This window comes from Anabaena subtropica FACHB-260, from assembly GCF_014697105.1.
Lineage (GTDB): Bacteria > Cyanobacteriota > Cyanobacteriia > Cyanobacteriales > Nostocaceae > Trichormus > Trichormus subtropicus.
In genome coordinates, this window is the sequence record NZ_JACJRF010000017.1 from 57,672 (window position 1) to 108,475 (window position 50,804).

General features: G+C 40.5%; 22 protein-coding genes, 1 tRNA gene and 1 pseudogene (1 of these 24 only partly in view). 9 read left to right on the forward strand and 15 right to left on the reverse strand.

Annotated features, from left to right (window positions below):
- The 4 genes from H6G18_RS12105 to H6G18_RS12120 form a co-directional block, all read left to right on the forward strand.
- Positions 1-166, forward strand: partial view of a S8 family peptidase gene (locus tag H6G18_RS12105; RefSeq protein WP_190407349.1) — the end only. Its footprint begins 1,592 nt before the window's first position; 166 of the gene's 1,758 nt are visible here — the last part of the coding sequence; its start codon lies beyond the left edge, outside the window; the stop codon is at positions 164-166.
- A 324-nt stretch (positions 167-490) separates the two neighbouring features.
- A complete protein-coding gene (locus H6G18_RS12110; protein ID WP_190407350.1) occupies positions 491-1,780 on the forward strand; it encodes a glucose-1-phosphate adenylyltransferase in 1,290 nt (429 codons plus the stop codon).
- A 65-nt stretch (positions 1,781-1,845) separates the two neighbouring features.
- Positions 1,846-2,376, forward strand: coding sequence for an AAA family ATPase (locus H6G18_RS12115; protein ID WP_190407351.1), 531 nt, complete (start codon positions 1,846-1,848; stop codon positions 2,374-2,376).
- Positions 2,377-2,496: 120 nt separating this feature from the next.
- On the forward strand, positions 2,497-3,498 hold the full coding sequence (locus H6G18_RS12120; RefSeq protein WP_190407352.1) for a DnaJ C-terminal domain-containing protein: 1,002 nt from the start codon (positions 2,497-2,499) through the stop codon (positions 3,496-3,498).
- Between the two features lie 86 nt (positions 3,499-3,584).
- On the opposite strand, the gene H6G18_RS12125 is transcribed toward H6G18_RS12120, so the two are convergent.
- Positions 3,585-4,121 carry a peroxiredoxin family protein gene (locus H6G18_RS12125; protein WP_190407353.1) on the reverse strand — a complete coding sequence of 179 codons (537 nt, stop codon included), beginning with the start codon at positions 4,119-4,121 and terminating at the stop codon, positions 3,585-3,587.
- Positions 4,122-4,384: 263 nt separating this feature from the next.
- A complete protein-coding gene (locus H6G18_RS12130; protein WP_190407354.1) occupies positions 4,385-4,996 on the reverse strand; it encodes a peroxiredoxin in 612 nt (203 codons plus the stop codon).
- A 138-nt stretch (positions 4,997-5,134) separates the two neighbouring features.
- On the opposite strand from H6G18_RS12130, the gene H6G18_RS12135 reads away from it, so the two are divergent.
- The 5 genes from H6G18_RS12135 (at position 5,135) to H6G18_RS24745 (ending at position 17,745) form a co-directional block, all read left to right on the forward strand.
- Positions 5,135-7,321, forward strand: a complete 2,187-nt coding sequence (locus H6G18_RS12135) for an amylo-alpha-1,6-glucosidase (protein WP_190407355.1) — start codon at positions 5,135-5,137, stop codon at positions 7,319-7,321.
- A gap of 492 nt (positions 7,322-7,813) precedes the next feature.
- Positions 7,814-8,194, forward strand: a complete 381-nt coding sequence (locus H6G18_RS12140) for a hypothetical protein (RefSeq protein WP_190407356.1) — start codon at positions 7,814-7,816, stop codon at positions 8,192-8,194.
- A gap of 7 nt (positions 8,195-8,201) precedes the next feature.
- Positions 8,202-9,107 (forward strand): hypothetical protein, encoded by a 906-nt coding sequence (locus H6G18_RS12145; protein ID WP_190407357.1) that lies wholly within the window; start codon positions 8,202-8,204, stop codon positions 9,105-9,107.
- Between the two features lie 134 nt (positions 9,108-9,241).
- Positions 9,242-13,282, forward strand: a complete 4,041-nt coding sequence (locus H6G18_RS12150) for a caspase family protein (protein WP_190407358.1) — start codon at positions 9,242-9,244, stop codon at positions 13,280-13,282.
- Positions 13,279-17,745 (forward strand): nSTAND1 domain-containing NTPase, encoded by a 4,467-nt coding sequence (locus H6G18_RS24745; RefSeq protein WP_242040283.1) that lies wholly within the window; start codon positions 13,279-13,281, stop codon positions 17,743-17,745. The genes H6G18_RS12150 and H6G18_RS24745 overlap by 4 nt, the downstream gene beginning before the upstream one ends.
- A gap of 178 nt (positions 17,746-17,923) precedes the next feature.
- On the opposite strand, the gene H6G18_RS12165 is transcribed toward H6G18_RS24745, so the two are convergent.
- The 13 genes and pseudogenes from H6G18_RS12165 to H6G18_RS12225 form a co-directional block, all read right to left on the reverse strand.
- Positions 17,924-17,997 (reverse strand) — tRNA-Met (locus H6G18_RS12165).
- A 289-nt stretch (positions 17,998-18,286) separates the two neighbouring features.
- On the reverse strand, positions 18,287-19,678 hold the full coding sequence (locus H6G18_RS12170; RefSeq protein WP_190407359.1) for an MATE family efflux transporter: 1,392 nt from the start codon (positions 19,676-19,678) through the stop codon (positions 18,287-18,289).
- 23 nt (positions 19,679-19,701) lie between these two features.
- Positions 19,702-20,733 carry a sucrase ferredoxin gene (locus H6G18_RS12175; protein ID WP_190407360.1) on the reverse strand — a complete coding sequence of 344 codons (1,032 nt, stop codon included), beginning with the start codon at positions 20,731-20,733 and terminating at the stop codon, positions 19,702-19,704.
- 11 nt (positions 20,734-20,744) lie between these two features.
- Entirely contained in the window at positions 20,745-22,127 is a 1,383-nt protein-coding gene (locus H6G18_RS12180; RefSeq protein ID WP_190407361.1) for a cytochrome P450, read from the reverse strand.
- 87 nt (positions 22,128-22,214) lie between these two features.
- On the reverse strand, positions 22,215-23,591 hold the full coding sequence (locus H6G18_RS12185) for a cytochrome P450 (RefSeq protein WP_190407362.1): 1,377 nt from the start codon (positions 23,589-23,591) through the stop codon (positions 22,215-22,217).
- Positions 23,592-23,609: 18 nt separating this feature from the next.
- Complete coding sequence (locus H6G18_RS12190; protein WP_190407363.1) at positions 23,610-27,704, reverse strand: non-ribosomal peptide synthetase; 4,095 nt, start codon at positions 27,702-27,704, stop codon at positions 23,610-23,612.
- A 13-nt stretch (positions 27,705-27,717) separates the two neighbouring features.
- Positions 27,718-32,304 (reverse strand): type I polyketide synthase, encoded by a 4,587-nt coding sequence (locus H6G18_RS12195; RefSeq protein WP_190407364.1) that lies wholly within the window; start codon positions 32,302-32,304, stop codon positions 27,718-27,720.
- Positions 32,305-32,337: 33 nt separating this feature from the next.
- Positions 32,338-37,020, reverse strand: a complete 4,683-nt coding sequence (locus H6G18_RS12200) for a type I polyketide synthase (RefSeq protein ID WP_242040284.1) — start codon at positions 37,018-37,020, stop codon at positions 32,338-32,340.
- 185 nt (positions 37,021-37,205) lie between these two features.
- A complete protein-coding gene (gene panP / locus H6G18_RS12205; protein WP_190407365.1) occupies positions 37,206-38,885 on the reverse strand; it encodes a pyridoxal-dependent aspartate 1-decarboxylase PanP in 1,680 nt (559 codons plus the stop codon).
- Positions 38,886-39,005: 120 nt separating this feature from the next.
- Positions 39,006-42,428 carry a non-ribosomal peptide synthetase gene (locus H6G18_RS12210; RefSeq protein WP_190407366.1) on the reverse strand — a complete coding sequence of 1,141 codons (3,423 nt, stop codon included), beginning with the start codon at positions 42,426-42,428 and terminating at the stop codon, positions 39,006-39,008.
- A gap of 57 nt (positions 42,429-42,485) precedes the next feature.
- Positions 42,486-43,556, reverse strand: coding sequence for an LLM class flavin-dependent oxidoreductase (locus H6G18_RS12215; protein WP_190407367.1), 1,071 nt, complete (start codon positions 43,554-43,556; stop codon positions 42,486-42,488).
- 72 nt (positions 43,557-43,628) lie between these two features.
- On the reverse strand, positions 43,629-48,284 hold the full coding sequence (locus H6G18_RS12220) for a type I polyketide synthase (RefSeq protein ID WP_190407368.1): 4,656 nt from the start codon (positions 48,282-48,284) through the stop codon (positions 43,629-43,631).
- Position 48,285: 1 nt separating this feature from the next.
- Positions 48,286-50,697: pseudogene (locus H6G18_RS12225) on the reverse strand (non-ribosomal peptide synthetase); the annotation flags it as partial.
- Positions 50,698-50,804: the final 107 nt, after the last annotated feature.

Below are 50,804 nucleotides of genomic sequence, written 5' to 3' on the forward strand. Positions count from 1 at the left end.
TATTACCGGCTTAATCGCCCTACTCTTACAACGCGACCCCAACCTAGACCCAAATGCAATTAAAGACTTACTCCGCCAAAGTAGTTCTATCCCAGGTAAATCTCCAGGTACATTTGATCCTAAATGGGGGTTTGGGCTGATTAATGCGGCAAGTTTGATAGGTTAGACAGAGGTCTGTAGTCACAACTTTAGTTCTTAGAACGATCTACGCTGGGTAGTTACGCCATCGCCAAAATTACTAGCTACAAACACTGATTTTTAAGAAATTAAGAAGAGATTAAGAAAATCAAAATTATTAAGATATCTAATATTTCCAATTATTAGTGCAAATTAATACAGTGGGAATTGTTTTCTCATCAATGGCACCGCAATACGTCATCGGTAAGGTTTTTTAAAATTCGTGCAAGATAATCTTTGATCCCCCCTTACCAGCTGCCACAGACAGTCCTAAACTGTAGGTGGGAGTCGAAAGGCAGTTGGGAGAAATCTTGTGAAAAAAGTCTTAGCAATTATTCTTGGTGGTGGTGCGGGTACTCGCCTTTACCCACTAACCAAACTCCGTGCTAAACCGGCAGTACCAGTGGCAGGGAAGTACCGCTTAATAGATATCCCTGTCAGTAACTGCATCAATTCGGAAATTTTTAAAATCTACGTATTAACACAATTTAACTCAGCGTCTCTCAATCGTCACATTGCTCGTACCTACAACTTTAGTGGTTTCAGTGAAGGATTTGTGGAAGTGCTGGCCGCCCAGCAAACACCAGAAAACCCCAACTGGTTCCAAGGTACAGCCGATGCGGTGCGTCAGTATATCTGGATGTTACAAGAGTGGGACGTAGATGAATTTTTGATCCTATCGGGAGATCATCTCTACCGGATGGATTATCGCCAGTTTATCCAGCGCCATCGAGAAACTAATGCGGATATTACGCTTTCAGTAATTCCCATCGACGATCGCCGCGCCTCGGATTTTGGTTTAATGAAAATCGATAACTCTGGACGAGTGATTGATTTCAGCGAAAAACCCAAAGGCGAAGCCTTAGCCCAAATGCGAGTCGATACCACTGTTTTAGGTTTAACTCCAGAACAGGCGGCATCACAGCCTTACATCGCCTCGATGGGGATTTACGTATTTAAAAAAGATGTTTTGTTCAAACTGTTGAAGGAGTCTGTTGAACGTACAGATTTCGGCAAAGAAATTATTCCTGATGCGGCCAAAGACCATAACGTTCAAGCTTACTTATTTGACGACTACTGGGAAGATATTGGGACAATCGAAGCTTTTTATAACGCCAATTTAGCTTTGACTCAGCAGCCCATGCCACCCTTTAGCTTCTACGATGAAGAAGCACCCATTTATACCCGCGCTCGTTACTTACCACCCACAAAACTCTTAGATTGCCACGTCACAGAATCCATCATTGGTGAAGGTTGCATTCTCAAAAATTGTCGTATTCAGCACTCAGTATTGGGAGTGCGATCGCGGATTGAAACCGGCTGCGTTATCGAAGAATCTCTGCTCATGGGTGCTGACTTCTATCAAGCTTCCGTAGAACGTCAGTGCAGCATAGATAAAGGAGACATCCCAGTAGGCATCGGCCCAGATACAATCATTCGCCGTGCCATCATCGATAAAAATGCCCGTATCGGTCACGATGTCAAAATTATCAATAAAGACAACGTGCAAGAAGCCGACCGCGAAAGTCAAGGTTTTTACATCCGTAGTGGCATTGTTGTCGTCCTCAAAAATGCTGTCATCACCGATGGAACAATTATTTAGTCATTAGTCATTAGTTAAGAATCTGAACTCTGGACTATTGACTCTGGACTATTGACCTTGGACTAATGACGAAACTAATATTGCTAATTGGTCTTCCTGGTAGCGGTAAGTCAACTTTGGCAAAAAAATTAGTAGCAGAATGCCCCCAGATGCAGCTGGTTTCCACAGATGCCATCAGGGGGCAACTATTTGGCTCAGAGGCAATCCAAGGGTCATGGCTGCTGATTTGGCAAGAGATAGAGCGACAATTACAGCAAGTTGTTGTTACCCAGAAATTAGTTCTGTTTGACGCTACCAACGCCCAACGCCGCCACCGTCGTGAACTAATTACCCTAGCCCGTGACTTAGGTTTTACCCACATTACAGGGGTTTGGATCAAAACACCTGTCTGGTTGTGTCTAGCACGCAACAAAAAACGCCTGCGCCAAGTCCCCGAAGACGTAATCTTAAGAATGCACCGCCAACTCCGGGACGCACCCCCAACTCTAGAAGAAGGATTAGACCACCTAATTACCCATGAAAGTCTCTCTTCCCCCAAATTTTCAGCCCTGAAGTACGGAAATTGCCCTTACCCAGTGAGGAGGAACCACACTTGATTTTCTTTATTATTTGTTAACTTAAAATCAGAATATTTATTGCTCGGCATTATACCTAGCAAATTCTCAATCTCAACTCTTAGAAAAATACTTAAATAAATTTTTACAGGAGGCTGGTAGATGGCTGCAACCGACTTCAAAGACTATTATGCGATTTTGGGAGTTAGTAAAACTGCCACTCCAGAGGAAATTAAACAAGCCTTTCGCAAATTAGCCCGCAAATACCATCCCGATGTGAATCCAGGTAATAAACAGGCGGAAGCAAGCTTTAAAGAAGTTAACGAAGCTTACGAAGTTCTCTCAGATGCCGATAAACGCAAAAAATATGATCAGTTTGGGCAATATTGGCGACAAGTAGGTGAAGGCTTCCCAGGGGGCGGCGCTGGTGTCGATATGGGCGGCGTTGACTTTAGCCAATACGGTAATTTTGATGAGTTCATTAATGAGTTATTAGGACGCTTTGGCGGTGCTGCACCTCGTGGTGGGCGGCAAAGTTACTCTTACCGCACCGCGACAGGTAGACCAGGGGGCGGTTTTGGCGGTTTTAATGACTTTGGATTTCAAGATGTAGGAACAGCAGGTGGTAGCCAAGATACAGAAGCTGCTATCAGTCTGAGTTTTGCCGAAGCTTTTGCTGGCGTTCAGAAGCGTTTTAGCTTAGGTAACGAAACTATTGATGTCCGAATTCCGGCTGGTACGAAGCCTGGTACTCGCTTACGGGTAAGGGGTAAAGGCCAATTTAACCCGATGACTCAACAACGAGGCGATTTGTATTTAAAAGTAGAATTGCAGCCGCACTCGTTCTTCCAAATTGAAGGCGATAACTTGGTTTGCGAAGTTCCCATTACCCCAGATGAAGCAGCCCTGGGAGCTTCAATTGATGTACCTACACCCGATGGTTCAGTTAACGTTAAACTACCTGCGGGAGTGCGTTCTGGTCAATCTCTTCGTTTACGGGGTAAAGGTTGGCCCATAGCTAAGGGTGGACGAGGCGATCAATTTGTGAAAGTTGCTATTGTTCCACCAAAAGATATGAGCCAACAAGAGCGAGAATACTATGAAAAAATCCGGGCTATTCGTAGTTACAATCCCCGGAGTCATTTACAGCAAGTCAAGTTGTAATATCATTTCTGATTGACGATTACATTAATTGTTGAGGTTGGTAATGGGAAATGGGGAATATTTTTTCCAATTACCAATCACTAATATTAATCAAATTTTGCTAACAATTGCTCAACGCTAGCATTATGATCGAAAAACGAAAATAAATGCTTGTAACAAAGTCTGCCTTCTTTATCTAAAACAAACTGGGCTGGTAACGGCGCTCCTAAGGCTTGTCCTACTTGATAGGTACGAAATGTTCGGCAACTAGGATCACTGAGCAAGGGCATTTTTAATCCTAAATCTTTCACCACTATTTGACTTTGCTTTTCGTCAGTACTCGTAACTAATAAAAGTTCTATACCGCGACTGGTAAATTGTTCATAGTTTTCATTTAAAGCTTTGATATGGGGAAAGCAAAAAGGACAATATTGCTTTTCAGTGAAAATTCGGGTGAAGGCTAGTAATACGGGCTGTTTGCCTCGGTAATTTGACAGTTTAACTACTGTGCTGTTGGTAATATCTGGTAATTGAAAGTCTGGTGTCCCTACATCTAGTCTTAGTTCATTGCTAGCTGGAATCGGCAAAAGATTACGAAAGAATCGCTCATTAAATAAGCCACTAAAATCTGTTGATGTCAGCATATTTTTATTCCTAAATTATATAAATATAAACAGAAAACAAAACCACAGATGGACTCTGAAATCAACACTGATTTTATATCTGTGTCTATCTGTGTCCATCTGTGGTAAGGGTGATTCGCTTCTTTGACTCTTGCAAGCAAGGTAGAGTTAGAAGGTTTCTAAATAAAATCATTTATTACAGAAAGGCAAAATGAACATATACAGAAAAAGCTAAAAACTCGTTAGGCTGTTTTCTTTCCTTCTGCCTTCTGCCTTCTGCCTTCTTAAACAGCAGCGAAGTAAACTTTGGACTTCACTGGGTCTGGAGTCATGGTCTTTTCGCCAGGTTGCCAACCAGCAGGACAAACTTCATCTGGGTGAGACTGAACATACTGAATTGCTTGTAATGTCCGCAGGGTTTCATCAACGCTGCGACCAAAAGCTAGGTTGTTAATGGTAGCGTGCTGGATTACACCATCTTTGTCGATGATGAACAGACCACGTAAAGCAATACCTGCTGCTGGGTCTAGTACGTTGTAAGCGGCGCTAACCTCTTTCTTAATATCCGAAACTAGGGGATAATTTAGGTCGCCAACACCACCAGACTTACGATCAGTTTGAATCCAAGCTAGGTGGGAGAACTCGCTATCAACGGACACACCGAGGATTTCGGTGTTCAGTTTCTTGAATTCTTCGTAGCGATCGCTAAATGCTGTGATCTCAGTGGGGCAAACAAAGGTAAAGTCTAGGGGGTAGAAGAACAAGACAATATACTTACCACGATAGTCGGAAAGCTTAATTGTCTTGAATTCCTGATCAACTACGGCAGTTGCTGTAAAATCGGGAGCCTGTTGACCAACGCGGAGGCTTCCTTCTATTCCGTAAGTGATGGACATTAACTTAATTCTCCTTCAACTTATATCGGTTTACTAGCGTTAGAGTTTGGGTCAGACAAAACTCACCCATCCACGCTGTCACAGTTTGATTACGATCTGTTACGACTATATCATAGTCATAACGATTTTGAGTAGCTAATGGATGATTTAGATACAAGAGAATGGTTGCTTACCAATGGCTTAGGAAGTTTTGCCAGTGGTACTGTTTCGGATATCCGTACCAGAACCTATCACGGTTGGCTATTTGCTTCGACAAATCCGCCTTCTGGACGTACCCTGCTGCTTTCACACTTAGAAGCTAGTTTAGAAGTAGCAGGAAAAGCGGTGGCACTGGGAACGAATATCTGGGGTACGGGTGAGATTGGGCCAACAGGTTATAAACTGCTACGTTCTTTTGATGTTAACCCAGTTCCCAAATGGATTTGGGGTGAAGATGACTGGCAATTAAGCAGGCAACTCGTTATGCCCTATGGTTGTGGAGGGAGTAGGGAGTGGGCTTGCCCTGAGCGCAGTCGAAGGGGAGTGGAGAGAGAAAATGATATTCAAACATCAGAATTTTGCCATCGGCTGTTAATTCAATATCGTTATGAAGGTAGAGAAACTGCTGTATTAAGACTGCGATTGCTAATTGCCGATCGCGACTTTCACCATCAACAAACTAATAGTCCAGATTTACAATTTTCCCAAGTGCTGGGTAACAAACAAATTTGCCTGCAAGCTATGATTGCTGGGCGCTTTGGCACACCTTGGCAGTTACAGTGGTCACAAGGAGAATATCAAGCAAATGCAGTGTGGTATTGGCATTATGGTTTACCAGAGGAGACACAACGCGGCTTAGGCGATCGCGAAGACCTCCATAGCCCTGGTTATTTGACAGTGACTCTCCAACCAGGAGATGCAGTAACTTTAGAAGCGCGGATGGGTTTTCCTGCGGAACTAACAAATTCTCTCAGCAGTGACACCTTTGCAGAAGCTGTGGAAGCAGAGCAAGAAAGGCTGGCTCAGGTGTTTGGATGGGGAGTGGGAGAAAAATTAGGACTTGGGGCAGGAAGCAGGGGACAGGGGGGAGAAATTTCCCCTTTTCCCCCTGCTACGCCACTTGCTCCACTTGGAGAGACCCCAAGACCGCAGTGGCTCCCCTGCTCCCCAACTTCCTATCCCTCATCCCCAATTTGGCAGCAACTACTCAAAGCAGGTGATCAATTTATTGTCTATCGAGATTCAATTGCTGGTCCCACGGTGATTGCTGGTTATCACTGGTTCAATGATTGGGGACGTGATACCTTAATTGCTTTACCAGGTTTGGCATTAGTAACGCAGCGTTTTGAATTAGCAAAAGGGTTGTTACAAACCTTTGGGCGTTACTGTCGCCACGGTTTGATACCTAATGCTTTCCCTGATATTGACAGTGAGCCATACTACAACAGTATTGATGCAGCCCTATGGTGGATTGAAACTTTAGGGCTTTACCTGGAAGCTACCCAAGACTGGCAATTCTTGGCGGAGCAGTTCCCCATTGTCCAGCAAATTTACAAAGCATATTTTGGAGGTACACGCTACAACATTCAGGTCGATGCTACTGACGGACTAGTTGGCTGGGATGCTCGGAGTGTTGCTCTGACCTGGATGGATGCAGTGGTCGAGGGAAAACCTGTGACTCCTCGTCCGGGTAAAGCAGTGGAAATTAACGCTCTGTGGTATTCTGCTTTATGTTGGCTGAGTCAATGGGCTGAACGCTTGAGTCAGATGAATATGGGTGATTCAGTCCGTCTGGCAAAACAGGGGCGGCGTTATGCTCAACAAGCACAACAGGTAAAAGCTTCTTTGCAAAAGTTTTGGAATCCACAGCTGGGTTATTTGTACGACACCATCGATTTGGACGATCGCCGTAATGCACAAGTTCGTCCTAATGCAGTTATTGCCTTGTCTTTGTACCATTGTGGGTTTTCTCAAAAGCAGGGAGAACAAATATTAGATTTGGCAACTTATCGCTTGCTGACTCCTTATGGTCTTCGTAGTCTCGACCCCGCAGACCCAGAATATATCGGCAAATATGAAGGCAACCCGGAAAAACGCGATCGCGCTTATCACCAAGGTACTGTTTGGACTTGGCTGATCGGGCCTTTTATCCGTGCTTGGCAGCGTTTTTACCCAGAACAACCATTGCCTTTTGATTGGCAACCCTTATTGGATCACTTTCTTAGCGATGCTTGTCTTGGTTCCATTTCCGAAATTTTTGATGGCGACCCTCCTCACAGAGCGAGAGGAGCAGTAGCACAGGCTTGGTCAGTCGCTGAAGTGATTCGGCATTTGCCTATGAAATGATTTACGTCTGCACAGTTGTAATATCTGTGGGGGTTGGTAATTGGTAATGGTACAAAATATTATCTATTAACTATTATTCTTTACCTACCACATCAACTGTACATTCACAAATCAGATGTCGCTTTTTAACAAATTAATGTCGTGATTTTTAAACCGTAAAACTCCTGCGCAGTAAGGACTTTACGGATTTATATAATTATACAAAAGTAACGAGAGACTTTTTACGGATTTCACAAACTGAAGTCGCAAAACCAAAAATTTCACATTTTAATAGTCGCTTATTTTCTTCAGCTAGAAAGTTTGCTGTAAAAGGACTTCACGAATTGGATGTCGCATTCTTTAGATTGGCAATGTAGTTTGCTTAGTCTAAGGGGTAAAACCTGATTAATGGCAGCATGGGCTGCGTCAGTGTTAAAAAATTAACTGCGGTAGCCTGTTTCAGTGTATAAATTAGAAAAATAGCTATTAATCTTACATAATGAGGTTTCAGTTGTGGCGTTTCAACCTGAAGACATTCTAGAGGGTGGACGTTCGATTCGTCCTTTCCTTCCAGAACTTTTAGGAAATGATGCGGTTCAAGTAGACAAGCAATTGGCTGAACTTCTAGCACAAGCTAAAGCTGGGCAGCAAGTCGAACAGCAGATTTTAGAAATCCTGAAAAGTTACCCAGATACTCGCAACTGGATCGCTGAGTTTCTGAGTGAGCAACAGGTATCAAAAGGTTTTCAGCAACTTCCAGGTTCAGGCGAAGCATTATCTGCTCAAAAGTATATATGTCCTCAAGGGGACTACGTTTGGTATCGTCGGGTTGTTGGAGCGACAATACCAACCTGTCCTACTCATGGTGTCCTGCTAATACCTGCTGATCAGTAATAAAAATATGCCAACCAAATTTTTGGAAAGTCTGGGTGGAAAACTTGCAGAAAACTGGGCTGCAAACATACTGACACCAGCCTTTGTCTTTTGGATGGGGGGACTATTAGCTTGGGTCTGGCGTTTTGGTCGAAAACCTTTGGAAGATTGGCTCAAGCAGCAACCAGAATCTTTGCTAATTGCTGTTACGGTAACTGGTTTGCTGGTGATTGCTGTCTCAGCTTTTGTGGTTCAAAGGTTTGATTTATCTGTTTTAAGATTTTTAGAAGGCTATTGGTCTCGGTGGTTGCAACCTTTTCGACGCTGGATGATACAGCAACAAGAGCAAGATTTTAAACGAAAAGATAAGCGTTGGCAAACTCTGGCTGATGAAAAAGATATAACTAATGAGGAATTGGAGGAATATGTGACGTTAGATGGACAACTTATGCAGTTTCCATCTCAAATTAATAGATTCATGCCTACAAAGTTAGGCAACATTCTTAGAGCGGCTGAAAGCCGTCCTTATGATAAGTATGGCTTGGATGCTGTAATTTGCTGGTCTCGCCTCTGGCTAATATTACCAGATGGGGTAAAGAAAGAATTACAGGAAGCACGGTCAAGTTTGAACACAGCAGCCCGTTTTTGGCTCTGGAGTTTGCTGTTTATCGTATGGGCTGTTTGGGCTTGGTGGGCTGTTCTTGCTGGGTTGCTGGGGATGGCATTTGCTTATAACTGGGCTGTTGATGCAGCAGGAGTCTACTGTAGCTTGTTGGAGTCCGCTTTTGATTTGTACCGCTTAGAACTTTATAAATCCCTTCGTTGGCCAATACCTATTAATCCTAAGCAAGAGCGAGAGTTAGGTAAGCAATTGACAAATTATTTATGGCGAGGTTCTGATGACGACAGACCAATATTTAAGCCTCTACAGTAAGAGTGACTGTTTATGGGCAATGTCTTAGTAAAGACAATTTACTCAATTATTGTCTCTAAAAAATCCGAGTAAAATTAAACACTCGCTAAAATTTTGATAAATTTTCCCAATTTCACCAAAAAGTCGCATATTTAATGAGTAGAGATGCTTTAGTAGTTGGCATTAATAAGTATAATTTTGCAGGCTTGTCAGGTTTAAAATCACCTGCTAACGATGCCGAAGCGATCGCCAAGCGACTTAGTGAAGCTGGAAATTTTCATGTCAAGCGATCGCCTCAATTCCTAGATCCGTTTGAAGATAATGCACCACGGGTATCACCAAACCAAGAACTCAAACTGGCAGACTTAGAAAAGGCTTTAGAAGAATTATTTTATCCTGAAGGCAAGAGTATCCCAGATACCGCGCTGTTTTATTTCTCTGGGCATGGTCTTCGTAAAGAGGGACGCATTAAGGAAGGATATCTGGCAACCAGTGATACAAATCCTGATGTGGGCAACTGGGGATTGCGATTAAAGTGGCTGCGGGAGTTATTACAAGAAAGTCCAGTTAGACAGCAAATTATCTGGTTGGACTGTTGTTACAGTGGGGAATTACTCAATTTTACAGAAGCTGACCCAGGCGATCGTGGCAATACACGCGATCGCTGTTTTATTGCTGCTTCCAGAGAATTTGAGCCAGCCTATGAAAATGTTGGTGGAGCCAGTAGCCTACTGACTAGCGCAATTTTGCGCGGATTTGACTTGGCTGATGTATCTAACCAATGGGTGACGAACGAAACATTAGTGGCATTCTTGCGAGAAGAATTAAAAACAGCACCCCAAAAATTCATCTCTAATAACTTGGGGTGTATTAATATTATTTTTAAAACAGAAACAGGCAATAAAGAAGCTGTTCAACCTGCTACACCAACTGCCAATCAATCAAGTCAAACAGCTAAATTAGCAGATCAATTGCGGGGTTGGTTCACTGCCTTATATCGCTTTGAAAAGTATGAAATTAGCAATGAAAATTATTTTGAATGGATTATTAATGTCAATAACCCTGTAGATAAAAAGGGGTATAACCGAGTTTTGGTGCGCGGCATTATAGGAGAAGCCGAAATGGCAGATGTTGCCGCCTTGCGACAGTCAGTAAATGCTCGAAAAACAGATATAGGTTGGCTAATCACGAACCGCCGTGTCAGTCGCGCTGCTAAAGATGAGGTGAGCAAGCAAGAAAACCAGGATTTGTTCTGCTACACCCTTGATGAGTTGCTGGATCGAGATGCAGATTTTAGTTGCTATCTCAACTGGTTGGAAGATGAAATCAAGCAACGGGGAATTGACCGCACCTATGTACCGCTAGCTTGTACTAAAGAGGAATTTGATCCCATCTCAAAGCAGAAAATGGGCATTAGCCGTTACGCCCAAGCTGATGGTTGGATTGATGGTTATGTTGATCGCTGGCTTGATGATCCTGCTAAAGAACACCTTTCCATTCTGGGTGAATTTGGTACTGGTAAAACTTGGTTTGGGTTGCATTATGCCTGGACTGCTCTGCAACGCTATCGTGATGCTCAACGCCGGGGAGTAGAACGTCCACGTTTACCGTTGGTTATTCCTTTACGGGATTATGCCAAAGCAGTCAGTGTAGAATCGCTATTTTCGGAGTTCTTTTTTCGTAAGCATGAAATCCCTCTGCCTGGTTATTCTGCTTTTGAACAACTCAACCGCATGGGTAAAGTGTTGCTGATTTTCGACGGCTTTGATGAAATGGCAGCTAGGGTAAATCGCCAAGAGATGATTAACAACTTCTGGGAACTAGCCAAAGTAGTAGTACCAGGAGCAAAGGTAATTCTGACTTGTCGAACTGAACATTTCCCCGAAGCAAAAGAAGGCAGAGCTTTGCTTAGTGCAGAGTTGCAAGCTTCTACAATTAACTTGCCTCTAGAAACACCTCGCTTTGAAGTGCTGGAATTAGAAAAATTTGATGACGAGCAGATTCGGCAGGTATTTGGGTTTCGTGCTGAAGTAGAGACTGTAGAACGAGTAATGAATAATTCGACACTGCGGGATTTGGCGCGTCGTCCCGTCATGACAGAACTGATTATAGAAGCTCTGCCAGAGATTGAGGCGGGTAAGCCAGTTGATATATCACGGGTATATTTATATGCTGTGCGGCACAAGATGGAAAGGGATATCAAAGCCGAGCGTACCTTTACTTCATTGGCAGATAAACTCTATTTTTTGTGTGAACTGTCGTGGGAAATGCTCTCAAAAGACCAGATGAGCATGAACTACAAAGAATTTCCAGATCGGATTCGGGGTTTATTTGGTTCTGTAGTCGAGGAAGAAAAGGATTTAGACCACTGGCATTATGACATGATGGGGCAGACAATGCTGATTCGTAATGCGGAAGGTGACTACAGCCCAGCCCATCGTTCATTATTAGAGTTTTTTGCTGCCTATAAGCTGGTGGCAGAGTTAGGCGTTTTAGCCCCCGACTTCACAGAACTGGCTCAAGCACAGTCTTGTTTAGACAAAACTGTTTCAGCAAGAGATTACACTTGGTCAGAATACTTTCAGCGACAGTGCCAAGAAGATGGAAAACTGCTACCCATAGCACCAATAAAGTCATTTACCAACGCATCTTTAGAGAGGTTATGTAATTATTTGGGTACGTCGCCTTTGGCAAAAGCTGTGCTGGATTTAGCTGTGCCAATGTTAGATGAGCAGGTTTTTCAACAAAATTTGTTGAGGCTGATTCAAGCAACCCGTCGCAAAACCCAGGCTCAGGTGGGTTATGTGGGCGGCAATTTAGTGAAATTACTAATAGGAAGAAATCCTTATAGCCTGGAAAATTGTGATCTCAGCCAGACTGTGATTACGGATGTAAACTTTGCTAATACCAGCTTTCGGTGGATCAATTTGATGGGAGCCAATCTCACAAACTCTGTCTTTGCACCAGTTCTGGGAGTTGTCAATTCAGTAGCTTTTAGTCCAGATGGCAAAAAATTGGTGATTGGAGATAGTAAGGGTACTATACAGGTTTGGGAAACATTCTCTGGCAGGGTCTTGTTGTTTCTTCAAGGGCATGAAGATTGGGTCAGATCAGTGGCGTTTTCCCCCGACGGTGAGCGCATTGTCAGTGGCAGTGATGACAAGACACTCAGGTTGTGGGATGTGAATGGTCAGCCAATTGGTCAACCCTTTATGGGGCATGAAGATTGGGTCAATTCAGTGGCGTTTTCCCCCGACGGTGAGCGCATTGTCAGTGGCAGTAGGGACAAGACACTTAGGTTGTGGGATGTGAATGGTCAGCCGATTGGTCAACCCTTGTTGGGGCATGAAGATGGGGTCACATCAGTGGCGTTTTCCCCTGACGGTGAGCGCATTGTCAGTGGCAGTAGGGACAAGACACTCAGGTTGTGGGATGTGAATGGTCAGCCGATTGGTCAACCCTTTATGGGGCATGAATCTTGGGTCAATTCAGTGGTGTTTTCCCCCGACGGTGAGCGCATTGTCAGTGGCAGTAGGGACAAAACACTCAGGTTGTGGGATGTGAATGGTCAGCCGATTGGTCAACCCTTGTTGGGGCATGAAGATTTTGTCAGATCAGTGGTGTTTTCTCCCGACGGTGAGCGCATTGTCAGTGGCAGTGATGACAAGACACTCAGGTTGTGGGATGTGAATGGTCAGCCGATTGGTCAACCCTTTATGGGGCATGAAAATTTGGTCTTGGCAGTGGCGTTTTCCCCCAACGGTGAGCGCATTGTCAGTGGCAGTGCTGACAAGACACTCAGGTTGTGGGATGTGGATGGTCAGCTGATTGGTCAACCCTTTATGGGGCATGAAAATTTGGTCTTGGCAGTGGCGTTTTCCCCCAACGGTGAGCGCATTGTCAGTGGCAGTTATGACAAGGCACTCAGGTTGTGGGATGTGAATGGTCAGCCGATTGGTCAACCCTTGTTGGGGCATGAATCTTGGGTCAATTCAGTGGCGTTTTCCCCCGACGGTGAGCGCATTGTCAGTGGCAGTTATGATGAAACCATCCGTATTTGGGATGCAACTACTGGTGAGTGTCTGCGGGTAATCAGCTATAAACTTTGTGCAGGGCTGAATATCACAGGTGTAACAGGGCTAACGTCAGCACAGCGCATCGTATTAAAACTAATGGGAGCGATTGATAATTCATGAGCCGAGATGCTTTAGTTGTTGGCATTAATACTTATAATTGTCCACAATTGCCCCGCTTGCGATCGCCTGCCAAGGACGCGGAAGGTATTGCTCAACGACTAAGTAAAGGAGATTACTTTCGAGTTTGGCGGCTTCCGGAATACCTTGACCCATTTGAAAATAACGCCCGTCGTGTAGCTCAAAATCAAGAAGTCACCTTGAAGCAATTAAAAACTGCATTAGAACAACTATTTCTCCCTGAAGGCAATAATTATCCAGACACAGTTCTGTTTTATTTTTCAGGACATGGTATTCGCAGTACAGGACGCATTAAAGAAGGATTTTTGGCAACTAGCGACACCAACCCAGAAGATGACAAATGGGGATTATCCTTACAGTGGTTACGGCGGTTGTTGGAAGAAAGCCCAATCCGCCAGCAGGTAATTTGGTTAGACTGCTGTTACAGTGGCGAACTGTTGAACTTTGATGAAGCAAATCCAGGTGGTAAAGAAAAAGCACGCGATCGCTGTTTTATTGCAGCTAGTAGAGAGTTTGAAAAATCCTGGCAAGATGCCAACAGTGATTACAGTGTGCTGACGAAGGTATTACTAAAAGGGCTTGATCCACAAAGACAACAGGATGGTTTAGTAGATAATTTAAGGCTAATAGATTTTATCAATCAGAACTTAAAGCAAGAAAAGCAGCGTCCGGTATTTCATAACTCTGGCTCATCCATCACATTGGTTCACAGTAGAAGAACTTTAACCCAAAATACTGATAATTCTTTGCAACCGAACAAAAATCCCTATCGGGGTTTAGCCGCCTTTGACTTTAAACCAGAAGACATTCAGTTTTTTTATGGACGAACAGCATTAACAGATGAACTTTTAGAGAAACTCTGGCAGCAGAATTTTCTGGCAGTATTGGGAGCATCTGGTAGCGGCAAATCTTCAGTTGTACGGGCAGGGCTGCTAAATGCGATTCAGCAAGGGGAGCGACGAGATACAGCCAATTGGCATATTCTGCCAGTTATTACACCAGGAAATGATCCTTTAGCAAGTCTTGCAGCAGCGTTTATTAATCTCAACGAACCCGATGGGCGTAAGTCTCGACTCTGCCAAACCTACAGCCGTGCGTTACAGGAGGAGGGAGCAAAAGCCTTAGCAGAGTTAGTTGCTGATTACCAGCCAAACCCAGTGGTATTGGTTATTGACCAGTTTGAAGAGGTATTTACACTCTGCCACGACAGCCAAGAAAGACAAAAGTTCTTTGCTTGTCTCATGGATGTGCTGACTTCACCTAATGAAAGTGAAAACAATACTGCTGCCTTACGAGTTGTGATTACCATGCGGGCAGATTTCTTGGGCAAATGTCTAGAACAAGATTATGCCGGACTTGCCGAAAATATCAAAAATCATATGGCAACAGTAACACCTTTGAACCAAGAGGAGTTGCGAGATGCCATTATCAAACCTGCTGAACTGGTGGGATTAAGTGTTGAGGAAGCACTGGTAAGGAAAATGATTGCCGATGTCCAGGGTTCTCCTGCTAGTTTGCCACTACTACAGTATGCACTGACAGAACTGTGGGAACTTTGGCATCAGGACTGGCAGCAGCGTGGGACGGCAGCAGGTAAAACATTAACACTGACAAACTATGATCAAATTGGTGAAGTCAAAGGAGCTTTAGAAAAACAGGCAGATAAAATTTACAATACCCTTTCCGAGAAAGAACAAGCAGTTGCCAAACGAATCTTTTTGGAGTTAACGCAGTTGGGAGAGGGTACGGAGGATACCCGTAGACGAGTTCTCAAAGGTGAGTTGATTAATGACCAGCATCCAGAGGAATTGTTAGATCAGGTAATTCGCAAGCTGGCAGATGCTCGATTAGTGGTCACAAACAATATTGTGCTAAATGTAACCACAGTGGCACGAACAGAGGAACTGGGAGATACGACAGCCCAACCCGTTGAGGTGGTCATAGATGTAGCCCATGAAGCACTAATTCGTCACTGGACAAGTCTGCGGTTATGGCTCGATGAAAACCGTGATGCTTTAAGAACGGAGAGAAAATTGCAGGTTGCCGCTAAAGATTGGCAGGATCACCAACAAGATAGTGATTATTTGTGGTTAGGTGCAAGGTTGGCAGAAGCACAAGAGTATGAGCAGAAATACTTCAGCATGGGGCGACTAGCTCCCCTGAGCAAAAAATTTATTGAAGCTAGCAAAACAGAACAGCAGCGATTAGATCGAGAAAAGGATGAACAAATTAAAGCATTAAACCAGGCACTAACTGAATCCCAACTACGGGAGCAAGCTGCAAGGATACTTTACTTATTACAAATTCAACCACAGGCTGGCGTGGAGTCAGCCATTCAGGCAATAGGAGAAAATCTGAAGCAACTGCCAACAAATATATTGACAGTAGTGCAGAATAACCTGCTGCAAGCTATGGCTATTGTGAATTTACCTAGTATTATCCGAGGGCATGAAAAAGCGGTCTTATCAGTGGCGTTTTCCCCCGACGGCCAGCGCATTGTCAGTGGCAGTTATGACAACACACTCAGGTTGTGGGATGTGAATGGTAACTCCATTGGTAAACCCTTGATGGGGCATGAATCTGGGGTCCATTCAGTGGCGTTTTCCCCCGACGGACAGCGCATTGTCAGTGGCAGTTATGACAACACACTCAGGTTGTGGGATGTGAATGGTAACTCCATTGGTAAACCCTTGATGGGGCATGAATCTGGGGTCACATCAGTGGCGTTTTCCCCCGACGGTAAGTACATTGTCAGTGGCAGCAGGGACAACACACTCAGGTTGTGGGATGTGAATGGTAACTCCATTGGTAAACCCTTGATGGGGCATGAATCTGGGGTCACATCAGTGGCGTTTTCCCCCGACGGTAAGTACATTGTCAGTGGCAGCAGGGACAACACACTCAGGTTGTGGGATGTAAATGGTAACTTCATTGGTAAACCCTTGATGGGGCATGAATCTGGGGTCACATCAGTGGCGTTTTCCCCCGACGGTAAGTACATTGTCAGTGGCAGCAAGGACAAGACAGTTAGGTTGTGGGATGTGAATGGTAACTCCATTGGTCAACCCTTGATGAGCCATGAATCTGGGGTCAATTCAGTGGCGTTTTCCCCCGACGGTAAGCACATTGTCAGTGGCAATTGGAACAACACACTCAGGTTGTGGGATGTGAATGGTAACTCCATTGGTCAACCATTGATGGGGCATGAATCTGGGGTCCATTCAGTGGCGTTTTCCCCCGACGGTAAGCACATTGTCAGTGGCAGTTATGACAACACACTTAGGTTGTGGGATGTAAATGGTAACTCTATTGGTCAACCATTGATGGGGCATAAATCTGGGACCCATTCAGTGGCGTTTTCCCCTGACGGTAAGCACATTGTCAGTGGCAGTAGGGACAAGACAGTTAGGTTGTGGGATGTGAATGGTAACTCCATTGGTCAACCCTTGATGGGGCATGAATCTGGGGTCCATTCAGTGGCGTTTTCCCCCGACGGACAGCGCATTGTCAGTGGCAGTAGGAACAAGACAGTTAGGTTGTGGGATGTGAATGGTAACTCCATTGGTCAACCCTTGATGGGGCATAAATCTGGGGTCACATCAGTGGCGTTCTCCCCCGACGGCCAGCGCATTGCCAGTGGCAGTACGGACAAGACAGTTAGGTTGTGGGATGTGAATGGTAACTCCATTGGTCAACCCTTGATGGGGCATAAATCTGGGGTCACATCAGTGGCGTTCTCCCCCGACGGACAGCGCATTGTTAGTGGTAGTACGGACAACACACTCAGGTTGTGGGATGTGAATGGTAACTCCATTGGTCAACCCTTGATGGGGCATGAATCTGGGGTCCATTCAGTGGCGTTTTCCCCCGACGGACAGCGCATTGTTAGTGGTAGTACGGACAACACACTCAGGTTGTGGGATGTGAATGGTAACTCCATTGGTAAACCCTTGATGGGGCATGAATCTGGGGTCAATTCAGTGGCGTTTTCCCCCGACGGTCAGCGCATTGCCAGTGGCAGTACGGACAAGACAGTTAGGTTGTGGGATGTGAATGGTAACTCCATTGGTAAACCCTTGATGGGGCATGAATCTGGGGTCACATCAGTGGCGTTTTCCCCCGACGGCCAGCGCATTGTCAGTGGCAGTTATGACAACACACTCAGGTTGTGGCGTGGTAGCTGGCAATCATGGCTGAAGGTCTGCTGTGACCGATTTGTTTACTACCTTATCTCTCACAACCCTGAAATCAATATTATGGAAGGAGCTTGCGCTGTCTGTGCAAAATATGCTTGGAGTAGTGCAGAAATAGCAAAAATTTTGCAGCGACAAGGTTATGACTTAGCTGTTCAGGGCAAGGTAGAACTTGCAATCACCAAATTCCAGCAAGCAATTGAGTACGACCCCAACTTAGAGTTAGACCCGAAAACAGAAGCTTACAAGTGAACAGACGTTAAAAGTCAATAGTGAGCAATCTAACTCCAGATTTCTCTAACCCTGAATTGGAAAACATCATAGTTTTCTAATCGTAATCAATCTTCATCTGGTTGTTACCTCTCAAAGCTATTTTGAGAGGTCATTGATAACTATATGGTAGGTAATCAAAATAATATTGATTTAAAAATGGCTCAGGTCTGATTTGAACAGACGACCCCAGGCTTATGAGTCCCGTGCTCTAACCAACTGAGCTACTGAGCCTTGTTTTTCACACATTTCTTAATATAGCAGACAAATTTATTTTTGCCTAGTCCCCTGGGAGATTATTTTTTCTAACTGTCCAACTGTTGAATAGTAGAGATCGCGGCGAACAAAATTCTCTTGTATAGGAATCCGATTTGATTATTGTTGGCGTAGTCTGCAATTGCGCTTAAAAATCTCAGTATTTTTAGAGTGGACAATGACTAGCATTCTGATTGTTTTTTATCTAGAATAGCTTTTTTTAACACAGCCAGAGGTTGATACTTTTTTTGCTCACAGATGTTTAATTTTATTCCTTTATTTCGGTAATTACTGATTGTGACATTGTTTTCAAGTAAATTTTTCTAAATTCTATCCATGTAAATAAAGCGACTATTAAAAAAGTCAATATATTGACAGAAGCAACACCATAATAAATTCCATTGACTCCAAAAACTATTGGGAAAGTTAACAATATTGATAAAAACAAAATAATTTGTCCGGTTAATGTGATAATTCCTGCAATTTTCCCATTGCCTATAGCTTCAAAAAAAACAATACTACATGACACAAAAGAAAGGCATGGCAATAAAAATGTAACAATATGAAAGTTCAGCAAATCGTTATCAGTGAAATTAAAATCAGGTATCAACCAGCTAAGAAATATTTTGGGAAATAACTGTAAAGGTAGCCATATTAGAATTAAAAAAATAGTTCCACCCATTGTAAAAGTCAAGTAACTCTTCTTCAGTCTTTGATAGTTATTGGCTCCATAATTCATGCCAATTACTGGTTGTAGGGCTTGCACTAATCCATATAAAGGAGCGATCGCTAAGGAATATAACCTGATACTTGCTCCACCAAATGCAATATCGGTATCTGTGCCATAGTAAGCCATTGATTTAAAAAGTACTATTTCTTGAACTATACCCGTAACTTGGGAAAGCATAACCGATAAACCTACTGTTAAGATCGCGGGTAGTAAATCTAGGGACAGAGTTAATTTCTGATAATTAACCGAAATAGAACTTTTACCAGAAATAAAATATGTACAATTGACAATGGCATAAGCGATTGCAGAAATAACTGTCGCCAGAGCTATTCCTTGAATTTCCCACTTGAAGATACTGACAAATATAAAATTCAAAATAGTATTAACAAGGACATAAAGCCCAGCAAAACAAGTTGCTAAGACAATTTTACCTTCGGCTTTTATTAACTGGCTAGAAGATACTGCTGTTACCAAAAATACTGAGCCTAGTATATAGGTTTTAAAGTAGCTTATTGCCGAGGATGCAACTTCACCTTCTCCCCCCATAAATGCAATTAATTTTTCACCAAAAAGGTATCCTGATATTGTTATCAAAAATGAGACAATGAGACTGAGAATGATAAGATTACCAAATATTTTTGACTGAGTTTTACTATCCCCTGAACCAATAGATCGACTGAGAACTGAAGCAGACCCTACTCCCACTGACAAGGCACATCCGACGGCAATAAATGTCAATGGCAGCGCAAGGGATATAGCCGCCAAGGCAGTTTCCCCCATGAGTCGCCCTGCAAATAAAGCATCAACAAAAGTGTTCAGGCCTATTAGCAACATTCCCAAAATGCCGGGAGTTGATAACTTGAACATTAGTTTAATTAGATTACCTTGAAGGATTTCATTTTTGATTTGAGATTTTTTTTGTAAAGTCATTTATTGTTCTCGACTATGACTATTTACTCAACTTGAACCAAACGACTAACGCGATATTGCTTCACCGCCTCTAACTCCAGTTCTTTTGCTGAGTTAAATGCACTCATAATTTCACCACAAGATTCGATTCTGGCTTCATAAGCACCTGTTCTACGACTATGTGGATCTGCAAAATCAATACGAACTTCTGCCCAATCAGCATCCTGTCCTTCAGTAACTTCTTCTATTGCCAGGACTTTCCCTGCTTTTAAGTATTTGAGCCAACTCCAGCCAGACTGCATCCAAATTTCTCGGTCAGCAATTTGCTCGAATTTGCTAAAACCTGTCCATCCTCGGTAGTAGTGTTGCAAATCTGCAACTAAGCCATTTTCGTTTACCAATAAATCAAGGACTTCCGGTTTTAAATGTCCCCATAAGCATCCTTGGGGTAAATCAACTAAGGTAGGGGCAAACTGATGACCGCCAAAGTGAGTTGTTTGCCACACTCTTAATTTTCCATTGGATGCTGGAGCATATTCTTTGCGTAATCGCCGATATATAGGTGTGCCAAATCTGCCACAAGCAAGGTCAACTTGAGCATGGGTACAAACCATCAGTTCGCGGATGTCAATGTTTTGTTGCTGATACTGCTGAAACTTTGATAAATCGTTGGGCTGTTGCATCAACTGCTTGAGTATTGCTGTTAGTAACGCATTGGCTTCCTCCTCTGGAACGATAAATTCTTGCTTTTCAAACTGAGAAAACATCTGAGTAGGGCGATGGTAGTACAGTACGCGGGTGAAGCCAGAGTGAGAGTACTCGCGGTCAGGAGCAATTAACATCGGTCGTAGTTTGACCCCTTGCTGAAAAATTAGCTCTTGGAATAAACCCATCAATGACTTAGTAGTGGGATTTTCCTGAAATATTTCTTGTGACCAAGGTTGCGGAGCTTCCATAATCAGCCAATGGTCGTAACTACCTGCTGTACCAATCGGGTCTTCTTTGTTAGCTTGAGAAACCAAAGAGCAAAAACGACAATCTGTAAGGGGAAATTGATTGGTTTGTTCGGTTTGCATGATTTTATGTACTAAGTTGAACTTGTAACAAGTTTTTGCGATCGCTCTTGGTGTGGACGCTGACCAAGCATTACCATTTTCAACTTACTACTAGGTGGATAGTTAACACCTATGGCCTTGGGTTTTTCGACTTTATTTTCATCTGCTAGTCCGAGTTGATAGCGTGAGACAATTGTCGCCAATACCAGCTTCATTTCAAACAAACCCAAAGCTTCCCCAGGACAGCGACGAGCGCCGCCGCCAAATGGGAGAAATTCATAAGGAGTGTACGGTCTTTCCAGAAAACGCTCTGGTCGGAATTGCTTTGGTTGTGGGTATAAATCTTCTCGTTGATGGGTCAGATAAATGCAGCCTCTGAGGATTGTACCTGGACTCAATTCATAACCCATTAACTCAATTGGTGATTCTACAAGTCGGGGAAATGTCACTACCTGAGTTGGGTAAAGTCGTAGAGCTTCGTTACAAACAGCACTCAGGTAAGGTAGTGCTGCAATCTTCATCGGATCTGGAGATTCCCCCAGAGTATCGAGTTCTTCTCGCAGTCGTTGGCGAACATCAGGTAAATGGTGAATCCAATATAACGACCAAGTAATGGCCGTGGCTGACGCATCTTGACCACCCAATAGCAATGAGGGAAACAAATCGCGTATATCCTCATAACTCATTGGTTGACCTGTTTCATCGCAAGCAAGCACGAGTTCAGAAAGGACATCAGTGCGGGAGGTGTCTGCTTGCGATCGCCGTTCTTCTATTTCTCTCTTGAGTAGTTTGTCAAACTCTCGTTGGAGACTCAGCCAATATCCCCAAGGAGTCCAGTGACCTAAGTCCTTTCTCAAAAAGGGATAAGACAGAGATAAGCCCAGCCAGTAAGACCTAGAAAAACTTAGTAAATTGGAAAGCACTTGCCTAAACTGTTCGTAACGTTCTCCTGAATGCAAACCAAACAAAGTTTGCAATATCACCTCTAGAGTAATTTTTTGTACAGTCGGGTAGGCATAAAAAGATTGACCGATCGCCAGATTGTTAATAACTTTATCTGCAACTTGACAAATGCGTTCTCCGTATAATTTTACGCGAGTCCCATGCAGGGGAGGCATCAACAATTGACGGCGATGTTTGTGACGCAAGCCGTCAAGCATGAGTAAGCCATTGCTTCCCACTAGTAAAGCGGCTCCTTGGTTGAGCTGACCGGCGGCTGTAATCTCTTTAGCACTGGTAAAAATCTGTTTTATTCCTTCGGGATTGCTGACTATTACTAAAGGTTCAGAACCAGCCATAATAGTGAAAATATCACCATAGCGATCGCCCATCGCATCCATAAAACCAAGAGGATCGGTCTTAAAGTGATGATTCAGCAACCAAGGAGAAGTTTTAGGGCCGTCGGGTAGTTTCATTAGTATTTTTTGAGATAATTTAGATTATTAGTTAAGTGTTAATACGCTGGAAAAAGTAAGTAAAAAATTAATCTTTTTTACTTCTACTTAGATTGATCCAACAACCGATGGTTGCGACTGTCCTTGATGTTGACGGTGATCGCCCATGACCATTTTCACGCCACTAGCTGGGTAACAAATTAGACCTCCAAATTTAGGGCGTTCTGGGCGATCGCTAACTAATTCCAGCTGATAATTGAAAAGAATAGTTGCTAATATAAGTTTCATTTCAAATAAGGCGAAAGTTCCACCAATACACACGCGAGAACCACCACCAAAAGGTAGAAATTCGTAGGGAGAAAATTGTTTTTCTAAAAAGCGTTCTGGCTGAAATTCTTGTGGTTTGGGATATACATCTTCGCGCTGATGGGTGGAATAAATATTACCAATAAGTATTGTACCGGGATGCAATTCGTAACCCATGACCTCAACGGTCGATTCTACCACTCTGGGAAATGCAAACAATTGAGTTGGGTAAATTCGTAAAGCTTCGTGACAAACAGCACTAAGGTAGGGTAGTGTAACAATGCTCATGGGGTCTGGGTTTTGACCAAGGCTGTCGAGTTCTGCAAGCAGGCGCGATCGCACCGTCGGTAAATGATGAATCCAGTATAAAGACCAAGCGATCGCCGTTCCCGAAGCATCACCTGCTGCAAATATAGGCGACAATAAAAGGTCACGCACCTCTTCATCACTTAATAATTCACCTGTTTCATCACAAGCAAATATCAGATCCGAAAGCATATCAGTACGTGACAAATCTTCTTTTTGGCGCCGTTCTGTAATCTCTGCTTGTAACAATTGAAAAAGTTCTCGCTGTAGATGGAGGCGATATCCTTGCGGACTCCATCGGCCTAAATCCCGTTGTCCCAAAATAGTTTTCAGAATCTTAACGATAGGAGATTGTCCGTGTCTAAGTGCAGATACGAATAAATGTTTGATTTTGTCATAGCGTTCTCCTTCAGCTAAACCCATGACAATCTCTATACCAATTCGCAAGGTAATATCTTCAATTATTGGGTATGCAACGAAGGATTTTCCAATTACTTGTTGACTCATAATCTTTTTTGTGAGTTCGCAGATACGTTGTCCACAGGCTTGCATCCGCGTTCCATGAAAAGACTGCATTAAGAGCTTACGTCGATTTTTATGAATTAAACCATCAAGTTGAAGAACTCCGCGATCTCCTGTCATAAAAGCGAAATCTCGGTTCAATTCACCCCTAGCTGTAATTTCTTTTGTATTTGTAAAAATTTCCTTTAGTCCTAAAGGATTGCTAACATAAACTATTGGTGTAGAACCAGACATGACAGTGACAATATCACCGTAACGTTTGGAAATACCATCCATATAGCTAAAGGGATCGGCCTCGAATTGGAGATTTAGCAACCAGAAGGGTGTTTTCGGTTGGGGGGGTAGTTTCATCAGTTTCTTTTACTCTCTTTATTGTTTAACATCGCACTTAGCATTATCAATACAAATTCGCAAGTTATTAGCTAATTCCTGAATATGAGGTTCAACGAAAATCGAGAAATGATCACCTGGAATTTCCATAACTTGAATAGGCTGGCTAGAAAATTTTCCCCAACCTAAGAAGGGGTCATCGGTATTCCATTCGGGATTATCAAAGTCATGAATAATTTCTTCTTTAGCTCGCAAGAGAGTAATTGAGTAAGGATAAATCTGCGGAATATAATCTCGCATGGCTTGGACATTAGCTTTGAAAATTGTGTAGTAGCGCAGAAAATCCTGAATTTCTGTGTCGCTAAAGATAAAGTTTGCCTTTTTATTGATCAAATTAAATTGCTCATTCAGCTGCAAATCTCGAATTTCCTCAAAAGGAAGAGAAAAATCTATATTATTATTAGTTTTTATCGATTCTGCCATGCGGAGTAAAAATTTGGCATCATCGTCTTTTGTCGGTTTAATGTGTGTTTCTGAAACTATGGCATCGATAATCACTAACAAACCTACAGTTTGACCTTGTTTTTGTAATTGCTGCGCCATTTCAAAAGCCAGGACACCACCATAACAATGACCACCTAAAAAATAAGGCCCATTTAGTTGCACTTGACGAATTTCTTTGAGGTAGTAAGTTGCTGTTTCTTCTAATGAGATAGTTTCTCGTTGGTCTTGTTCTGGAGTATGTTCTAAGGCATAAAATGGATAGTCTTCACCAAGTCTTCTGGATAAATTAAAGTAGTGATTAATACCTCCACCAGCACCATGTATACAGAAGAAAGGTATCTGAGAACCAGAAGAGTTAATTGCTACTAGAGGGGAATTAGAATTTTTGCGGGATGGCTGACTGACAATAATTGCTAATTTCTCAATTGTTGGATTTTCAAAAAGAGTAGATAAAGCAAGGTTATGCCCAAATTTGTCTTGAATTTGAGCCATTAAGCGTACAGCTAAAAACGAGTGTCCACCTAAATCAAAGAAGTTATCTGTGACTCCAATTTGGTTATGATTTAAGAGATTTTCCCATAATTTGAATAATGTTAATTCTGTAAAATTACGAGGAGCAATCAGAGATTTAGTCGTATATTGTCGGATATTATTATGAGTTAGCAGCGCACGTTTATCTACTTTACCATTGGGTGTTAGTGGCAGTGCATTCATGACAACAAAGGCAGAAGGAACCATATAATTAGGTAATTTCTGCTGTAAGTATGGCAATATCTCTGTTGCTATTTCCTGTTTTTCTGTGACGATATAGGCAATTAAATGTTGATTTTGAGCGTCATTATTAGCAATAACCACAGATTCTTTTGCATCTGGATATTGTGTAATAACACTTGCAATTTCCCCTAATTCTACTCGAAAACCTCTAATTTTTATTTGGTCATCATGACGACCTAAATACTCAAGATTTCCATTGTTAAGATAACGTACTAAGTCACCTGTTTTATAAAGTTTATATCCAGGAATAAAGGGATTATCGATAAATCTTTCTTGAGTTAATTTCGGACGATGTAAGTAACCCTTTGCCAATCCATCGCCACCAATAAAGAGTTCGCCAATCACTCCTAAAGGTGTTGGTTGTAAATTACGATTCAACACATAAACCTGAGTATTATCGATAGGACAACCGATAGGAACGTTGTTTGCTTGGCTTGGTAATAAACTCGTATCGTAGTAGGTAGCGTTGGCAGAAACTTCCGATGAGCCGTAAAGGTTGATGAGTTTAGCAAATGGTATCAACTCGTAAAAAGTTTGGACTAACTTAACAGACAGAGCTTCTCCGCTTGTTATCCAAAGTTTTAGCTGCGATAATTTCTTAGTCAGATGACTGTAATTATCTAAAAGTAAGCGCAGTAGCGAAGGTACAAGTATAATTCGGGTAACTTTTTTTTCCGCTAAAGTTGCTATAAATATTTGCGGGTCTAATAGAGTTGCATTGCTAATAATTACTGTGGGAATCCCTTGAAGTAAAGGAGCAAAAATTTCCCAAACAGAATCGACAAAACTAATAGCTGTTTTCTGACAACAAACCTCTCCTTGGTTAAAAGGATAGGTTTTCCATAACCAGTGTAAACCGTTTACTGTACCGCGATGCGTGCCAAGAACGCCTTTAGGAGTTCCAGTTGAACCAGAAGTGTAGATAATATAGGCGAGATTATCTGCTTTGTAAATGTGGGTTGGGTTGACTTGAATTTCTTGAGCAATTTCGTCTTTGTGAATATCCAAACAAACAGTTTTAGCCGAAAATAATGATAATTTATCTAATATTTTCTCCTGAGTAATTAACACCGATGCTTGAGAATCAGAGAGCATCAAATTTAAACGCTCAACTGGATAACTGGGATCAAGGGGAATATATGCACCACCAGCTTTGAGAATGGCTAAAATTCCCACCACCATATCTATAGAGCGTTCTAGACATATAGCAACTAGAGTTTCTTCTGTGACCCCCTGTTTTTGTAAATAATGTGCAAGCTGATTAACTCTATGATTAAGTTGACAATAAGTTAGTTTCTCTGACTGATGAATTAATGCTATGTGATCAGGTGTTAATTCAACTTGTTTTTCAAATAATTGATGGAGAGACGCATCTTGAGGATAATCTGCACGCGTTTGATTAAAATTAAATAGTAGTTGTTCTTGCTCAGAAGCGCTTAGTAGTGATAACTGACTGAGGGTTTGTTCTGGATTAGCAACGATATTTTCCAATAAAGTCTGAAAATTATTGATAAATTGGTTAATAGTTGCTGAATCAAAAATATCTGTATTGTACTCCAAAAACCCTGTTAATCCTTCTGGAGATTCAGATATAGACAGAAAAATATCTAGTTGAGCCGTACCGCTATCAAACTCTAAATTACGTAAGGTTAAGCCAGACAATTCCTGTGCAGATACTGGACTATTTTGCAGGACAAACATTACTTCATAAAGAGGATTTCGACTTAAGTCGCGTTCGGGTTGTAATTCTTCTACAATCATCTCAAAAGGCAAATCTTGATGTGCATAAGCATCAAGAGTTACTTCACGTACTCGATGTAAAAGTTCGCGGAAACTGGGATTACCAGTGAGGTCATTACGTAACACCAAAGTATTAACAAATAACCCCAACATCCCTTCTAATTCGGCGCGGTTGCGGTTGGCAATGGGAGAACCAATTAAGATATCTTCTTGGTCTGTATAGTGGTGTAGTAATATGTTAAATGCTGCCAGCAAACTCATGAATAAAGTAGCGTCTGCTTGCTGGCTCAATTGTCTTAAACCATCAGTTAAAGCCTTTGAGAATTTAAAGTATTGCTTGGCACCAGTGAAAGTAGTAACGGTAGGTCGCGGACGGTCTGTAGGTAATTGTAGTAAAGGTGGCTCACCTTTTAGTTGTTGTTTCCAATAATTTAATTGGGTTGTGAGGATTTTACCTTGAATGCGATCGCGCTGCCAAATTGCAAAATCTGCATACTGAATGGGAAGTTGCGGTAAGGGAGAAGGCTGATTTTTAGAGAAAGCAGCATACAGGGTTGACAGCTCCCGCAGAAACACACCACAAGACCATCCATCTGTAATAATGTGGTGCATGGTCACAAGCAAAACGTGTTCTGCTTTACTCAGGTGTAATAAAGTTGCTCTAACTAAAAGTTCTTTAGCTAAATTAAAAGGTTTTTTTGCTTCTTCTGCTACCAGGCGTTTAACTTCAGGTTCCCAATCTTCTCCGGATAAATCTTCAATATTAATGATGGATAAATCCCAATTGACTTGGGTTCTAATTTCCTGTACCAATTCTCCATTTTTAATCTGAAAATTTGTGCGCCAAATTTCATGACGATTGAGTATTTCATTTAAACTCTGCTGAAGTGCTGCAATATTTAATTGTCCTGTGATATGAAATGCAACGGGAATATTGTAGAAAGAACTCCCGTGGTAAAGTTGGTCTATAAACCACAGTCTTTGTTGAGAAAAAGATAAGGGAATATTTTTAGATACTTGACGCTTGGGAATAGTATCTGTTTTAAGTTTTCCTCCCTTCCATTTTTCTAAAAGAGCTTTTTTAGCGGATGATAAATTAGAATATTTTTTATCCATTGTTAATCATAAATTACAAATTATTTAAAAGAATAGCTACTTCTTCGTCAGATAAATCTTCAAGTTTTTCTAACAGAATTTGCTCAACCATTTCTGCCTGCTTTGCAGGTATCATTGCTTGCAATAAAAGGTCACGTAAAGGTAATTCCACCGGAAACCTTGCTCGCAATCGAGACACTAATTGAGTCGCAATTAAAGAATCTCCTCCTAAATCATAGAAATTATCGTAAATACCAACTTCTGCAATTCCCAGTACCTCTTGCCACATTTCTATAATTTGCTTTTCCAACTCATTTGTCGGAGCAACATAAGAATTACTCAGATGAGGTCTGGAATAGCGCGTTGCTGAGTCTAATTGATTGACAAATTTGGAATCAGTGCAAGTAGCAGCGTTAAATACTTGATGAATTATGTTGTTTATATCTACTGTAGAAACAATAATTTGAGTTCCCTTTTCTAGAGAGAAGACTTTTTTGAAAACTTCTACAATTTCTGATCGATTAATAGCTAATTCTATTCCCTGCGGCTGTTCTAGGTTTTTTTGTTCTTGAGCAATATTTAATTGTAATTTATCCAAATTAATGATGTACCACGGCAAAGAATGATTCTGCCATTTTTGGGTAATCAGCGTATCTATGAAATGATTAGCTGCTGAATATAAACCTAACCCAAATCCTCCTAAAATAGAAGCTAAAGAAGAAAAGACAGTACAAAAATCTAAATTTCTATTTTGTAGTACTTGTTCTATTACCGAAATCTTACGACGTTGGGATTTAAAGAGATGTTCTAACTCTATGTGAGAAATTTCCGGAATTAAACCAAATATTTTTTCTCGCTTAATTCCAGTTGAATACATAACTCCATTTATTTGACCAATATTCGTAAATGAAAGGCTTTGCTGCATCTGTTCATAATTAGTTACATCAGCACGTATTACCAAAACTTCAGCATTTAATTTTTCTAGTGCTAGCAATTTTTGAATTTTGCAACTCACTTCATCTTCTGGGATGTGAGTTTCAAGCCATTGTGAAAAATATTCTGTTTCTGGAAAATCTAAATCCTCAATAAATATGAGTTTTGCTTGTAGATTTTTGGCTAAATATTCTGCAAGCACAACTCCAATACTTTCTAAGCCACCAGGAAACAGGTAAACACCTTGTTTCCTCAAAGGCATTTTTTCATCAACTACTGACTCTAAGTAAACTGGTTCAAATGTTTGCACCCAACGGTAAGAATTACGGTAAGCAACAACTAAGTCTGAGGATAGAGATGTTAACTCACTTAAAAGTTGGTCAATAATATTACTATTCTTAATATCTTGGCGATCGCCTAAAGCAATATCGATACAATGACAAGTAATATTAGGATATTCTTGAGGAATAACTTTGCATAAACCTAATATTATTGCTTTCTCTGGGTATATTTTTTCATTACCATCAACCTCTTGAATATTGTTAGATATAACCCAAAGCTGTAAGCGATCGCTCATATTGAGCTTACTAATATTCTGTGTTAAAAACAACAAACTTTTGAATTCTAAATAATTATCAATTTGACGACTTTCAACATCATTTACACTCCATAGATAAACAATATTTTGAATATTCTTACCTAATAAGATTAATTCTTTAAGCAAAGTATCATAGTTTTCGCTTACGTATGGATTTATTGTATAAATATTTTCACCTACTTTACTAAATTGTTCCCCCTGCTTAACCGCAATGACATTTTTACCTTGATTTTTAAATACATTAATTAATTCTTCACCTACTCCCACATCATCAACAAAAAATATCCATTCTTGTGTAGATTCTATTTGAGAAGGAGATGAATGAATAACTAAAGAGCGTTTCCATGAAGGAATATAAAACCAGTTGCTAATATCTTGTTTATTATCTAATGTTGTTGGTTTACTAGTTAAATAAGGTAATGGAGATTTAGCATCAATCCAATATCGTAGTCGTTCAAAAGGATAAGTAGGCAAAGGTAAACGATGACGCTGCTCATGAGAATAAAATCCTGACCAATCTATCTCCACACCAGCCAACCACAAACGCCCTAAAGTCTGTAACAGCAAGCTACTATCCGAGACTTGTTCTTTAACATGACGTAAAGAAGTCAGCACCACCTGTGGAGCATTTTGCTCTAAATGCTGTTTTGTGAGTGTACTTAAAGTTCGTCCCGGCCCCACCTCCAGAAAAACACCTTCAAACTGCTGTATTAATTGGGATATCCCATCGGAGAATCTCACAGTTTGTCGTAAATGTTGACTCCAATAGCGGGGATTTGTCGCTTGTTCTGGTGTCATCCAACTACCAGTAACATTGGAAATAAAACCTATGCGTGGTGGATTGAGTTGAAACTTACTGACCCATTGCACAAACTCCTCTAAAATTGGCTCCATCATCAGAGAATGGAACCCATGAGATGTATGCAACAAACTACATTCAATTCCTTGAGAGGATAATTCCTCTTGTAGTGCAGTAACTGCCTCATTTGTTCCAGAAACAACACAGGAAGATGGGCTATTAATCACTGCTATCTCTAGAGAATGTGCATCTAATAACAACTGCACATTCTCTGCGGGAAGTCTAATTGCCAGCATACTTCCTGTGGGTAACTGTTGCATCAGTTGTCCTCTTTTTGCCACAATTGCTAGGGCATCTTCTAAAGAAAATACACCTGCAATGGTTGCGGCTACATATTCCCCGATGCTGTGACCAATCATTGCTGCTGGACTTATCCCCCATTCTATGAATAATTGAGCTAGGGCATATTCGATGACAAATAATGCACTTTGGGTCAAGGCTGTTTGTTGTAGTTGCAAACTAGCTGTTTCTGTCTTTTCTTCTCTGGGATAAAGTAGGCAACGAATATCAATACCGAGGTGAGGTTGCAATATCGCGGCGCAAATATCTATGTGTTGTTTAAATGTTGCTTCGCTTTCATATAATTCCTTTGCCATGTTTGCATATTGCCCCCCTTGTCCTGAAAACATGAAGATTACTGGCTGTTGTCTCCGCTCCTGGTAAGTAGTAAAAATCCGTTCTTGCTCCTGTGTTTCTAAAACACTAACAGCATCTTTAACACTTTGACATACCAAGATTCGGCGGTGATTAAAAGCTCTACGTCCCACTTTTAGAGTATGAGCCACATTAGCTAAACTCAAATTTGAATGTTGTTTTAAATAGTCAACTAAATTTGTAGTTGCAGTTTCCAGAGCAGAACTAGTTTTAGCTGATAATAATAGCAACTGCCAAGGTCTAGATTTATCAGAATATTTAATTTCAGGGGCTTCTTCCAAAATTACATGAGCATTAGTTCCACCAAAACCTAAGGAACTAATTCCAGCTCTACGGGGAGTATTATTATTTTTCCACTCACTAAGTTTAGTATTAACATAAAAAGGACTTTTGGCAAAATCAATCTCAGGATTAGGAACCTCAAAATTAAGGCTAGGAGGTATTTTTTTATGTTTTAATGCCAATACAGTTTTGATTAAACTTGCTACACCGGATGCTGTATCTAAATGTCCGATATTTGGTTTTACCGAACCAATAGCACAGAAACCATTTCTCTGAGTAAAAGCACGAAAAGCCTTTGTGAGTGCAGCAATTTCGATTGGATCTCCAGCAGGTGTCCCAGTTCCGTGAGTTTCTATATAGGAGATTTCATCAGCATCTATACCAGCATTTGCCAAAGCCTCTACGATCACTTCAGCCTGACCATTTACGCTAGGTGCTGTATAGCTAACTTTTAGAGAACCATCATTGTTAATTGCTGAACCTTTAATAACTGCATGAATATAATCTCCGTCGGCGATCGCATCTTTTAATCTTTTTAAAACTACTATTCCCAATCCACTACCGAAAATAGTACCTTGTGCTTTAGCATCAAAGGCTCGACAATGACCATCAGGAGATAAAATTCCATCCTCTTCATAGAAATAACCAGACTTTTGTGGAACTATAATCGTCACCCCACCTGCCAAAGCAATATCACACTCTTCATCCAATAGACTTTTGCAGGCTAAATGTACAGCAACTAATGAAGTAGAACAGTAAGTTTGAACACCTATACTTGGCCCTTTTAAATTTAATTTATACGATATATTTGTAGTTGTGAAATCTTTATTCAGCGTGTATTTATTCGATATATCTATTAAATTAATATTTTTATATATATTGTTGAAGAAGTAAGTATTGGTGCTGACACCAGCATACACTCCTATTAAACCTTCATAAGTTTCTGGATCGTATCCAGCGTTTTCTAAAGCTTCCCACGCACATTCTATAAAGAGGCGATGTTGGGGATCTATGACTTCAGCTTCTCTGGGGCTGTAACCAAAAAAACTAGCATCAAAATATTCAATATCTTCTAGTATAGGTGCGGCTTTAACATAATTTTGATTCTTTAAAATCTCTTCTTCTAGATTTAAATCTACTAAATCATCATTTGAGAAGAAGGAAACAGACTCAACTCCATTTTGGAGATTGTGCCAAAAATCATCGATATTCTTAGCACCAGGAAAGCGCCCAGACATTCCAACTATGGCAATATCTAAATTAGCTGTATTTTCAAAAAATGTATTGCTACTCATAATCTTCTAAACTTAATAAATGAACTTGATGTTTTACTTAGCTTGCATTTTTGTCTGCCTTCTTCTTTGTCCTCGACTTAGCCTTTGCTCAAAAATATTTTCTGGAGATTCTTCAGGAATGAAAATCTTTGACATAGAACTGATATTTGGGCATTCGTAAAGTTTCGCTATAGAAATATTCAAATTGAATAAGTTATTTAATTTGGCAATAAGTTGAATACCTATAAGGGAATCCCCACCAAGTTCAAAGAAATTATCATAAATCCCTATTTGTTTAACCCCAAGAATTTGTTGCCAAATATCAACTAGCTGTTTTTCAATTTCATTTCGCGGTGCAACGTAATCATTATTTAGTTCAGGTCGGGGATATTGTGAGTTTGATTGATTGACAGTCTCTAAAACTTCTATAAATTGTATTTCTTTGTCAGAATTGTATTCCTTTATTGAAGAAAATAAATCAGAAGTAGATACGACAACTTGAGGCATTGTACTTCCCAAACTGCGTACAAAAGCATCTATACCTTCATGAGGTAATATCCCTTGCTGGAGACTTTTGGTTCGTAAATCTTGTAATTGTTGGGATATTTCCGTGTTTACTGCCATTCCCACTTCTTGCCAGGTATCCCAATTAATGCTTGTAGTAAATATGCCTTGTTTCGAGGCATTATAGTGAGCAAAGGCATCAAGAAAAGCATTTGCACCAGAATAATCTACCTGACCAAATCCCCCTAAAATTGAATTTTTAGATGATACTAAAATAAAAAAATCTAATGGAATATTTTTAACAATTGCATCAAGCACTATTGTTCCTTGGACTTTCGGACTGAGAATATTTTCTGCTTCTTCTTGCGTTTTTTGTTGAATTAAACCGCCTCCAGCAACACCAGCAGCGTGGATAACACCGTTTAATTGACCAAATTGCTGTTGAGCTTGAGCGATCGCGCCTTGCATTTGTTGTATATTGCTCACATCAGCACTCATCACCAAAACTTCTGCACCGAAGTTTTCCAGTTCTTGAACCTTGCGAATCTTGTAGCTAGTGCTATCAGCTTGATCATGAGTAGCAAGCCATTGTTCCCACTCATCTCGTTTAGGGAAAGCAGAACGTGCTAGCAATACCAGTTTTGCTTGTACGGTTTGAGCTAAGTATTCTGCCAAAACCAGTCCAATACCACCAAGTCCACCTGTAATTAAATAGACTCCCTTTTCTCGAAGTCGAGGGTTGTCGATTTGAGTTTTATCAAAGCGTACTGGCTCAAAAGATTGCACCCAACGATTCAAATTTCGGTAAGCAATGATTTTTTCAGCATCATAAACTGTCAATTCTGCTAACAGTTTTTCGATAAGTTTTTCCTCTTGCCAACTGCCGCTTAGAGGTAAGGTAATATCAATGCTACGACACTTAATATTTGCATATTCTTGAGAAATAACTTTAACTGGGCCAAGTAAAGTCGCTTTCTCTGGGCAAAGCACTTCACCTCCTGTTACTGGCTGTAGATTGTTAGAAATAACTGTAATTTGAAAATCATTAACAGTTTCTAGTTTGCCCAAAGCTTGGGCAAGAAATAGTAGGCTGTAAAATCCTCTTGTTTGGGCTTGCTCTAAATTTTGATCGAGGCTAGGTGTGACATTCCATAAATGAACAATCGTTTTTGGCAGCTTATTTTGTGTGCAAAGATGCTCGATTAAGGTATTGTAATCACGATTATTTTCAGGATTTATAATATATTTAGATTCACCTATTTCAGTAAAGTTTTCACCGATTCTTACTGTAATTACATCCTGGTTTTGTTTTTCTAATTTTTCTACTAATTTTGTACCCAAGCTACACTCATCAATAAACACCAGAGTGCAGAATTTTTGAGATACTAATTCTTGTTGTACTGGGGGTAAAGAAGGCTTCCAAAAAGGAATATAAAACCAGTCGGCTATATCAGGTTTTTTACCTTGGGATTTTGGAGTGCGTAAGCTTAGTCCGTCGTAGACATCGCTATCTTGTCCTTGCTTTTTAGCATCAATCCAATATCGTAGTCGTTCAAAAGGATAAGTAGGCAAAGGTAAACGATGACGCTGCTCATGAGAATAAAATCCTGACCAATCAATCTCCACACCAGCTAACCACAAACGCCCTAAAGTTTGTAATAGCAAACTACTATCCGAGACTTGTTCTTTAACATGACGTAAAGAAGTCAGCACCACCTGTGGAGCATTTTGCTCTAAATGCTGTTTTGTGAGTGTACTTAAAGTTCGTCCCGGCCCCACCTCCAGAAAAACACCTTCAAACTGCTTTATTAATTGGGATATCCCATCGGAAAATCTCACAGTTTGTCGTAAATGTTGACTCCAATAGCTGGGATTTATCGCTTGTTCTGGTGTCATCCAACTACCAGTAACATTGGAAATAAAACCTATGCGTGGTGGATTGAGTTGAAACTTACTGACCCATTGCACAAACTCCTCTAAAATTGGCTCCATCATCAGAGAATGGAACCCATGAGATGTATGCAACAAACTACATTCAATTCCTTGAGAGGATAATTCCTCTTGTAGTGCAGTAACTGCCTCATTTGTTCCAGAAACAACACAGGAAGATGGGCTATTAATCACTGCTATCTCTAGAGAATGTGCATCTAATAACAACTGCACATTCTCTGCGGGAAGTCTAATTGCCAGCATACTTCCTGTGGGTAACTGTTGCATCAGTTGTCCTCTTTTTGCCACAATTGCTAGGGCATCTTCTAAAGAAAATACACCTGCAATGGTTGCGGCTACATATTCCCCGATGCTGTGACCAATCATTGCTGCTGGACTTATCCCCCATTCTATGAATAATTGAGCTAGGGCATATTCGATGACAAATAATGCACTTTGGGTCAAGGCTGTTTGTTGTAGTTGCAAACTAGCTGTTTCAATATCTTCTTCTTTGGGATAAAGTAGGCAACGAATATCAATACCGAGGTGGGGTTGCAATATCGCGGCGCAAATATCTATGTGTTGTTTAAATGTTGCTTCGCTTTCATATAATTCCTTTGCCATGTTTGCATATTGCCCCCCTTGTCCTGAAAACATGAAGATTACTGGACGGTGACTAGGCTTGTGGTAGTTAGTCAAAACACGTTGGGGGTCGAGGTCATTTAAAGCTTTGATTGCATCTTCTTTGTCATGGCAAACGACTATGCGACGATGGTCAAAAGCTTTACGACCTACTTGTAAGGTGTAAGCAACATCTGCCAGATTAATATCTGGATGTAATATTAGATGTTGGCTCAGATTTTGGGTAGCAGTTTCTAACGCAGACTCGGTTTTCGCAGAGAGTATTAACAGATGATATTTTCTCCCCTGCTCTTCTGCTCCCCTGCTTCCCTGCTTCCCTATAGCCGGAGCTTCTTCCAAGATTATATGGGCATTAGTCCCACCGATACCAAAAGAACTTACACCTGCGCGGCGAGGTATACCGTTGGTTTGCCAATCTGATAATTTCGTGTTGACGTAAAACGGACTGTTGGCAAAGTCTATTTCTGGATTAGGATTTTCAAAGTGTAAGCTAGCAGGTATTTGTTGATGTTTTAATGCAAGGACTGTTTTAATTAATCCTGTCACACCTGCGGCTGTATTCAAATGCCCAACATTAGTTTTTACTGAACCAATAGCACAAAAGCCTTTTTTATGTGTGCTAGCACGAAAAGCTTCTGTGAGAGCCTTGATTTCAATTGGATCTCCTAATTGAGTTCCCGTACCATGTGCTTCTATATATGTGATGGTTTCAGGTTCTACTCTAGCTAAAGCAAGCGCTTCTAAAATTACTTCCCTTTGACCATCAACACTGGGGGCTGTATATCCTATCTTCAAAGAACCGTCGTTATTAACAGCTGAACCCTTAATGACTGCATGAATAAAGTCACCATCAGCAACAGCATCTTCTAATCTTTTTAAAACTACTACACCCAAACCATTACCACCAATGGTTCCTTGTGCTTGAGCATCAAAAGCTCGGCAATGACCATCAGGAGAATGAATTCCGCCTTGTTGATAGCGGTATCCAGTTTTTTGCGGTACTGTAGCGGAAACACCCCCGGCTAAAGCAATATCACTTTCACCATTCATTAAACTTTGGCAGGCTAAGTGGACAGCAACCAATGATGTGGAGCAGGCTGTCTGTACATTGATACTTGGCCCTCTCAAGTTTAATTTATAAGAAATTTGCGTAGGTAAGAAATCCTTATCGTTTCCAATCAAGATTTGGTAACTGTCTACGGATTCCATCAAATCTTGATTGGAATATAAGTTGGAAAGTAGATATGTACTGGCAGCAACACCAGCGAAAAGACCTATTTGACCTTGATAATTTTCAGAGTTGTAGCCAGCATTTTCTAAAGCTGACCAAACACATTCTATAAAAAGGCGATGTTGTGGATCTGTAATTTCGGCTTCTCTGGGAGAAAAACCAAAAAATGCAGCATCGAACAACTCGATATCTTCTAATACGCCGCTTGCTTTTACGTAATTGCGATCGCTCAGTAATTCTGAGTTTACTCCAGCAGATATTAGTTCTTCATTGGTGAAAAAAGAAATTGACTCTACACCATTGGACAGATTTTGCCAAAAGCTATCAATTTTATCGGCTCCAGGAAAACGTCCTGCCATACCGATAATGGCAATTTCGTCTTCGTTTAAACTATTAATAAAATTATTTGTTACATCCATAGCTCGAAGCATTAATACTTTCTAGTTAATCTCAAGATATAAATTTTCCTTAAAAAGGTAAAAGGCATCAGTTTGTAATATTAAGACTTACGCTTTTATGTTTAATTTAGAGGTACTATCTACTTCTAGATTTAATCCAATAAAAACTGAAGTTATTTTTCGCGTAAGTCCTAAAAATACAAATCGAAAACTGATATTTAATAAGATTTGGCTAATTCGTCATTATCTGGAAAATATGACCTGGAAATTTCCGTAACAATTTGAATTTGATCATTTAAAACCGCGTCAATATCTGCTTCTGTAGTTAAGGGATTAGCAATTACTGCACGCATAGCAATAACAGGATTTTCTTTACCCGAAATGATAGTTGTTTTTGTCGTCCGTGAAATAAAAGTACGGCCAATTTGTCGCTGAAGTTTTTGTAAATGCTCGTTCAATTCATTGATGAGTTGATTATCAATTTCCGTCAATTGATTTTTAGCAACAACTCCTCTCAATTGCTCTGGAATATAACGATAAATCAACAAATTTGTATCCGGTTCTGCTAGCAACTCAAATTCAGGCATAGCCGAAATCCGAGCAGCCATGTATTGGGTTTTCCTGATTCCTTCATCAATCAAAAACTCATATCCCTTCAGCCCAATTAGCTTTAAACCAGCGTGTAAAAATAAAGCCATCCCCGGTCGAGAACCTTCTAAAGCACGTTTGCCTAAATCAAATGACCCCTTACGCATGGTATAGCTAGCTTGTTTTTCGATTGAAGAAGCTAGATAGGGGTCGCGGAAAAAGACCATACCAATGCCCATTGGCAGATATAGTTGTTTATGACCATCAATGGTTACTGAATCAGCTTTTTCGATGCCAGCAAGTTTGTGTCGATGTTTTTGGGAGAAGATAACCGGGCCACCCCAGGCTGCATCTACGTGAAAATGTACATTATTTTCTTGGGCTATCTCGGCAATCTCTTCTAGCGGATCGACACAACCAGAATCTGTGGTTCCAGCAATGCCAACAATGGCTATAATATGTAAGTTTTGTTCACGACATTCTGCAACAGTTTGGCGTAGCGCTTGTATCTTGACTCGATTGTTAGAATCGACTGGAACTCTAATCAAGTTTTGGGTACTAATACCCATCAAATCGGCTGCTTTATCAAAAGAGAAGTGCATTAATTCGGAGCCTATCACAACTGCTCCTTTGTAGCCATAAAAATTTAAAGCTGCGGTTAAACCTGCTTTCTCTATGCCTAAAAACTCATTTTTTGCTCCTAAAGATTTATTTCGGGCGCACCAAAGGGCTGTGATATTTGCTGTTGTACCACCAGAAACTAAAATTCCTAATGTACTCTGATTGTTTTGAATATGTTGAGTGTAAAAATTATCGGAAAAATCATAAATTTGTCGGTGCATCATTGCTAAAGCTTCACGTTCGCAGAAGCTCAAAGCTTTTGCAGTCTCTATTTTGACAGCATTTTGATTCATTGCTGTCATTAGTTTAGCTAGAGGACGTACAAAAGAAGGAAGTGCCGAGGTCATGTGACCGATAAATTGTGGCGAAGATGTGTGTATAGAATTAGAAACAATGTTGTCGCCTAAATATTGGAAATAGCTTTCAAAATCAATAGGTTGACTAGGTATTTTACTATCACCAAACTTCCTAATCAGTTCATCAATATCAACGTTAGTATTTGCATTTAGTGTAGTTAAAAAATCTAGAGAAAAATCATTAACTATTTCATCTATTTGCGTTTCGAGAGATTTACCTTTATGACTTGAAGTAAACATTTGCATTACATGATCACCAATTTCTGAATGCAATGTTTGCTCAGTTGGAGAAAAGGTATTCTTGGTTAGAACTTCTTGGTTACTTAATGTCATTTTATCTCCTTGACAAGAATATTTTTACTGCACTGCTAATACTTTTATCAGCCCTTTGGGCAAGGCAGAAGGCAGAGGGTAGAAGGGAAGATTTAAGTTACGGTATTGCCTTGAACCGCCTCATTGAGAAGAAATTTCCTTTCCCTTAGCTGCTCGGTGTTCTTTTCTGGCTTGTTTGCGACGCTGTACTGAAGCTGTTCTATTTTCAGGAATATGAGAAGGCTTGAGAAAAGATGTTTCTTCACTCTGTTTCTGACTGAAATATTTAGCTAGATGGCTGACAGTTGGATATTGAAACATTTCAACTAAGGGGAAATTTCGCTGAAATATTTTTTGCAATTTACTATGAACTTGCACTAAAAGCAGGGATTGACCGCCTAGTTCAAAGAAATTATCATGAATTCCCACGTTCTCAATATCAAGTACTTCTTGCCAAATCTCAGCAATAGTTTTTTCTACCTCGGTCTGGGGTGGCTGATAAACTACTTTTAATTCTGGGCGTACTGTATCAGGTGTGGGTAGGGCTTTCCGGTCAACTTTGCCATTAGGTGTTAGTGGGAGTGCCTCTAATGTGACAAAAGCTGATGGCATCATGTAGTTGGGCAACTTTGCTTCTAAAAAATCCCGTAGTTCAGAAATCATTGGCATTTGCTCTGAGTTCGGAACTACATAAGCAACTATACGTTGAGAGTCTGTTGGTGAAGCATGAACCGTAACTACAGTTTCTTGTACTGCTGGGTGTTGACATAAAATTGTTTCAATTTCTCCCAGTTCAATGCGGAAACCACGGACTTTAACCTGGTGGTCAATACGGCCAATGTACTCTATCTCTCCATTCGGTAGATAGCGGGCTAAATCTCCCGTTTTATAAAGACGTGTAGCTTGTTTACTAAAGGGATTGGGAATAAATTTTTCTGCTGTCAGGTCGGGGCGGTTCAAATAGCCTCGCGCTAGTCCTGCACCGCCTATGTGCAGTTCGCCTGTTACACCCACGGGAACTAGCTGGTTATATTGGTCTAGGATGTAGAACTGGGTGTTTGCAATTGGATGACCAATTGGTACAATTTTGCGATCGCTTTCAATTAAAGATGCTGCTGACCAAATGGTAGTTTCTGTGGGGCCGTACATATTCCACAGGGCAGCACACCGATGCAATAATTGATTGGCTAGGTGTGGGGGTAAAGCTTCGCCGCCACAAAGAATTTTTAATTGATTGTTACCACTCCAGCCTGATGCCAAAAGTAATTTCCAAGTTGCTGGTGTCCCTTGCATGACTGTGGCTTTTGACTCTATGAGTTTTGCTGACAACTGCGTTCCGTCTGAGGCGATTTCCCGACTGGCGATTACCAAGCGACCACCTACTACAAGTGGAAGGAAAAGTTCTAAGGCTGCAATATCAAAGGATATGGTAGTGACTGCTAATAAGATATCTTTCTCGGTTAGCCCCGGCCTTTGCTTCATGGCAGACAAAAAGTTGCTCAAAGCCTGATGGGGAATTTGTACGCCTTTAGGTTTACCTGTGGAACCAGATGTATAAATGACATAAGCTAGGTTGTCAGGAGTTAGATTGCAGGATACATTTTCCTGGCTTTGTTGTGCAATGGCTTGGCAATCTGTATCCAAACAAACGACTTTGGCTTGGTGTTGGGGCATTGCCTGCACAAGTGACGCAGTAGTTAGCAACACTGTCGCTTGAGCGTCTTCTAATATAAATGCTAATCGTTCTTGGGGATAGCTAGGGTCTAGTGGGATGTATGCACCACCAGCTTTGAGGATGGCTAATAATCCGACGAGCATATCGAGCGATCGCTCTATAAAAATCCCGACTAATACTTCTGATTTTACTCCTAAAGCTTGTAAGTAATGCGCCAATTGATTTGCTCTGGCGTTGAGTTCTCTATAAGTCAATTGTTGGTCTGCAAACACCACTGCTACAGCATCGGGTGTTCTTTCCACTTGAGCTTCAAACAACTGATAGATACATTGATCTTGAGAATACTCTACTTTTGTATCATTCCACTCTACTAGTAATTGATTTTTCTCAGGTTCTGTGAGCAGTGATACTTCTGAAAGCTGTTGCTGTGGATTAGCGACAATTGCCTCCAGTAAATTTCGATAATGTTCCACCATTCGAGTAATGGTGTTGCGAGCGAAAATATCAGTGCTATATTCTACCAGCCCTGTTATTCCTTGCACTCCTTCCGATAAGTTAAAACGCAACTCAAACTTCGCTGTTCCATTGTCAAATATCAACGGACTTACCTTAAGTTCTGCAAGTTCTAACGGCTCCACTTGCGTTTGTTGCAGATCGAATTTGACCTGAAACAATGGCACCATTTCGCTGAGATTTCGCTCTGGTTTCAAAATATCCACCAGCTTATCAAAGGAAAGGTCTTGATGGTCGTAAGCCTTAAGAGTTGTTTCACGTACTCGACTTAGTAACTGACAGAAAGTTGGGTTTTCAGATAAGTCAGTACGCAGCACCAAAGTGTTAATTAAAAACCCAATTAATCCTTCAGTCTCAACTCGATTGCGGTTAGCAATATCCGTTCCAACAACAATATCATTTTGGTAAGTGTATTTATATAATAAGACTTTAAATACTGTTAATAATAATGTAAATAGTGTTACTCCTTGTTTCACACTCAAAGCTTTGAGTGCATCAGATAGAGTTTTAGATAATTCAAAAGTCTGTGTTGCACCTTGATACTTTGCAACGGCTGGTCGAGGTTTATCAGTGGGTAGTTCTAAAATAGGCAGGTTAGCAAGCTGCTTTTTCCAGTAATCCATTTGGGTTGCCAACACTTCTCCTTGGAGATATTGTTGTTGCCAAACTGCCCAGTCTGCATATTGGATTGGTAGTTCAGGGAGTGGTGTAATCCCTTGGAGAAGCAAGCTATGCGTAGCATCTCCCAGAGAAAGTTGCTGATGGGAAAAAGCTTCGTAAAGAACTTTCATTTCCCGAACAAATATGCCTAAAGACCAGCGATCGGATATGATGTGATGAGTTTTTAACAACAAAACATATTTTGCTTCTTCCAATTGTAAAAGAGTTATTTTTAATAATGGTTTAGTCAAATCAAAAGGTTCTTCGGCTTCTTGAGTAGCTAAACTTTCAACTTCTTCTTGTTGATTGGGTACATCTCTCAAATCCAATCTTGATAATGTATATGGCTGATGTGGATTAATTAACTGAACTGGTTGTCCTTGTGAATCAGTAGTAAAAGTTGTTCGTAAGCTTTCATGACGTTTGATAATTTCGTTAAATACTTGCTCCAATACTGTTGCATTTAACTGACCTTCGAGACACAAAGCACTAAAAACATTGTAAGCACCACTATCAGGGTTTAATTGCTGGAAAAACCACAGCCTTTGTTGAGCAAAGGATAAAGGTAATCTGTTAATATCTTTTCTTTTGGGAATTTCTAATTTAGATATTTCTGAAGTTCTTACGTGATTCAAACCTTTTTGTTTGAGCCGTTTTTCAAATATTAACCGTTGCTCTGGAGATAGAGCAGCTATTTGTTGAGAAAAATCACTCATTAGTGTGCATCCAAAATAATTAATACTAAAACACAAAGAATTATAGTCACTAATATCTCAATGTACTGGTAACATTTTTTCTGTTTTGAGATTACACATATCCTTTAAATCTTTTAAATAAGGCAAACTTGACATGACATCGTCAAAATTATCATTGAAGTCAATCAGACAAGCAACTTCATCAACATCAGCTGCTTTCAGACGCTCAATCATTTGTAGACAGGTTGTTTTTGACCCAATGAGAGTTCTGCCCTTTAGCCAACCTTCGTAGGCAAACCTTAATAAACTATTAATGTCTGCTTCGGTAAATTTTTTCAAATCAATCCGTACTCCAGCATTCTTGGCTAAATTTTCTAGCAATTCTATATGTGTTTTCAAGTAATTATAAAAAGGTTCCCTAACTTGTTCTTTTACTATATTGAAATCTTCTCCTACAAAAGTATGTAACATGATTGCTACTTTTCCTGCTTGAGGATTATGACCATGTTTTGCTAAAGATTGACGATATAGTGATATGAGTGGAGCTACTTCTTCTAGAGTTGCACCTAGCAAAGAGGTAAGTACGTTAGCACCCATTTTGCCAGCTTCAATATATGTTATGTCTGATTGACACACAATCCAAGTAGGTAGTTTCTGCTGTATTGGTCGGGGAAATGTTCTTACCTTGAAAGCTTTCCCAGTTACATCTTGGAGTTCTACATATTCGCCTTCCCAAAGTTTCTGGACTTTATTTATCCCAGACCACATAGTTTCTTTTCGATTAGCATGACTTTCGCTAGAAAGTACAAAGTCATCTATTGTCCAACCGGAAGCAAAACCAAGAGCAACTCTACCGTTGGAAATATTATCAATCACAGACCATTCTTCAGCAACTCGCGCTGGATTATGAAGTGGCATGACAATACTACCAGCCCTTAATTGAATTTGCTCTGTCACCATTGCCAACATTGCCGAAGTCAAAGAAGGATTGGGATAAAGTCCTCCAAAGGGATGAAAATGACGTTCGGGAGTCCAAAGTGCAGAAAAACCATTTTTATCTGCATATTTGGCACTTTCTATTAATAAATTATATTTATTTTTTCCAGTTGTAGAGCCATCACCAGAAAAATAAAGTAAGCTGAAATCCATTCTTAACTCCTGAGATTATCTGAGGTAATTAATTAGTTAAAAAAAACAAATAGTAGCCCTATATCACTGTAATTAAGAGTCTTTCACTAACTCTTGTTGAATTTCTTCTAGTGAAAGGTTTTTCACTTCTTGTAATAAAGCTGCAAATTCTTGCATATCTTCTTGTTTAGGTTGATTTTCAGCGATGATATTAGCTAGCCCAGCTACAGTAGGTGCATCAAAAAGAATACTTTGTAGGGGCAATTCCACTTGAAAACTTTCTCGCAAACGCGAAGTCACCTGGACAGCTAGTAAGGAATGCCCTCCTAACTCAAAGAAATTATCGTGAATACCAATTTGTTCAACACCGAGGAGTTCTTGCCAAATAACTGCAATAGTTTTCTCAATCTTATTGCTGGGAGCTATATAGGTAGATTGCAAATTTGGTCTTGAGTACTGTAAAAGAGTATCTCCTGGGAGAATATCTTTATTGTCTAGTGGCTCACGCTTAATCCATGTGTTTAGTCTAGCTTGCAAATTCCCTGGAGAAACAATAAATTGACCTGCTGAATCCATTGATAAAATGCGTTGAGAAACATTCCATGCTTCTTCAGGCATCATTGCTAATTCAGCTAAATTTGTGCCAAATGCAGTATTGTTCTCTTGTTCCTCTTCATATTTTACCGCATCCCAGTTAACACTAAACCAAGGAATATGACTTGTTTGATTTTTTTTGTTGACAAAGGTATCAATGAAAAGATTAGCTGCCGAATAAGCAACAAGTCCCAGACCCCCCACAAGAGATGATAATGAAGATTGTAGTAAATAAAAATCTACTTCTCTATTTTGCAAAACTTTTTCTAAAGCATAAATTCCATCAACTTTTGAATGGAATTGTGATTTAATCTCACACTGACCAATTTCTTGGATAGAAAAAGCAGATTTTTTATCACTCATTGGTGTTACATAAAATACCCCATTAATCTGATTAAATTCTTCATATACTTGATTAAGGGCGATGTTCATTTGCTCAATATCTGCCACATCAGTATTAATTATTAGAAGTTTTACACCTAAATCTTCTAATTCAATTATTTTTTTGATATAACGAACAATAGTATTTTGTTCATCGTGATTTGCCAGCCATTGCGACCATTCATCTCTCTGGGGAAGTCCTGTATTGCCAATGAAGACGAGGTTTGCTTGTAGTGTGTGAGCTAGGTATTCTGCAAACACTAAGCCTAAACTTCCTACAAAATCGCCTGCTATGAGATAAATTCCTTTTTCCCTGAGCCTAGTTTTTTTGATTTCAACTTCTTTTAATTGTGTCGGCTCAAAACTTTCTATCCATCGATGATTGGCGCGGTAAGCAACAACTAAATCAGATGAATGGGTTACCATTTCCGCTTTGAGTTGCTTTATTAATTGATGTTCTGCGAAACTTCCCGATTCAGGAGTGACAATATCAATATTACGACAGGTAATATTTGGATATTCTTGCGGTATTACTTTACACAATCCTAAAACTGTTGCTTTTTCTGGAATTAACTCTTCTTGTCCTATGACATCATAAAGGTTATTCGTTACAACTATGATTTGTAGAGGATTTGTAACATTTTGTTTACTAAGCGTTTGGGCTATGAAAAGTAGGCTATTGAAGCCAAAATCTTGATAGTTTTCAAAAGTGGAAACTGTTGATAGCCCTTGTTTAGGCTTGGTTGTAACACCCCAAAAATGAGCAATAGTTTGTGGAATGTGACCTATCTGACGCAGTGTTTGGAACAGGATAGCATAATCATGCTGCTGTTGAGGATTGATTGCATAAGCGCGATCGCCTAATTGGGTAAATTCCTCTGCGATCGCCACAGTAATGACTTCTTGTCCTTCTTGTTCCAATTGTTGAGCAATTTGTGAACCTAATTGACAATGGTCAACAAAAACCAAGTAACAAAGCTTTTGCTTCATTACTACTTTTTCTGCTAAAGGTTCAAGTAACTTAAGTTGTTTCCAACTAGGAACATAGAACCATTCGTCAATATTTGATTTTTTACTTAGCTTATGGTTATTACTTGTGTCGTTGGCTGTTTGTGGGTCGAGCCAATAACGCTGACGCTCAAAAGGATATGTTGGTAATGTAATGCGCCGACGTTCTTCTTGGGCATAAAAACTATACCAATCTACCTGTAAACCTACTAACCAAAGTCGCCCCAAAGTATTAAGTAAAAATGCCACATCCGACTGTTGGTCTTTCGGATGGCGCATTGAACTTAGCACTATAGATTTAGTAGCCTGTTGTTTAGCAAAAGTATTTAATGTTCGTCCTGGGCCAACTTCCAGTAATATTGGCATTTGCTCTGAGTTATTAAACAGTTCAGCAACTCCTGTAGCAAAGCGTACTGTATGCCTTAAATGTTTTGTCCAATAGCTGGGATCAGTTGCTTCAGATGCAGTAATCCAGGTTCCTGTGACATTGGAGATAAAAGGAATTTGAGGAGAATTTAAATTGATTTTTTGAACTTTGTCAGTAAATGCTTCCAGAATGGCATCCATCATTTGCGAATGAAAGGCATGGGAAGTATGCAATTTCCGACACTCTACGCCTTTTGATGTTAACTGACTTTGCAACTGAGCGATCGCTTCCTCGGAACCTGAGACAACACACAAAGATGGTGCATTAATTGCAGCTAAAGAAACATTCTCATCCAACCACGGTTTTATTGCTTCCTCTGAAAGTACAACCGAAAGCATGGCACCAGATGGAAGTTGTTGCATCAGTCGTCCACGAGTAGCAACCAGTGCTAAAGCATCTTCCACAGAGAACACACCAGACAAACAAGCGGCTACGTATTCCCCAATGCTATGACCAATCATGGCTACAGGAGATATACCCCACGCCATCCACAACTGAGCTAGAGCATACTCAATGACAAAGAGTGCTGGCTGAGTAATGTGAGTTTGTTGTAGTTGCTGGGCAGCAATTTCTATCTTTTCTTCATTGGGATATAAAATACTGCGTAAATCAACACCAAGATGAGATTTCAGGATTTCACAACATTCATCTATATGTTTCCTGAATACTGGCTCAGTGTTGTATAACTCTTGACCCATGTTCACATACTGTGAACCTTGACCGGGAAACATAAATATAGTTTGTCGGTTGCAAGCTTCTTGAAAGTTGGTGAAGATTCTTTGTGAGTCTATGTTTTCGAGAACTGTAACCGCATCATCAAAATTTTGACATACAAGCATTCGACGATGCTCAAACCCTCGACGACCAACCTGTAGGGTGTATGCAACATCGGCCAAGTTCAGGTCTGGATGCTGCTTGAGATGAGTAAATAAATTTGTCGTAGCAGTTTCTAGCGCCGACTCGGTTTTTGCAGAAAGCAATAACAACTGCCAAGGACGAGAGACACTAGAGGGTTGAGTAGTCGGTGCTTCTTCCAGAATCACATGAGCGTTAGTTCCACCAATGCCGAATGAACTAACTCCAGCACGGAGGGGAGTGCCGTTGGCTTTCCACTCTGAAAGTGTAGTATTAACGTAAAAAGGACTGTTATCAAAGTCAATTTGAGGGTTGGGCTGCTCAAAATGCAAGCTTGGCGGTATCTGTCTATTTTTCAGGGCTAAAACTGTTTTGATTAATCCCGCAACACCAGCCGTAATATCAAGATGTCCAATATTCGTCTTGACTGAACCAATAGCACAGTAATTTTTCTTGTGTGAATCAGTACGAAAAGCTTGCGTTAGTGCGGCAATTTCAATTGGGTCGCCTAAAGAAGTTCCTGTTCCATGTGCCTCGATATAAGTAATTGTCTCAGGGTCAATTTCCCCAATTGTTTGAGCCGCTTTAATTACCTTCGCTTGGGTATCGATACGAGGTGCTGTATAACTAACTTTTAGGCCACCATCGTTATTAATAGCTGAACCTTTGATAACAGCATGAATGCAATCTCCATCAGCAAGGGCCTCTTCTAATCGCTTCAAAACAACAAGTCCTACACCGCTACCAAAAATAGTTCCTTGCCCTTTGGCATCAAAAGCACGACAATGACCATCTGGAGATAAAATTCCCCCTTCTTGATAGGAATATCCAGATTTTTGTGATGCACTGATGGCAACACCACCCGCTAAGGCGATGTCACATTCACCACCTAATAAACTTCGGCAGGCTAAATGCACAGCAACTAAGGAAGTGGAACAGGCCGTTTGCACGTCAATAGAAGGCCCTTCTAATTCTAATTTATAAGAAACTCGTGTTGTGAGAAAGTCTTTATCATTAGCAAAAACCAGTTGTTGTCCATCAATAGAATTTTTAACGTTCTGATTTGTATAAAGGTTAATTAAATAATTATTAATCCCTGTACCAGCGTAAACTCCAATTGACCCTTGATACTGTTTTGAATCGTAGCCAGCACTTTCCAGAGCTTGCCAAGCACACTCTAAGAAAATACGCTGTTGAGGGTCGAGAACTTCTGCTTCTCTGGGATTGAAGCCAAAAAATGCAGCATCAAATAATTCTATATCTTCTAATATGGCGGCGGCTTTAACATAATTGGAATCGTTGATAACAGCAAGGTCTATTCCTGAAGATTTGAGTTCTTCATCTGTTAAAGGCACTATTGACTCTACACCATCTCGGAGATTTTGCCAAAATTCTTCAATATTGTTAGAGCCAGGAAAGCGGCCTACCATGCCAATAATGGCTATTTCTAAACCCGTTTGCTCAAACGTTGCTGAATTATCCATTTTATCTGACTCCTTTACTGATTTTGAGAAATTGTTTCATCCGAATTTTGCCTGCTTCTAATTGTTGAGTCCGAGCTTTATTTGAGTGAATTTCTGATAATTTATGCTCGTTTGTCTGATTCAAAAACTCAGCCAAAGAACTGATAGTTGGATATCTAAATAAATCGAGTATTAATAAATCTTTTTGCAATATTTCCCGCAGTTGGCTATGAACCTGAACCACTAATAACGAATGTCCACCTAGCTCAAAGAAGTTATCGTTAATCCCAACTTTTTCTATTTTCAGTGCCTTCTGCCAAACCATCGCAATAGATGCTTCTAAATCATTTTGTGGTTTGATGTATGTGGTTTCTAACTGGGGACGAAGATTATCTGGTATTGGCAGCGATCGCCTGTCTACTTTACCATTAGGTGTTAATGGTAGAGCCTTCATCGATACAAAGGCAGCAGGTATCATGTAATCAGGGATTTTTTCTTGTAAGAAATTCCGTAATTCGCTAATTTTCAATTCCTGTTCGGATACTACATAAGCTACTAGTTGCTTATTTCCAGATACATCTTCCCTGAGAACAACTACAGCTTCTTGCACATCGGGATATTGAGTTATTTTAGCTTCAATTTCTCCAGTTTCCACCCGGAAACCACGAATTTTTACTTGATGGTCGATGCGACCAATGTACTCTATTTCTCCAGTGGGAAGATAACGGGCTAAATCTCCAGTTTTGTAGAGACGCGACGTTGGTTTATTGCTAAAAGGATTAGAGAGAAATTTTTCAGCAGTTAGTTGAGGAAGGTTTAAATAACCTCGTGCTAGTTGTTCGCCACCTACATATATTTCACCTGGTAAACCTACAGGAACAGGTTGTTTATTTGTATCTAGGATATATATTTGTGTATTAGCAATTGGACGACCAATTAAGACGGATGCTGATAGGGGTGTTTGTGGGGTAATACTGTAACAAGTAACATCCGCAGATACTTCTGATGAACCGTAAAGGTTTAACAAAGTACTATCTGGCAAACTCTGGCGAAATTGTCCAAGCAATTCATGAGAAAGAGCTTCACCACTGCTAATCCACAACTTTAATTTAGGTAGCTGCAATTGTAAAAGATTAGCTGTACTTAACATTACAGCCAATAAGGAGGGAACAACTACTAAGCGTGTGATATTATTCTCGGCAAGAACTGCTATAAACTGTTGTGGGTCTTTGACAACTCTATTGGGGATAATTACTAGAGTTACACCTTGAAGTAAGGGGCCAAAAATTTCCCATACTGAATCAACAAAATTTAAAGATGTTTTCTGACAACAAATTTCTTGCTCTCCAAAAGGATAATTCTGCCACATCCATTGAAAGCGATTGATAGCACCTTTGTGCAAACCAAAAACACCCTTCGGTTGACCAGTAGAACCAGAGGTGTAGATAACATAAGCTACATTCTCGGCTGCTAAACTAACAATAGGATTGTCTTGACTTTGTTGGCTAATTAGGGCTTGATTGGTGTCTAAACAAACTATCTGTGTTTCATGTTGAGGAAGCTTTTGTTTGAGGTGCTGCTGAGTTAGCAGTATTGGCAATTGAGAATCTGACAATATGAAAGCTAGGCGTTCCTCTGGATAGTTAGGGTCTAACGGTATATATGCACCACCTGCTTTGAGAATGGCTAAGATACCCACGACCATATCGAGCGATCGCTCAACACAAATCCCAACTAATACCTCTGGTTTTACTCCTAAAGTTTGTAAGTAATGCGCTAATTGATTTGCTTTGGTGTTTAGTTCGCGGTAGGTTAGTTGCTGATCTACTCTGCGAGAAGCCGCGCTTTGCTCGTCTACAAATACTACTGCTACTGCATTGGGTGTTTTGTCTACTTGTGCTTCAAACAAATGATGAAGGCATTTATCTTGAGGATATTCAACCTGAGTCTCATTCCACTCTACTAAAACTTTATGACGCTCTGATTCTGTTAATAATGGTAATTCTGATAGCCGTTGCTCTGGATTAGTAACAATACCTTTGAACAAAGTCTGTAAATGTTCCACCATGCGAGTAATGGTGGTGTCATCAAATAAATCTGTATTATATTCTAAAGTTCCTACTAGTCCCCCTTCTGTCTCTTTCATGTCAAGTGTCAAATCAAACATGGCGGTGTTTGCGTTATTTTCCCGGAAATTCAAAGTTAAACCTGACAGTTCTAACGCAGACATGGGGGTATTCTGAAGAATAAACATCACTTGAAATAGAGGCGCATGACTCAAATTTCGCTGTGGCTGCAATTCTTCAACTAACAAATCAAAAGGTATATCTTGATGAGCATAAGCTTCTAAAGTCTTCTCACGTACACGCCTCAATAATTCTCTAAAAGTGGGATTACCAGTGAAGTCAGTACGCAACACAAGGGTATTGACAAACAATACCTTAGCCAAAATAAGAGGATGAAGAGAGAGGGCCGATGTAGTAGAGTTATTGTCTCTCACAACGACAACTCAAAAACCACAATCAGCCCATGCCCGATATC

Bases quoted from the DNA above. Each gene is read 5' to 3' on its own strand.
- H6G18_RS12115 (WP_190407351.1), top strand. From the start codon at position 1,846: ATGACGAAACTAATATTGCTAATTGGTCTTCCTGGTAGCGGTAAGTCA.
- H6G18_RS12120 (WP_190407352.1), top strand. From the start codon at position 2,497: ATGGCTGCAACCGACTTCAAAGACTATTATGCGATTTTGGGAGTTAGT.
- H6G18_RS12125 (WP_190407353.1), bottom strand. From the start codon at position 4,121: ATGCTGACATCAACAGATTTTAGTGGCTTATTTAATGAGCGATTCTTT.
- H6G18_RS12130 (WP_190407354.1), bottom strand. From the start codon at position 4,996: ATGTCCATCACTTACGGAATAGAAGGAAGCCTCCGCGTTGGTCAACAG.
- H6G18_RS12135 (WP_190407355.1), top strand. From the start codon at position 5,135: ATGGATGATTTAGATACAAGAGAATGGTTGCTTACCAATGGCTTAGGA.
- H6G18_RS12145 (WP_190407357.1), top strand. From the start codon at position 8,202: ATGCCAACCAAATTTTTGGAAAGTCTGGGTGGAAAACTTGCAGAAAAC.
- H6G18_RS12150 (WP_190407358.1), top strand. From the start codon at position 9,242: ATGAGTAGAGATGCTTTAGTAGTTGGCATTAATAAGTATAATTTTGCA.
- H6G18_RS24745 (WP_242040283.1), top strand. From the start codon at position 13,279: ATGAGCCGAGATGCTTTAGTTGTTGGCATTAATACTTATAATTGTCCA.
- H6G18_RS12170 (WP_190407359.1), bottom strand. From the start codon at position 19,678: ATGACTTTACAAAAAAAATCTCAAATCAAAAATGAAATCCTTCAAGGT.
- H6G18_RS12175 (WP_190407360.1), bottom strand. From the start codon at position 20,733: ATGCAAACCGAACAAACCAATCAATTTCCCCTTACAGATTGTCGTTTT.
- H6G18_RS12180 (WP_190407361.1), bottom strand. From the start codon at position 22,127: ATGAAACTACCCGACGGCCCTAAAACTTCTCCTTGGTTGCTGAATCAT.
- H6G18_RS12185 (WP_190407362.1), bottom strand. From the start codon at position 23,591: ATGAAACTACCCCCCCAACCGAAAACACCCTTCTGGTTGCTAAATCTC.
- H6G18_RS12190 (WP_190407363.1), bottom strand. From the start codon at position 27,704: ATGGATAAAAAATATTCTAATTTATCATCCGCTAAAAAAGCTCTTTTA.
- H6G18_RS12195 (WP_190407364.1), bottom strand. From the start codon at position 32,304: ATGAGTAGCAATACATTTTTTGAAAATACAGCTAATTTAGATATTGCC.
- H6G18_RS12200 (WP_242040284.1), bottom strand. From the start codon at position 37,020: ATGCTTCGAGCTATGGATGTAACAAATAATTTTATTAATAGTTTAAAC.
- panP (WP_190407365.1), bottom strand. From the start codon at position 38,885: ATGACATTAAGTAACCAAGAAGTTCTAACCAAGAATACCTTTTCTCCA.
- H6G18_RS12210 (WP_190407366.1), bottom strand. From the start codon at position 42,428: ATGAGTGATTTTTCTCAACAAATAGCTGCTCTATCTCCAGAGCAACGG.
- H6G18_RS12215 (WP_190407367.1), bottom strand. From the start codon at position 43,556: ATGGATTTCAGCTTACTTTATTTTTCTGGTGATGGCTCTACAACTGGA.
- H6G18_RS12220 (WP_190407368.1), bottom strand. From the start codon at position 48,284: ATGGATAATTCAGCAACGTTTGAGCAAACGGGTTTAGAAATAGCCATT.